Here is a 57671-nt window from a genome sequence, read left to right as displayed (position 1 = left end):
CCTCGTAAAGCATCGATGGGGCATGATACTTTGGCGGGGATCTGCGATAATTATCGTTTATCCCCATATTGAGAGCGCTATGCAGTACCCGATTAACGAGATGTTCCAGACCCTGCAAGGTGAGGGTTACTTTACCGGCGTCCCCGCCATTTTTATTCGTTTACAGGGATGCCCGGTTGGCTGTGCCTGGTGCGATACCAAACACACCTGGGATAAGCTTGAGGATCGGGAAGTCTCCCTGTACAGCATCCTGGCCAAGACCAAAGAAAGCGATAAATGGGGTGCTGCGAGCAGCGAAGATCTGCTGGCGGTCATTTCGCGTCAGGGCTATACCGCCCGTCACGTGGTGATCACCGGTGGCGAGCCCTGCATTCATGACCTGATGCCGCTGACTGACCTGCTGGAAAAGAACGGCTTTAGCTGCCAGATTGAGACCAGCGGCACGCACGAAGTACGCTGTACGCCGAATACCTGGGTGACCGTATCGCCGAAGGTGAATATGCGCGGTGGTTATGATGTGCTGTCGCAGGCGCTGGAGCGCGCGAATGAAATCAAGCATCCGGTTGGTCGCGTTCGCGATATTGAAGCGCTGGATGAACTGCTGGCGACGTTGAGTGACGACAAACCGCGAATCATCGCCTTACAGCCAATCAGCCAGAAAGAGGATGCGACGCGTTTGTGCATTGATACCTGTATTGCGCGAAACTGGCGTCTGTCGATGCAAACCCATAAATATCTGAATATTGCCTGATAACTGTGCCGGGGGCGTTTCGCTTACCCGGCCAGAGGTTGTTGCTCGTTGCAGGCCGGATAAGACGCATTGCCATCCGGCAAGCCTATAATCACTCGCCGCGGTATACGCAGCCCGCTGTGCAGGTCTCTTTCACCATTACGGCACTCAGCAGAGGGACCACAGGTTTAACCTGATCCCAAATCCATTTGGCCAGCACTTCGCTGGTTGGATTTTCTAAGCCAGGAATATCGTTTAAATAGTAGTGATCGAGTCTGTCGTAAGTCGGCTTAAACGCGGCTTTTAACTCAGCAAAATCCATGATCCAACCGGTATGCGGATCGACTTCACCGGTAATTTCAAGACGCACCATAAATGAGTGACCATGCAGGCGGCCACACTTATGCCCTTCCGGTACATGCGGCAGGTGGTGAGCGGCTTCGAAGGTGAAATCTTTAAACAAGGTGGTGGACATTTTTTACTCTCAAGAATGCGAAAAACCGCGGTAGGGTACCGTAAAGAGCAAATTTTATCATTATTTATACACGTCATTCTTTAAGCTGCTTCTTTGTTGGCTGCCTTTGCTCGCCCCAGTCACTTACTCATGTAAGCTCCTGGGGACTTGCTCAGTTGCCGCCTCGATGCATCTTAAATTATTTAGTGTATAAAAGGATGCTCAGTACCAAAGCTACATATTCATACAACCAATATTGGTTAATTATTTATATATCAAATAGTTATATAATCTGTTTTGCAGTTAATAACTATAACTAAAACAGGTTAGTCCATTTGGTTATTTGTTATTTCCATCCCTTCTTTAATTGTTACTATCCCCGCCGTTAACCTTATCTTCAGTTTGGGTTTTATTGCTGAAATCCGCTTTGCTTACTGGAACATGACAACGCATGACGACACAGGCCCCACCTTCCGCTTTGCTACCGCTAAACCCGGAGCAACTGGCACGCCTTCAGGCGGCCACGACCGATTTCACTCCCGCACAGCTTGCGTGGGTTTCTGGCTATTTTTGGGGCGTGCTGAATCAGCAGCCTGGCAGCAACGCGGTGGCGCCTGCGCCTGTCGCTGAAATGCCCGGCATTACGCTTATCTCCGCCTCGCAAACCGGTAATGCGCGACGTGTGGCGGAAGCCCTGCGCGATGATCTGATCGCCGCGAAGCTCAACGTTACTCTCATCAACGCTGGCGACTATAAATTCAAACAAATCGCCAATGAAAAACTGCTGATCGTGGTGGCGTCGACGCAAGGGGAAGGTGAACCGGCGGAAGAAGCCGTGGCGTTGCATAAATTCCTGTTCTCGAAAAAAGCGCCGAAGCTTGATAACACCGCTTTTGCCGTGTTTGGTCTTGGCGACACCTCTTATGAGTTTTTCTGCCAGGCAGGAAAAGACTTCGATGCGAAACTGGCTGAGCTGGGCGGTGAACGTCTGCTCGATCGTGTAGATGCCGACGTCGAATACCAGGCCGCCGCCACGCAGTGGCGTGCTCGCCTCGTTGATGTTCTGAAAGCGCGTGCGCCTGCGGCACCATCTGTGCAAGTTGCCGCGAGCGGTGCAGTAAATGAAGTACACACCAGCCCATACACCAAAGAAGCGCCGCTGACGGCGTCGCTTGCGGTGAATCAGAAAATTACCGGCCGCGACTCTGAAAAAGACGTGCGCCATATTGAAATTGATTTAGGCGATTCCGGCCTGCGTTATCAGCCGGGCGATGCGCTGGGCGTCTGGTATCAGAATGACCCGGCTCTGGTTAAAGAACTGGTTGAACTGCTGTGGCTGAAAGGTGATGAGCCGGTCACGGTTGAAGGAAAAACCCTGTCGCTCGCTGAAGCGTTGCAGTGGCATTTCGAGCTGACGGTTAACACCGGCAATATCGTAGAGAACTATGCCACCTTAACCCGCAGCGAAACTTTGCTGCCGTTAGTGGGTGACAAAGCACAGTTGCAGCATTACGCCGCAACCACGCCCATCGTCGATATGGTGCGCTTCTCTCCGGCACAACTGGATGCTCAGGCGTTAGTTGATCTTCTGCGTCCGCTGACGCCGCGTTTGTACTCCATTGCTTCTTCCCAGGCGGAAGTGGAAAGCGAAGTGCACGTCACCGTGGGCGTGGTGCGTTATGAGATAGAAGGTCGCGCCCGTGCTGGTGGTGCTTCCAGTTTCCTCGCCGACCGCGTGGAAGAAGAAGGTGAAGTTCGCGTGTTCATTGAACACAACGACAACTTCCGTCTGCCGGCGAACCCGCAGACGCCGGTAATTATGATTGGACCGGGTACGGGGATTGCGCCGTTCCGTGCATTCATGCAGCAACGTGCGGCTGACGGAGCCGAAGGCAAAAACTGGCTGTTTTTTGGTAACCCACACTTTACCGAAGATTTCCTGTATCAGGTGGAATGGCAGCGTTACGTCAAAGAGGGCGTACTGAGCCGTATCGATCTCGCCTGGTCCCGCGATCAAAAAGAAAAAGTCTACGTACAAGATAAACTTCGCCAACAGGGCGCGGAACTGTGGCGCTGGATTAACGACGGTGCGCACATTTATGTCTGTGGCGACGCCAATCGCATGGCGAAAGACGTTGAGCAGGCGTTGTTGGAAGTGATTGCCGAATTCGGTGGTATGGATATCGAAGCGGCGGATGAATTTTTAAGTGAGCTGCGCATTGAGCGCCGTTATCAGCGAGATGTCTACTAATGAGCGAAAAACATCCAGGACCATTGGTGGTCGAAGGCAAACTGTCCGACGCTGAGCGTATGAAGCTGGAAAGCAACTATCTGCGCGGTACCATTGCCGAAGATTTAAACGACGGCCTGACCGGCGGGTTTAAAGGCGACAACTTCCTGCTGATCCGTTTTCACGGTATGTACCAGCAGGACGACCGCGATATCCGCGCCGAACGTGCCGAGCAAAAGCTGGAGCCGCGTCATGCGATGCTGCTGCGCTGTCGTCTGCCGGGTGGGGTGATCACCACCAAACAGTGGCAGGCGATCGACAAGTTCGCCCATGACAACACCATATACGGCAGCATTCGTCTGACCAACCGTCAGACCTTCCAGTTTCACGGCATTCTGAAGAAGAATGTTAAGCCGGTACACCAGATGCTGCATTCAGTCGGGCTTGACGCTCTGGCGACCGCCAACGACATGAACCGTAACGTGCTGTGCACCTCCAACCCGTATGAATCTGAGCTGCACGCCGAAGCCTACGAGTGGGCGAAAAAGATCTCCGAACATCTGCTGCCGCGTACCCGCGCCTATGCAGAGATCTGGCTGGATCAGGAAAAAGTCGCGACCACCGACGAAGAGCCGATCCTCGGTCAAACCTATCTGCCGCGTAAGTTTAAAACCACGGTCGTGATCCCACCGCAGAACGACATCGATCTGCACGCCAACGACATGAACTTTGTGGCGATTGCGGAAAACGGCAAGCTGGTGGGCTTCAACCTGCTGGTCGGCGGCGGTCTGTCCATCGAGCACGGTAACAAGAAAACCTACGCCCGTACGGCAAGCGAATTCGGCTATCTGCCGCTAGAGCATACGCTGGCCGTGGCGGAGGCTGTGGTGACCACGCAGCGTGACTGGGGTAACCGTACCGATCGTAAAAACGCGAAAACCAAATACACGCTGGAACGCGTAGGCGTTGAGACCTTTAAAGCTGAAGTTGAGCGCCGGGCGGGGATCAAATTTGAGCCGATCCGTCCGTACGAGTTTACCGGTCGCGGCGATCGTATCGGTTGGGTGAAAGGGATCGACAATAAATGGCATCTGACGTTGTTTATTGAAAACGGCCGTATCCTCGATTATCCGGGCCGACCGCTGAAAACCGGTCTGCTTGAGATCGCGAAGATCCACAAAGGTGAGTTCCGCATTACCGCGAACCAGAACCTGATCATTGCCGGTGTTCCTGAGAGTGAAAAGGCGAAGATCGAGAAGATTGCGCAGAAGAGTGGCTTAATGAACGCGGTCACTCCGCAGCGTGAAAACTCGATGGCCTGCGTCTCGTTCCCGACCTGTCCGCTGGCGATGGCGGAAGCCGAGCGCTTCCTGCCAACGTTTATCGACAACATTGACACGCTGATGGCGAAGCACAGCCTGAGTGATGAAAACATTGTCATGCGTGTGACCGGCTGCCCGAACGGTTGTGGTCGTGCGATGCTGGCGGAAGTTGGTCTGGTGGGTAAAGCACCCGGGCGTTACAACCTCCATTTAGGGGGCAACCGTATCGGAACTCGCATTCCCCGGATGTTTAAAGAGAACATCACCGAGCCGGAAATTCTGGCATCGCTGGATGAACTGATTGGGCGCTGGGCGAAAGAGCGCGAAGCGGGTGAAGGCTTCGGTGACTTTACGGTGCGTGCGGGCATTATTCGCCCGGTGCTCGATCCCGCCCGGGATTTCTGGGAATAATGTGAAATTGACTTATCGGGTCTGCTGAATCGGTAGGCCTGATAAGCGCAGCGCCATCAGGCAAGGCAAACAGTGAGGAACTTATGTCCAAACTCGATCTCAACGCGTTGAACGAACTGCCGAAAGTTGAACGCGTTATGGCGTTGGCACAAACCAACGACCAACTGGAAAAATTGAGCGCCGAGGATCGTGTAGCGTGGGCGCTGGAAAACCTGCCTGGTGAATATGTACTGTCATCAAGTTTTGGTATCCAGGCGGCAGTGAGCCTGCATCTGGTAAATCAGGTTCGCCCAGATATCCCGGTGATCCTCACCGATACTGGCTACCTGTTCCCGGAAACCTATCAGTTTATTGATGAGTTAACGGACAAGCTTAATCTTAATCTGCAAGTCTACCGGGCAAAGGAAAGTGCGGCCTGGCAAGAAGCGCGCTACGGCAAACTGTGGGAGCAGGGCGTTGAAGGCATTGAAAAATACAATGACATCAACAAAGTCGAGCCGATGAACCGGGCGCTGCAGGAGCTGAACGCGCAAACCTGGTTTGCCGGTCTGCGTCGAGAGCAATCGGGCAGTCGTGCGCATTTGCCGGTGCTGGCTATCCAGCGCGGCGTGTTTAAAGTTCTGCCGATCATCGACTGGGATAACCGTACGGTTTACCAGTATCTGCAAAAATACGGTTTGAAATACCATCCGTTGTGGGATCAGGGCTATCTGTCGGTAGGCGATACCCACACCACCCGCAAATGGGAGCCGGGTATGGCGGAAGAAGAGACGCGTTTCTTCGGATTGAAGCGCGAGTGCGGACTGCACGAAGGGTAACAGGAAAGGGGGCCGGTAAGATTTACATCCTACCGGATCTCTTCTTCAGGATTTACCCGCTTTTGCCAGTTCTTTTACCAGTGGCAGCATAATGCGTACCACGTCGCGGCTACGGTGCTCTATCCGGCCCGGTAACGCTTTATCAATGTGCTGCTGGTTATCCAGTCGCACATCGTGCCAGCTGTTGCCTGCCGGGAATGAGGCGCTTTTGGCGCGCTGCTGATAGCCATCTTTCTTGCCCAGGTTCCAGTTGGTCGCTTCAACTGAAAGAACGGCAATCCCCGCGTTGTCGAAGACCTCTGCATCGTTACAACATCCAGTGCCTTTCGGATAGTCTTTGTTCAAACCTGGATTGGTGCTGGCAACGATACCGCGGCTGTGCGCGATAGCCAGTGCCCGGTCGCGCGTCAGTTTTCGCACCGCTTCCGGGGTTTTCTTACCGCTATTGAAATAGAGCTTATCGCCGACGATCAGGTTATCGAGGTTGATAACCAGCAGTGTGTTTTTCTTCTCGGCGGCGCTCATTCGCTTCAGGATGTTCTCCGCGCCCAGTTTGCCTTCTTCCTCGCCGCTGGTGGCGATAAATCGAATACCGTACTGCGTCGGCACGTTTTTGAGTTTTTCCGCCAGTTCCAGCATTACGCCAACACCTGCGGCGTTGTCATCGATACCTTGCAGGGTTAATCCACCCAGATTGGCATCGGAGTCGGCGTCGCTTTGTGCGGCGTAGGTGTCGAGGTGCGCCATAATAATAATCTGCTGCGGCGCTTTGCCTTCATGTGCAGCAATAACGGTGCTTCCCGTTACGTTATGCCAGTTTTTACGGTTATCTTTGGCGGTATAAACATAACGGCTATTAAACGTCCGAATATCGCTGCTATAACCCATCTGCTGAAATTGTTGACGTATATAATCAGCAGACAACATTTCTGCCGGAGATCCCGTCACGCGGCCTGGGAAAAACGTTGCGATATATCGAGCCTGGGTATTTGCGATATCTCCGGGCTTCGAAGATGTTGCCTGTGCGGGAAGGATGAAGCACGCGCCGAGCGCCATGGCTGCAAGAAGGTGGCGCAATGCGAGAAACATGATGAGTCCTTAAATACCAAGCAGAAATTTTCAGCCGCTAGTATGAAACCGTGATCGAGGTAAAACAATTTCATTTGCTCCTAAATGCCCGAATTCCGGTAGCTTAAGCACTTTTTGATATTTGCTTTTCCGGATCGTTATTCCTTTGAGGAACTACTCATTCCAATTCGTAATTTCATTCGCCCTCTTGCCCTCCCTATAGTCAGGTTATCTGAGCATCGTTAGCAAAATAACGGCATTACATAGGAACGGTTATGGATCAAAAACGACTTACCCACCTGCGGCAACTGGAAGCGGAAAGCATCCATATCATTCGTGAGGTGGCCGCCGAGTTTTCTAATCCGGTGATGATGTATTCCATCGGCAAAGATTCCAGCGTAATGCTGCATCTGGCGCGTAAAGCGTTTTATCCGGGCACGCTGCCGTTCCCATTGCTGCACGTTGATACCGGCTGGAAATTCAGCGAAATGTACGAGTTTCGTGACCGCACGGCGAAAGCCTACGGCTGCGAACTGCTGGTGCATAAAAACCCGGAAGGGGTGGCGATGGGTATCAACCCGTTTGTCCACGGTAGCGCCAAGCATACCGACATTATGAAAACTGAAGGGCTGAAGCAGGCACTGAATAAATACGGTTTCGATGCCGCGTTTGGCGGTGCTCGTCGTGACGAAGAGAAATCGCGTGCCAAAGAGCGTATTTACTCTTTCCGCGATCGTTTTCATCGCTGGGATCCTAAAAATCAGCGCCCGGAGCTGTGGCACAACTACAACGGGCAGATTAACAAAGGCGAAAGTATTCGCGTCTTCCCGCTCTCTAACTGGACTGAACAGGATATCTGGCAGTACATCTGGCTGGAAAATATCGATATCGTGCCGCTGTATCTGGCGGCGGAGCGTCCGGTGCTGGAACGCGACGGCATGCTGATGATGATTGATGACGACAGAATCGATCTGCAACCCGGTGAAGTGATTAAAAAACGCATGGTGCGTTTCCGTACGCTCGGTTGCTGGCCGCTGACAGGCGCGGTGGAGTCGAATGCGCAGACGCTGCCGGAAATCATCGAAGAGATGCTGGTTTCAACCACCAGTGAACGTCAGGGCCGCGTGATTGACCGCGACCAGGCGGGCTCCATGGAGCTGAAGAAACGTCAGGGGTATTTCTAAGGAGCCGCCATGAACACGACACTTGCACAACAAATTGCTAATGAAGGCGGCGTTGAAGCCTGGATGGTTGCCCAGCAACACAAAAGTCTGCTGCGCTTTTTAACCTGCGGTAGCGTGGATGATGGGAAAAGTACCCTGATTGGCCGCCTGCTGCACGACACGCGTCAGATTTATGAAGACCAGCTTTCATCGCTGCACAATGACAGTAAACGTCACGGCACTCAGGGCGAAAAGCTTGATCTGGCGTTATTGGTTGACGGCTTGCAGGCCGAGCGCGAGCAGGGCATCACCATCGACGTGGCGTATCGTTATTTCTCTACCGAGAAGCGTAAATTTATTATTGCGGACACTCCCGGGCATGAGCAGTACACCCGTAACATGGCGACCGGTGCGTCGACCTGCGACCTGGCGATCCTACTGATCGATGCGCGTAAAGGCGTGCTGGATCAGACTCGTCGTCATAGCTTTATCTCCACGCTGCTTGGGATCAAACACCTGGTGGTGGCGATCAACAAAATGGATCTGGTGGACTTTAGCGAAGAGACATTTAACCGCATTCGTGAAGACTATCTTACTTTTGCTGAACAACTGCCGGGCAACCTGGATATCCGGTTTGTGCCGCTCTCTGCGCTGGAAGGCGACAACGTGGCTTCGCAAAGCGCCAGTATGCCGTGGTACAGCGGTCCGACGCTGCTGGAAGTGCTGGAAACCGTTGAGATCCAGCGCATTGTTGATACTCAGCCGATGCGCTTCCCGGTGCAGTATGTGAACCGACCGAATCTGGATTTCCGTGGTTATGCCGGAACGCTGGCCTCCGGTAGCGTGAAGGTCGGACAGCGCGTCAAAGTGCTGCCGTCCGGCGTTGAGTCAAGCGTGGCGCGGATCGTAACCTTTGATGGCGATTTACAGGAAGCGCATGCGGGTGAAGCGATCACCCTGGTGCTGAAAGATGAGATCGATATTAGCCGGGGCGACCTGTTACTTGATGCCGGTGAAACGCTGCCGACAGTACAAAGCGCAGCTGTTGATGTGGTGTGGATGGCGGAACAACCGTTGTCGCCAGGGCAGAGCTACGACATAAAAGTCGCAGGTAAGAAGACCCGCGCACGCGTTGATAGCGTGCAGTATCAGGTCGATATTAATAACCTGACCCAACGTGACGTTGAAGCGCTACCGCTGAATGGCATCGGTCTGGTTAATCTGACTTTTGATGAGCCGCTGGTGCTGGATACCTATCAGCAGAATCCAGTTACGGGCGGGCTGATTATCATTGACCGCCTGACCAACGTTACCGTTGGCGCGGGACTGGTGCGTGAGCCAATCGTCCAGGAGCTTGCCACAGCTTCTCAGTTCAGCGCGTTTGAGCTGGAGCTTAATGCACTGGTGCGTCGCCACTTCCCACACTGGGGTGCGCGCGATCTGCTGGGAGGAAAATAATGGCGCTGCATGACGAAAACGTCGTCTGGCATGCCCATCCTGTTACACCGCAACAGCGGGAACAACGCCACGGTCATCGTGGTGTTGTGCTGTGGTTTACCGGGCTGTCAGGTTCCGGTAAATCCACGGTAGCAGGGGCGCTGGAAGAAGCGCTGCATAAGCTAGGGGTGAGCACCTATCTGCTGGATGGCGATAACGTGCGTCACGGTCTGTGCAGCGATCTTGGGTTTAGCGATGCCGATCGCAAGGAGAATATTCGTCGGGTTGGTGAAGTGGCTAACCTGATGGTCGATGCCGGCCTGGTGGTGTTGACTGCGTTTATCTCTCCACATCGCACCGAGCGAAAAATGGTTCGCGAGCGCGTGGGCCAAGGGCGTTTTATTGAGGTTTTTGTCGATACGCCATTAGCAACGTGCGAAGCTCGCGATCCAAAAGGGCTGTATAAAAAAGCGCGAGCGGGGGAGTTGCGCAATTTCACCGGAATTGACTCGGTTTACGAAGCGCCTGAATCGCCAGAGATTCATCTTGATGGTGAACAATTGGTAACAAATTTGGTTCCTCAATTATTAGACCTGCTGAGGCAGGAAGATATTATCAGATCCTGAGACACCCGAGCTTGCATGCCCGGTCAGTCACGGTCACAGGATTAGATATGCGTAACAGCCATAACATTACTATTACAGAGTCAGATACCTTCGCTGCCGACGACGAAACTACCTGGTCACTCCCAGGAGCCGTGGTCGGTTTTGTCGCGTGGTTGCTGGCGCTGGGATTCCCATGTCTGATGTATGGCCCTAACACACTGTTTTTCTTCCTCTATACCTGGCCCTTTTTCCTCGCGTTGTTGCCCGTGGCGATTGTCGCGGGTATTGCCCTGCATTCGCTATTGAAGGGGAGATTGCTGCTGAGTATTGCCTGTACCCTGCTGGTGGTTGGCGCAATGTTTGGCGCACTGTTCCTGTGGCTACTGGGTTAGGCATACGTCCTTTCACGCGATCGCCGCTGTTGTTCACTGTCTGGCCATAATTCAAACCGTAACCAACAATGAGATTATGTTCTCCTTACATGGGGTATACGTAACAACGGGCAAATGTGGTACATTTGCCCGCGTTGTCGCGGCATTCCCGTCCGTTGATGTAAAGTTGTCAGCGGAGTTTATGGGATGTTGATGCCGTTTTTCAGGGGGCAGGATGGGTAAACTTACGTTGCTGTTGCTGGCTTTATTAGTCTGGCTACAGTATTCGCTGTGGTTCGGTAAGAACGGCATACATGACTATAGTCGCGTCAACGATGATGTTGCGGCGCAGCAAGCTACAAACGCGAAACTGAAAGCGCGTAACGATCAGCTTTTTGCCGAAATTGACGATCTCAATGGCGGGCAAGAGGCTATCGAAGAGCGCGCGCGTAACGAACTCAGTATGACTAAGCCAGGCGAAACCTTTTATCGTCTGGTGCCTGACGCGTCTAAACGCGCTCAGACTGCAGGGCAAAACAATCGATAAACCGTCCAGGGATTTAACATGGCAGCCACTTTAATGGACGTTTGCGCCGTGGTGCCGGCTGCCGGGTTTGGCCGCCGAATGCAAACAGAGTGTCCTAAGCAGTACCTCTCTATTGGCAATAAAACCATTCTCGAACACTCGGTTGATGCGCTGCTGGCTCATCCCCGGGTGACGCGAGTCGTCATCGCTATTAGCCCAGGCGACAGTCGCTTTGCCCAACTTCCACTCGCAGCGCACCCGCAAATTACCGTGGTGGATGGTGGCAACGAGCGTGCCGATTCTGTCCTTGCCGGTTTGCAAGCCGCAGGTGAGGCCAGTTGGGTACTGGTACATGATGCCGCGCGTCCGTGCCTGCATCAGGAAGATTTATCTCGTTTGCTGGCAATAAGTGAAACCAGCCGCATCGGTGGGATCCTTGCCGCGCCAGTGCGCGACACGATGAAACGCGCGGAGCCGGGCCGAACAGACATCGCCCATACGGTCGATCGCACCGATTTATGGCATGCGTTGACGCCGCAGTTTTTCCCTCGCGAGCTGTTGCATGACTGTCTGACCCGTGCGCTAAACGAAGGCGCAACCATTACGGACGAAGCCTCGGCGCTTGAATATTGCGGTTTTCATCCGCTGCTGGTCGAAGGACGCGCTGACAACATTAAAGTCACCCGCCCGGAAGACCTGGCGCTGGCGGAATTTTATCTGACCCGAACTATCTAGATACATCATTCTTCAGGCTGCCTGGAGGATGTTGTGTATATCAGGAGAAGGCATAATGCGAATTGGACACGGTTTCGACGTACACGCTTTTGGCGGAGTTGGCCCAATTATCATTGGTGGTGTGCGCATCCCGTATGAAAAAGGATTGCTGGCGCATTCTGATGGCGACGTGGCGTTACACGCGTTAACCGATGCACTGCTGGGCGCGGCTGCGCTGGGGGATATCGGTAAACTCTTCCCGGACACCGACCCGGCCTTTAAAGGTGCAGATAGTCGTGAATTATTGCGAGAAGCCTGGCGGCGTATTCAGGCCAAAGGCTATACGCTTGGTAATGTGGATGTGACGATTATTGCTCAGGCGCCGAAGATGCTGCCGCACATTCCGCAAATGCGCGTGTTTATTGCCGAAGATCTCGGCTGCCATATGGATGATGTTAACGTGAAAGCGACCACCACGGAAAAACTCGGTTTTACCGGGCGTGGGGAAGGGATTGCCTGTGAAGCGGTGGCGTTACTCATTAAGGCAACGAAATGACTGCGTTTGAAGATCTGACGTATCTCCATGGCAAACCACAAGGCCATGGCGTTCTGAAAGCGAATCCGGAAGACTTTGTCGTCGTCGAAGATTTAGGCTTCGAACCGGATGGCGAAGGCGAGCACATTTTGGTGCGTATCCTGAAAAACGACTGTAATACCCGTTTTGTGGCTGACGCGCTGGCGAAGTTCCTGAAAATTCACGCCCGTGAAGTGAGCTTTGCTGGCCAGAAAGACAAGCATGCAGTCACGGAACAGTGGCTGTGCGCGCGCGTGCCGGGCAATGCAATGCCTGATTTAAGCAAATTTGAACTCGAAGGCTGTAAAGTGCTGGAGTACGCGCGCCACAAGCGTAAGCTGCGTTTAGGGGCGCTGAAAGGTAACGAATTTACGCTGGTGTTGCGTGAAGTGAGCCAGCGAAATGACGTTGAAGCGCGTTTGCAGGCGATTAGCGAGCGCGGCGTACCGAACTATTTTGGCGCTCAGCGTTTTGGTATTGGCGGCAGCAACCTGCAAGGGGCGCTGCGCTGGGCGCAAAGCGATGCGCCGGTGCGCGATCGCAATAAGCGCAGTTTTTGGTTGTCGGCGGCCCGTAGCGCGTTGTTTAATCAGATAGTCAGTGAACGCTTGAAAAAAACAGACTTTAATCAAGTTGTTGACGGCGATGCGCTACAATTGTCGGGACGCGGAAGTTGGTTTGTCGCCACGCAGGAAGAACAGACCGAATTACAGCGTCGCGTCGATGATAAAGAATTGATGATTACAGCGGCATTACCGGGCAGCGGTGAGTGGGGAACTCAGCGCGACGCGCTGGCGTTTGAAGAAGCCGCTATTGCTGATGAAACCGCGCTGCAGTCGCTGTTGTTGCGCGAGAAAGTCGACGCATCGCGTCGTGCTATGTTGCTGTATCCACAACAATTAAGCTGGAACTGGTGGGATGACGTAACCGTTGAGTTACGTTTCTGGCTACCGGCAGGTAGCTTCGCCACCAGTGTTGTAAGGGAACTTATTAACACAATGGGTGATTATGCGTATATTGCTGAGTAACGATGATGGGGTCCACGCACCCGGTATACAAACGCTGGCGAAAGCGCTGCGTGAGTTTGCTGACGTACAGGTGGTTGCCCCGGATCGTAACCGCAGTGGCGCGTCTAACTCGCTGACGCTGGAATCCTCACTTCGCACGTTCACCTATGAAAACGGTGATATCGCCGTACAAATGGGTACACCTACCGATTGCGTCTATCTGGGCGTGAACGCATTAATGCGTCCGCGTCCGGACATTGTCGTGTCTGGTATTAACGCAGGTCCTAATCTGGGCGATGATGTTATCTATTCCGGTACCGTTGCGGCGGCGATGGAAGGTCGTCACCTGGGCTTTCCTGCGCTGGCGGTCTCACTTGATGGGCATAAACACTACGATACTGCTGCCGCAGTAACTTGCCGTATCTTACGGGCGCTGAGTCGCGAACCGCTGCGCACCGGGCGCATTTTGAATATCAACGTGCCGGATTTACCGCTGGATCAGATTAAAGGTATCCGCGTTACTCGCTGCGGTAGCCGCCATCCTGCGGATCAGGTGATCCCACAGCAGGACCCGCGCGGTAATACGCTGTACTGGATCGGGCCGCCGGGCGAAAAGTGCGACGCCGGACCGGATACAGATTTTGCCGCCGTCGATGAAGGCTATGTTTCCATTACGCCGCTGCATGTCGATTTAACCGCCTACGGCGCGCATGAAGTTGTTTCTGACTGGTTAGACAGCGTGGGAGCCGACACGCAATGGTAAGCAGACGCGTACACACTCTTCTTGAACAATTACGTGCGCAGGGCATCAGAGATGAGCTTGTTCTCGATGCACTTGCCGCCGTGCCGCGTGAAAAATTCATTGATGAGGCGTTTGAACATAAGGCCTGGGACAATATTGCTCTGCCGATTGGTCAGGGGCAGACGATTTCGCAGCCCTATATGGTTGCGCGGATGACCGAGCTGCTTGAGTTAACGCCGCAGTCCCGGGTGCTGGAAATTGGTACCGGCTCTGGCTACCAAACGGCGATTCTGGCGCACCTGGTGCATCATGTGTGCTCTGTTGAGCGCATTAAAGGTTTGCAGTGGCAGGCGCGTCGTCGACTTAAACAGCTTGATTTACATAATGTTTCTACCCGTCATGGTGATGGATGGCAGGGCTGGCAAGCGCGAGCCCCGTTTGACGCTATCATTGTTACGGCAGCGCCGCCTGAGATCCCAACCGCATTGATGATGCAGTTGGATGAAGGCGGTATTCTCGTCTTACCCGTGGGCGACGAGCACCAGTTTCTGAAACGGGTGCGTCGTCGGGGAGGCGAATTTATTATCGATACCGTGGAGGCCGTACGTTTCGTTCCCTTAGTAAAAGGGGAGCTTGCGTAGATACTGGCTCTGAATACCTGGAGTTTTCCTGGATATTCTGGAATTAGTAAGCGTATCGTGGTCACGTTTCCAGTGCCCAGTCCGATGCCTTGCACGGTGATTACGTCACTGGTTTTAACCAAATTTTCCTGGGGGATAAATGAGCGCGGGAAGCCACAAATTTACCGTTCGCCGCATTGCGGCATTGTCACTGGTTTCATTATGGCTGGCAGGTTGTTCAAATACCTCGAATCCACCTGCACCGGTCAGTTCCGTTGATGGCGGTGCATCAACGAACACCAATTCCGGCATGCTGATTACGCCTCCACCAAAAATGGGCTCGACGTCGACAGTACAGCAAACGCCACAGATCCAGCCGGTGCAGCGTCCGACCACACAGTCAACACAGATCCAGCCTGTTGCGGAACAGCCTGTGCAGATGGAAAACGGTCGTATTGTGTACAACCGTAAGTATGGGAACATTCCGAAAGGTAGCTATACGGGCGGCAGTACCTATACTGTTAAGAAAGGCGATACCCTTTTCTATATCGCCTGGATTACCGGGAACGATTTCCGTGATCTCGCACAACGCAATAACGTTCCGGCCCCGTATGGCCTGAATGTCGGTCAAACTCTGCAAGTGGGCAACGCGTCGGGTACACCGATTACTGGTGGGAATGCCATCACCCAGGCGGATGCAGCACAGCAAGGAGTTGTGACCAACCCTGCACAAAATTCCACCGTTGCTGTTGCTTCGAAACCAACAATTACGTATTCTGAGGATTCAGGTGAACAAAGTGCTAATAAAATGTTGCCGAACAACAAGCCTGCTGGGACCGTTGTCACAGCGCCTGTAACGGCTCCAGCAGTTAGCGCAACCGAATCAACTGCAAGCTCAACGTCAACCAGCTCGCCAATCTCTACCTGGCGCTGGCCGACTGACGGCAAAGTAATCGAAAACTTCGCGGCTACTGAAGGTGGCAATAAAGGGATCGATATTGCAGGCAGTAAAGGACAGGCTATTGTCGCGACCGCAGATGGACGCGTCGTATATGCCGGTAACGCACTGCGCGGTTACGGTAATCTTATTATCATCAAACACAACGATGATTACCTGAGTGCCTACGCCCATAACGATACAATGCTGGTCCGGGAACAACAAGAAATCAAGGCGGGGCAGAAAATAGCTACCATGGGTAGCACCGGAACCAGTTCAACACGCTTGCATTTTGAAATTCGTTACAAGGGGAAATCCGTAAACCCGCTGCGCTATTTACCGCAGCGATAATTCGGCGGAACCAGGCTTTCACGTGCTAGTTCCGTTAGGGATCACGGGTAGGAGCCACCTTTATGAGTCAGAATACGCTGAAAGTTCATGATTTAAATGAAGATGCGGAATTTGATGAGAACGGAGTAGAGGCTTTTGATGAAAAAGCCTTGAGTGAAGAGGAACCCAGTGATAACGACCTGGCTGAAGAAGAGCTGTTATCGCAGGGGGCCACACAGCGTGTGTTGGACGCGACTCAGCTTTACCTTGGTGAGATTGGTTATTCACCACTGTTAACAGCCGAAGAAGAAGTTTATTTTGCGCGTCGCGCACTGCGTGGGGATGTCGCTTCTCGCCGTCGCATGATTGAAAGTAACCTGCGTCTGGTGGTGAAAATTGCTCGTCGTTATGGCAATCGTGGTCTGGCATTGCTGGACCTGATTGAAGAGGGCAATCTGGGACTGATCCGTGCAGTCGAGAAGTTTGACCCGGAACGCGGGTTCCGCTTCTCAACATACGCAACCTGGTGGATCCGCCAGACGATCGAACGGGCGATTATGAACCAAACCCGTACGATCCGACTGCCGATTCATTCATATTGTAAAAGAGCTGAACGTCTATCTGCGTACCGCGCGTGAGTTGTCGCATAAACTGGACCACGAACCGAGCGCAGAAGAGATTGCTGAACAACTGGATAAACCGGTTGATGACGTCAGCCGTATGCTCCGACTCAACGAGCGTATTACCTCGGTAGACACCCCGCTGGGTGGCGATTCCGAAAAAGCGTTGCTGGATATTCTGGCCGATGAAAAGGAAAACGGCCCGGAAGACACCACGCAAGACGATGATATGAAACAGAGCATCGTCAAATGGCTGTTCGAACTGAACGCCAAACAGCGTGAAGTGCTGGCACGTCGTTTTGGTCTGCTGGGGTACGAAGCTGCGACACTGGAAGATGTGGGCCGTGAAATTGGTCTCACCCGTGAACGTGTTCGCCAGATTCAGGTTGAAGGTCTGCGTCGTCTGCGTGAAATCCTGCAGACTCAGGGACTGAATATCGAAGCGCTATTCCGCGAGTAAGCACAAGTTCTATCAAGAAAGGCCAGTCTCATTGGGACTGGCCTTTTTCTATGTTTGTTGCCTGATGGCACTGCGTTTATCAGGCCTACGGGGAGCAGGACTTTGTAGGCCGGATAAGACATTTATGTCGCCATCCGGCAGATTAGTTCATCATCTTACGCACCAGACGTGTGAACTGCTCGCGTTCTTCTTCGCTAAGTCTGCCCAGAAACTCATCATCCACGCTATCGCCTAACGGAGTTGCGCTGGCCAGTAATGCTTCTCCTTGCGCGGTCAAATAAACAAACCGTCGACGCTTATCTGCCGGGTCATGTTCACGCCTGACCAGCTCCCGTTTTTCCATTCGGCTCAGCATTTCCGCAAGGGTTGCTTTGGTACAGACTGCGGCTTCGGTCAGGTCAACCTGCTCAATGCCGGGACGTTCAGCAATGGCGCGCATCACCGCATACTGTGGTTTGGTCAGGTCCGGTAATTCATGTTGCCAGCGGGACGTATGCTGCTGGAAGAGCTGACGTAAAAGGTGAAATGCTTTATTTCGTAACGGCATGAGCGCTCCGGAATTCCTGTCAGTCTCTATCATAGCGGGTTACGCATCTTTTTTTAACAATTGCGGCTTTAGCGATCTGTGCTCGATGGCCTTGCCCGAAATGTTACGTGAGAGTATTTTAACCAAAATGTTCGTACACGAACAAAAATTGAGAGGCTAAATGAGACTGATTGTCGGAATGACCGGGGCAACCGGCGCGCCACTTGGTGTGTCGCTATTGCAGGCGCTGCGAGAAATGCCCGAGGTGGAAACCCATCTGGTGCTGTCAAAGTGGGCCAAAACCACTATTGAACTGGAAACGCCGTACAGCGTCCGTGATGTGTCTGCGTTGGCCGATTATTGCCACAACCCGGCGGACCAGTCGGCAACCATCTCCTCTGGATCGTTTCGTACTGACGGCATGATCATTATCCCCTGCAGTATGAAAACCCTGGCCGGTATTCGTGCAGGCTACGCGGAAGGGCTGGTGGGGCGCGCTGCTGATGTGGTGCTGAAAGAAGGGCGCAAGCTGGTTCTGGTTCCGCGTGAAATGCCGCTTAGCACGATTCATCTGGAAAACATGCTCGCACTTTCCCGCATGGGCGTGGCGATGGTCCCGCCGATGCCCGCGTATTACAACCACCCGCAAACGGTCGATGACATTACGCAGCATATCGTTGCGCGTGTGCTCGATCAGTTTGGTCTGGGACATCCCAACGCCCGTCGCTGGCAGGGTTTACGGCAGGCGCAGAATTTTTCACAGGAGAATGAATAATGGCATTTGATGATTTGCGCAGCTTTTTACAGGCGCTGGACGACCAGGGACAATTGCTGAAAATCAGTGAAGAAGTCAACGCTGAGCCGGATCTGGCTGCGGCAGCCAATGCGACCGGACGCATTGGTGACGGTGCGCCAGCGCTGTGGTTTGACAATATTCGTGGTTTTACCGATGCCCGCGTGGCGATGAACACTATTGGTTCGTGGCAGAATCATGCCATCTCTTTAGGCCTGCCGCCAAATACTCCGGTGAAAAAACAGATTGATGAGTTTATTCGCCGTTGGGATAAATTTCCGGTTACGCCGGAGCGTCGCGCCAATCCGGCGTGGGCTGAAAACTGTGTTGATGGTGATGAGATCAACCTGTTTGATATTCTGCCGCTGTTTCGCCTGAACGATGGCGACGGCGGTTTCTATCTTGATAAAGCCTGCGTGGTGTCGCGCGATCCGCTGGATCCGGACAACTTCGGTAAACAGAACGTCGGCATTTATCGTATGGAGGTGAAGGGCAAACGCAAGCTTGGCCTGCAGCCGGTGCCGATGCACGATATCGCGCTGCACCTGCATAAAGCCGAAGAGCGCGGTGAAGATCTGCCGATTGCCATCACGCTGGGTAACGATCCGATCATCACCCTGATGGGGGCCACGCCGCTGAAGTACGATCAGTCGGAATACGAAATGGCGGGAGCACTGCGTGAAAGCCCGTATCCGATCGCTACTGCGCCGCTCACCGGCTTTGACGTGCCATGGGGTTCAGAAGTGATCCTCGAAGGGGTAATTGAAAGCCGTAAGCGTGAAATCGAAGGGCCGTTTGGCGAGTTTACCGGGCACTATTCCGGTGGACGTAATATGACGGTCGTGCGTATCGATAAAGTCTCTTATCGTACCAAACCGATTTTTGAATCGCTGTATCTGGGGATGCCGTGGACGGAGATTGACTACCTGATGGGGCCGGCAACCTGCGTACCGCTGTATCAACAGTTGAAAGCCGAATTCCCGGAAGTGCAGGCGGTGAATGCCATGTATACCCACGGTTTGCTGGCAATTATCTCCACCAAAAAACGCTACGGCGGCTTTGCCCGCGCGGTGGGGCTGCGCGCCATGACGACGCCGCATGGCCTGGGTTACGTGAAAATGGTGATTATGGTTGATGAGGATGTTGATCCGTTCAACCTGCCGCAGGTGATGTGGGCGCTGTCTTCGAAGGTCAATCCGGCGGGCGATCTGGTGCAATTGCCGAATATGTCGGTGCTGGAGCTTGATCCGGGTTCCAGTCCGGCGGGGATTACCGACAAGTTAATTATTGATGCGACCACGCCGGTTGCGCCGGATAACCGTGGGCACTACAGCCAGCCGGTATGCGATTTACCGGAAACAAAAGCCTGGGCAGAAAAAATGACCGCCATGCTGGCCAACCGTAAATAAGGAGTAGCAGATGATTTGTCCACGTTGTGCCGATGAACATATTGAAGTGATGGCAAACTCGCCGGTAAAAGGTGTCTGGACGGTATATCAGTGCCAGCATTGTCTATACACCTGGCGTGATACTGAGCCGCTACGCCGTACCAGCCGCGAGCACTACCCGCAAGCGTTTCGCATGACGCAGAAGGATATTGATGACGCACCGATGGTGCCGAGTATTCCACCGCTGCTGGCAGAAGATAAGCGCTAATCAACACGCCGGGTGCGGCTTTGCCTTACCCGGCCTACATATAGCGATATTTTGAAGGCCCGATAAGCGTATCACTATCGGGCATTACGGCGTTACACCAGACTCTTCAACCGGTAGATCCACTCCAGTGCCTGGCGAGGCGTTAGCGAATCCGGGTCGAGATTTTCCAGTGCTTCAACGGCGGGCGACGTTTCTTCCGGAGCTGACAGGAGCGACATCTGTGTGCCGTCGACCTGAGTTGCAGCAACATTCGGCGCGATGCTTTCCAGTTCGCGCAGTTTTTGCCGCGCGCGTTTAATAACCTCTTTTGGTACACCTGCCAGGGCAGCTACCGCCAGACCATAGCTCTTGCTCGCCGCACCATCCTGTACGCTGTGCATGAAGGCGATGGTATCGCCGTGCTCTAACGCATCAAGATGCACATTTGCTACGCCTTCCATTTTCTCCGGTAACTGAGTCAGTTCGAAGTAGTGGGTGGCAAACAACGTTAATGCTTTGATTTTATTGGCCAGATTTTCAGCGCACGCCCACGCCAGCGACAGGCCGTCGTAGGTGGAGGTGCCGCGTCCAATCTCATCCATCAGCACCAGGCTGTTCTCGGTGGCGTTATGCAGAATGTTGGCGGTTTCGGTCATTTCTACCATGAAGGTAGAACGACCGGAGGCCAGATCATCCGCCGCGCCCACGCGGGTAAAGATGCGGTCGATAGGCCCGATCTCCACTTTCTGCGCCGGAACGTAGCTGCCGATGTAGGCCAGCAGCGCAATTAACGCAGTCTGGCGCATATAGGTACTTTTACCCCCCATGTTCGGGCCGGTGATAATCAGCATCCGTCGCTGAGGCGAGAGGTTAAGTGGGTTGGCGATAAACGGCTCGGTCAGCACCTGTTCAACCACTGGATGACGTCCCTCGGTAATACGAATACCAGGCTTGTCGGTGAAGGTCGGGCAGGTGTAATTCAGGGTATAAGCGCGTTCCGCAAGGTTGACCAGTACGTCCAGTTCTGCCAGCGCGCTGGCGCTTTGTTGCAAATCAGCCAGGTGCGGCAGCAGCATGTCGAACAGCTCATCGTACAGCTGTTTTTCCAGTGCCAGCGCTTTGCCTTTTGATGTCAGAACTTTGTCTTCGTACTCTTTCAGCTCCGGAATAATGTAGCGTTCGGCGTTTTTCAGCGTCTGGCGACGCACATAGTTAATCGGCGCCAGATGACTTTGCCCGCGACTGATCTGAATGTAGTAGCCGTGAACGGCGTTAAACCCAACCTTCAGCGTATCAAGGCCGGTGCGCTCGCGCTCACGGATTTCCAGTCTGTCCAGATAGTCAGTTGCGCCATCAGCCAGCGCTCGCCACTCGTCCAGTTCTTCGTTATAGCCCGGGGCGATGACGCCACCGTCGCGAACCAGCACAGGTGGAGCTTCCACTACGGCACGTTCCAGCAGTTCACGCAGCTCAGCAAACTCACCCATTTTCTCGCGCAGCATCTGTACGGGGGCACTGTCTACGCTTTCCAGTTGTGCGCGCAGTTCCGGTAATTGCTGGAATGCATGACGCATACGGGCCAGATCGCGCGGACGCGCGGTACGCAGGGCCAGACGTGCCAGGATACGTTCCAGATCGCCGACCTGACGCAGCACGGGTTGCAATTCATCGGTGGAATCCTGTAGCGCGCCGATGGTCTGTTGGCGCTCAGTGAGGACTTTGGTGTCGCGGACCGGCATATGCAGCCAGCGTTTGAGCATACGGCTGCCCATCGGCGTCACGGTGCAGTCGAGTACTGAAGCCAGCGTGTTTTCAACGCCGCCCGCCAGGTTCTGGGTAATTTCCAGATTGCGGCGCGTGGCGGCATCCATAATGATGCTGTCCTGCTGACGTTCCATGGTGATGGAACGAATATGCGGCAGCGAGGTACGCTGGGTATCTTTTACGTATTGCAGCAGGCAGCCAGCCGCGCATAATCCACGCGGGGCGTTTTCTACGCCAAAGCCAATCAGATCCCGCGTGCCAAACTGCAGGTTTAGCTGCTGGCGAGCGGTATCGATTTCAAATTCCCATAGCGGACGACGACGTAATCCGCGACGTCCCTCAATCAGTGAAGTTTCAGCGAAATCTTCGGCATACAACAGTTCAGCGGGATTGGTGCGCTGCAATTCTGCGGCCATGGTCTCGCGGTCGGCGGGTTCGCTAACACGAAAACGCCCGGAGCTGATATCCAGCGTGGCGTAACCATAACCTTTACTGTCCTGCCAGATAGCGGCCAGCAGGTTGTCCTGGCGTTCCTGTAACAGCGCTTCATCACTGATGGTGCCTGGCGTGACGATACGCACCACTTTGCGCTCGACCGGACCTTTGCTGGTCGCCGGATCGCCAATCTGTTCACAAATAGCGACGGATTCACCCTGGTTGACCAGCTTGGCGAGGTAGTTTTCTACCGCATGGTGAGGAATGCCCGCCATCGGGATTGGCTCGCCCGCAGACGCGCCGCGTTTGGTCAGGGAGATATCAAGCAGCTGAGACGCACGTTTCGCATCGTCATAAAACAGTTCGTAAAAGTCGCCCATGCGGTAAAACAACAGTATCTCCGGGTGCTGGGCTTTCAGCTTGAGATACTGCTGCATCATTGGGGTGTGGTTCGTGAAGTCCGTATCAAGTGACTCTTTCATATCGCTTTTGCTCTTTTTTTAATCTTTTTGGGGACCTGGGCAGTCTCACGTGAGCCCCTGGAAACTCACATAAACCCACAAATTTGTCATTCGAAAGCCGCCTGAAGGGCAGTAACGACGAGCGTTGGCTCTACCTGAATGGTCTATCTTATCACCGACAACGACCGAGATTCATCCGTAGGTTTTACCGCTAGGGTGCTGACGGATTATTGATTTTCCGGCAAAGCATAATTCTGGCAGTACAGATAGGGGATCCCCTCTTTGGTAATCAGGTATGTCTCGCTGTTCAGCGCAAAAAAATCGACGTTGGATACGCTGGTGTTGGTCAGGAAAAAATCGGGGAGGAGTTCCTGAATAAGGCTGGCGGGAGCTGTTTCGCGATTGGAAATTTGGATTTTCTGTGAAATCCAAACCGGGCTTGAGCCGTAGCTGGATTGTGTAAAAAGTACCATGCGTTGCACGGTTTGCTCATTATTTTCGGCATCTTTGATAATACCATCAATATTCACAATACCTTTACTGCCCCCGGTTTTAATATCAATAATCCCTCGGAACGAGCTTGTATTGCGTACAATTTCGATGGCAGAGCGGCAGGTGAGATCATGTAACTCGCCATTGTTCTTACTGTACCGATAGACGACAGTAAGAATAAGCGCAGCAAAACAAAGCAGCAGGATAATACCTGTCTGGATGCGGGACGTTCGGGGATATAAGTTCATTAGCTATCATACCGTGGGTAATATACCGACTGACAGGCATTTTCTTGCCTGGCTTTTATCGGTGAGCGACACACCAGTACGGACAGTTTCTTAGACTCAGGATAGGTCGTGATATAGATAAATTTATGGCTCTGACACAGTCCTGGGTTTTTGTCGATAAACGCGGTATGCCGGGAGAAATTACTGGCATCGTTATTGAAATAATACTGACAGCCAGTGGGTGCTTTATCCGCAACGATATAGCCGGAGAAATAATCATCGCTGGCTTGCCACGGATATAATATAAGCACACAAATTATCAGGGTAAGTGCCAACATTACTGTTTCTGCAGCCGTTATCAAAGGTTGACGCGGTGTGTCAGCCAAAAATTCCTCAATGGTGGCATCTGGCGCTAAGGATTCTTCAGCAGAAGCAGAGTTCTCCTCCGGTGTTTCAATGACCTGAATATCAAACTCTTCTTGAATGATCAGCCCTTTGCGGGGGATCGTTGTGATCAGCGGTTGTTCAAGCTCCAGCTGCAGTAAGCTTTTACGCAACGAGAGAATGCTTTGATAAAAGGCGTTGAAACTCACCTGCCGGTGATTTTTACCCCAACCGAATTCCAGTAATTCGTTTTGAGAAACCACTTGCCCGCGATGTTGAATAAGTAATAAAAGACATAACGACGCTGATTGTTTGAGTTTTATCCGCTGATTGGGGTGATCTACCCGCGCCAGACATTGTGTGGCTGGCGTAAATATTATTCTATTTTCAATCAGATAACTGACATTGCCAGTCTCAGACATATTGTCTCTACTCTTGATGATGCGTCTGGTGGTTGTTTAGTCATGATACCACTGAGCCTATAAAGACCACCAGCATGGACCTGATCCCACAGCGAGAACCGCGAAGTGTTGCAATTTGGTATCATGATATAACAAGAATGATAACTTTTTAATGAAAATAAAACCCATTAAAATCAATTAATTGTATCTTTTTGGCTACTCTGCAAAGAACAGAAAGATGAAAAAATGTCGACAAAGATGATTGCCATTAATTCTTTATGGACAGCGCCATATACTGCCTGACACCACCACGCGAAAACAGCATGAACCTTAACGCGTCAATGGCACCAGGGAATGCCGGTGGTAGATGTAGATGGGAATAAATGTCAGCTTGTTTGCGAGCTGACATTTATTTTTAGTGCCGAGTAAATTTAACCATCTTTTTGACTAAGCCATAATTTGCGGTAGAGAGTCCCATGTTCCAGAAAGAAATTGAAAATGCTGTAGTGCTCGTTGGCGATGAAATGAAGAAGTCGGATAATGCCTGGCTGTCGTTACGTAAAAAACGTCAGCGTATTGATTTGAAGACCGATGGACAAATCTTATTTCTGGAGAAAGGGACTGTCTCTGTTTATCGTGTGGAAAACGATTTAGTCACGGTGAGTATTTCTGCACCTGCTATTCTCGGCCTGCCACAAATGCGTACGGAAGTGGCTGGCCACTATTTGCGTTGTGATACCGATTGTGAAATGTGGGCGATGAGCGTCCAAAATGCCGATCACCTGTTTACGACCAAAAACTTATGGAAGCAGGCGTTTGATATCTTAACGCATCATCTTCAACGTTATTTTCAGCGTGAAGCGTTGCAGTCGCACCGTACTATTCGTGAGCAGATTATTGAACACGTAAAATATATCTGGTCGATGGAACCAGAGGTTCGCGAGAAAACATCCGTGTATACTTTTATTTTGACCCGTAACCATATTTCACGTAGTGCTATCCATAAGGTGTTACAGGAGCTGGTTAATGACGGGAAAATCACCCTGAATCGTGGAAAGCTCTCTTTTTGCACGCCGTTATAAATTCATGCGCTCCCCGGCAAAATGTAAGGGAGCGCAACCGATCAACGTTCTCTGAGTGCTTCCGCGCGTGCGCGAATAATCGGTTTTAACAGGTAGCTCAGAATCGTTTTCTTGCCGGTGAGAATATCGACGCTCGCCACCATGCCGGGAATGATCAGCATCGGATGCTCTTTTGTTCCCAGGTAATTTTTGTCCGTCTGCAAACGCACAATATAAAAGCTTCGCCCCTGCTTATCGGTAACGGTGTCCGGGCTTATCTGCACTACTTCGCCTTGCAGACCGCCATAGATGGTGTAATCGTAAGCGGTAAATTTCACCATCGCATGTTGACCCGGATGGAGGAAGGCGATATCGCGCGGCTGGATTTTGGCTTCGATTAACAGTTTGTCATCCAGCGGAACGATTTCCACCAGATCGCTGCCCGGTTGAATGACGCCGCCGATAGTATTCACCATCACCTGCTGGACGATACCCCGCACCGGTGAGGTGACCATGGTACGGTTCACCCGATCCTCCAGTGCTTTAACGCTTGCCTGGGTTTTACTCAGATTAGTGCGAGCTTCATTGAGTTGGGCCAGCGCATCGCTCTGGAAACGGCCACGGCTTTCACCGATTTTATTCTCAATCTCTTTAATTTCTGACGTAGCCTTGGGGAGCGACAGGCTAATAGAATTGAGCTGCCCGGCGGTTTCCACCTCGGTACGACGCAGGCGCAGCAGTTCGACTTTTGAAATGGCGCCTGAAGCGAGCAGCGGCTCGGACATTTTGATTTCCTGACGGATTAACCCGAGGCTGTGCTTAAACTGATCCTCCTTTGACTCAAAGTCGCGCAGCTCCTGTTTTTTCTGCACCAGCTGTTCTTCGAGCCCGGAAATTTCGTTGTGAAATTGTTCCCGACGGCTGTTGTACAGCTCGGTTTCTCCCCGGGCGACTTCCGGCGCCTGGCTGGCTATCTCGGGTGAAATCACAAAGTCCCGGTTTTCAACTTCCGCCGTCAGGCGTTCTACCTTGGCGCGCAGACCGAGTTTGTCGGCTTCAGTTTCACCCACGTTGGAGGCGAAGCGCGTGTCATCTAGGTGCAGTAGTGGAGTTCCGGCGTTAACGATTTGCCCTTCATGCACGTACAGCTCGGTGACAATTCCCCCTTCCAGGTTCTGGATTTTTTGCAGTTTTGATGAAGGGATCGCTTTGCCTTCACCGCGTGTCACTTCATCAATTTTTGCAAAACCAGCCCAGATGAAGGACAGCACCACCAGCGCGAGGATCACCCACAACGTCAGTCGTATCACTCTTGGGGCGTCATCAATTATGGCCTGGCTAACCTCATTAATACTGTCGGTTTGATTTTCATCACGACCGCGAAAATAGTGCTGCATGTGACTGCGGGCACGAGTCAGGAGATCAGCGAGACGCATTAATTTGCCCCTTTTTCAACGCATCCATCACTACCCCTTTCGGACCGTCTGCGATGATGCGACCTTTATCAACAATAATCAGACGGTCAACCAGCGACAGCATGGAAGCGCGGTGCGTGACCAGTAATAACGTTTTTCCCGCAATACAGGGGGCCAGCGCGAGTTTGATCTTCTCTTCGCTGGTGTTGTCCATTGAACTGGTGGGTTCATCCAGTAGCAGGAGAGGGGGATCAAGCAACAGTGCACGCGCGAGTGCCACCGCCTGCCGTTGCCCGCCGGAAAGCTGGGAGCCGCGTTCGCCGACCTGCAGGTTATAGCCGTCGGGATGCAGGCGTGCGAATTCGTTGACGCCAGCCAGTTCTGCCGCTCGCAGCATGGTTTCGTCATCGACATAGCGCGCTCCGCACAGCAGGTTATCGCGCAGCGTGCCGTTGAATAGCTGGATGTCCTGTGGCACGTAGCCGATGCTGTGGCGCAGATCGTTCACATCCAGCTGGCGAGAGTCGATACCATCGATCAGCAGGTTCCCGGCGCTCGGCTGGTATAAATTGACGATAAGTTTACTCAGTGAACTTTTACCGGAACCGCTGCGTCCGATAATGCCGATGCGCTCACCGGGCTGAATGGTCAGGTTAATTTTGTGCAGCGACAGGTTTTGTTGCTCCGGGTAGCTGAAATCCACATCGCGAAATTCAATGCTGCCCTGTAACTGTTCACGCTTGAGCGGGTTTTCATCCGCACGGCGCTCCTGCGTCAGCGACATCATTTTCTCAGTGTTTTTGATGGTCAGTTTCGCCTGCTGATAGCGGGCGATAAGGCCGGTGAGCTGACCCAGCGGCATGAGTGCCCGGCCGTTAAGCATGTAGCAGGCGATCAAGCCACCCATACTCAGTTTGCCGTCGATAATCATGTACACCCCGACGATGATCATCACCACGCCTGAAATTTGCTGGAACCAGCCGGTAAGGTTGCTGGCCAGGCTGGACAAGGTTTTCACCCGCAGTTCGAGACGGCTCAGGCTGCCCAGCGTTTGTTCCCACTGGAACTGGCGTTCGCTTTGGGCATTATTCACTTTGATAGCATCCAGACTGCTCAGGGTTTCAATCAGTAGTGCCTGACGTTCGCTGGCGAGGCTCATGGTTTTTGCCACAGCAGCGTTGACCGGCTTTTGTAGTGCCCAACTGCACAATAGGGCAATCGGTAATGTCAGTACCGGGATCCATGCCAGCGCGCCGCCGATAATGCCAATAACAATCAGCAGTAACAGGGTGAAGGGCAAATCGATAATCGTCGTCAAAGTGAGGGATGAGAGGAAATCACGCAGTGACTGAAACTCGTGAATGTTTTGTGCAAAGCTGCCCACGCGTGCCGGGCGCTCTTTCATCTCCATACCGACAATGCGCTCAAACAGGGTCGAAGAGATGATGAGATCGCTTTTCTTACCTGCAATATCAAGGCAGATACCGCGCAGCATTTTTAAAATCAGATCAAAGACAAAAGCCAGGCAGATGCCGACTGCCAGCACCCATAATGTGACCGTTGCCTGGTTTGGCACGACGCGGTCATACACATTCATGGTAAAGAGCGGTGTGCCGAGCGCAATCAGGTTGATTAACAGACTGGCCAATACCGCATCCATATACAGAAAACGCGACAGCTTCAGCGTGTCTTTAAACCAGGATTTGGTGCGCGGCAAAAAGGCCTCTGCCTGCAAATCGAATTCGTGGCGCGGATGCGCAAAAATGACTTTGCCCGCATAGTTTTGCTCAAGCGTGGCAGCATCAACGCAAATTTCCCCACCTTCGCTTTCGCTGGGCATAAAACGGGCGCTACCGTCATCGTTCCAGGCCAACAACACCCCGGTTCCCCCTGCATTCAATAACAAGACAGCAGGCAGAGACATTGCCGGAATTTTATCGAGCGTGCGCGTGACGACTCGCGCCTTTAAACCGGCCCTTGCCGCCGCGCGTGGGAATATATTCAGCGTGAGCCGATCGTTTTCTAATGGCAGGCCACTGCTTAATGTTGAACGACTCGCCGGTTTACCGTGCAGAAAACACAGAATCAGTAAGCTATCTAATAACGGGTCGTCATTATGGCTACGTGGGTCGTGATGTTGAGAATTAGGGTTAGCGTAATTCTCAGGGACGTCATTTAATAATTCGGCTTGTGCACTCATTTTCGCAACCATTCTGACCGTGCACGGTTAAATAATAGCAAGCTAATTATAAGCGTGCAGGTCAGAGATTTATTGGGGATTAATAATTATTAATGAAGTTCCGGTAAGCTATTTTCTTCTGCTGAATCTACCGGTTGTCCTGAAGGCGGCGGTGTGATTTTTAGAATGTTCATTAATTCCCCGGTGCGTTCGCTAATACGGTAGCCACTGGTCATGGCCAGATAACGTAATTCAACAAGACGGCGTTTAGAGGAGAACACTTCATTTTCACTATCGAGTAAATCCAGCAGCGTACGCTCGCCAAGACTAAATTGATCCTGATAAGCCGTGCGTACTTTGACGCTGCGGTCAGCGTATTTTTCCGCCGAAGGAATCTGAGCGCGTGCGTTTTGCAGTGCGGTCCAGGCCAGGCGCAGCTCCTGATTCAGCTGGCGCAGTGTGTTATTACGTACATCCTGAGCCTGCTTGTGCAGATAAGCGCGGGAGTTCATGTTGGCTTTGTCGCTGCCGCCCTGGTACAGGTTGTAATGCAGTTTGACCATCGCTTCCCACTCTTCGGTGTGTGCGCTGGTGGTATCGGTGTTGTTGCTAATCCCTCGGGAAAGCTCAACGTCCACACGTGGATAGAAGGTGGATTTCGACGCTTCATACTGCTGGTGCGCAGCTTCGATATCCGCATTGGCAGACTTCAGTAATGGATTATTTTTTTCCATCCGACTTTTGGCATCTTCCAGCGAGGTTGGCAGCTGAGAGTCAATGCTCTCTGGCTGGCTTAAGCCCTGCGGATCCATGCCCGTCACGCTGATAAAGGTGGTTTTCGCATCTTCAAGGTTAGTCTGCTCGGTCAGCAGGTTGTTTCGCGCCTGCGCCAGACGCGCTTCGGCCTGCATAAAATCCCCGGAGCGCCCAACGCCCTGATCGGTACGCAGTTTTATCTGGTCGTAAATGCGCTCGTGGTTCGCCAGATCGTCTTCAGCAAGGCGAACAAACTCTTCGCGTTGCAGCACGTCGAAATAGGCCTGAATCACCGCATAAGCGGTGCTTTCACTGGTGTTCATCACACCATAGGCGCGTGAGTCAACGGTCGCTTTTTGTCGCGCCACTTCGCTGTTGGTCGCAAAGCCGTTAAACACATTCTGCTCGAGGCTGATAGTCGCCTCGTTAGGTGATTGAGTCAGACCGTTATTGCGTCCTGCAGCGCGGGTAGTTGCATCATCAACATTTTTGCGCCCGGCCTCGGCATTTAAATTCAGTGATGGCAAATAGCCACCTTGTGCCGCCCGCAGATCTTGCTCCGAGGAATAACGGCTATTTATTGCAGCATTAACTTCAGGATGATTCGCTAATGCATCTTTAACGGTATTTTGTAAGTCTTCTGCGTTTACTGCATTTATTGAAAAACATGAAAGCAGAAAAACTAAAAACTTCTTCATGACATGAATGCCCTATATCTCACGGTTATGACATCCAGATGTCGTCGCTATCATCCATTTTTACAAACACGTTATATTAATTAACAAATATGAATTGTCTTAATTGATGACTGTAATCAGCTATTCAGCGACATGTTTTGTCACATCGTGTTTTATTTTTGGTTATTTTTTATTATATTCATTTGCCAGTCAAGTCTCATGTAATTGCATTCTATAAAATGTGTTTTTTTCTACATTGAGATATTAATGTTTACATTAATTGAATGTGATATTTGTTCGTTAATATATTAACGAGTTTATAAAAATAATGATGGTAATTAAGTGAGGTTACGGTGAGCAAATTACTCGGTGTGATCAAAGCAATTATTGGACAGGTTTACGTAGTTGATGCCAATGGTGCACAACGACTGGTTCATGAAGGCGACAGGGTATATAGCGGTGAAGAAATTGTGACCGGTGCCAGCGGCGCGGTAAGTATCTCTTTACCAGACGGAAAAACGCTGGATATAGGCCGTAATAGCCATTGGGGTGAGCACGGGCTACAGGTCAGCCATCATCCGGAAAGTAGTGCTCAGGATATTGCCGCCGCACAAAAGGCCATTGCCGATGGCGCTGACCCGACGCAGGTGCTGGAAGCCACCGCGGCGGGTAATGAAGCACCGGTAACATTAGAAGGTGGCGGCGGGGGGCACACTCTGGTTCAGCTTGAATTGACCGGGCAGGTGGTTGATCCGACAGCAGGTTTTAACACCAAAGGTCTGGGAAGCCCGAACTGGGATATCAATCTGCCGATAGGGGGAGTTACCGCAGGTTCCGCGAGTGTTTTCCCGCCTGAGGTACAAATTACCGAGTTTGCCGGCAACGACGGTTTCATTAACAAAAGCGAATTCCATCAGACCCATTTAAGCGGCACCAGTAATCAAAATCACATCACACTCACCTTCACCGATAGCCAAAAAAATACATTCACCGTTACTGTCCCGGTGAGCAACGGGCACTGGAATATTGATACCGATCTGGGGGGACTGGTCCCGGGAAATGTAACAGTGGTGGCAATAGCCACCGATGTGACGGGACGGACGGCAGAAAGTTTTGATCATGCGCTGATTGATATTACCGGACCACACATCGACATTACCGTTGATAACGTCACGCCGGATAACCTCATTAACTACGAAGAGTCACGTCAGCCGCAAACCCTGATCCACGGGTCGGTCGGCGGCGACACTAAACCCGGCGATATCGTTACTTTATTGGTTGATGGTAAAGAATATACCGGTGTTGTTACCGACCCCGGAAATGGGACTCTGACTTATACCATCCCGGTACTGACCCAGGGGTTACTGCATGACCCGAACATCCACGCCACGTTAACCTCTACTGACGACGCAGGAAATACCACCATTGTTTCCACGGATCATCATGTCGATAACGACCTGTATGCGCAAAATGCCGTGACCATTGAAACGGTGGCGAATGATGATGTCGTCAACGCTAATGAGTTTCGTATGCCGACCATTATTTCTGGCATTGCCAGCGGTGATGCGAAAGCGGGTGATCCGGTCACGTTGACCATTCAGGGCAAAGCGTTTCACGGCACGGTTTTCGACGATCATGGCCAGCTACGCTATGAAATCGTTGTGCCTTCCGCAACCCTCAACGAGGGGGCTAACGATGTGCAGGTGACGCTGGTAAGCCATGACGCGGTAGGCAATGAAGCCACTGCCGTGACGCACCGCACCGTGGTACTGGACACCCAGGCACATAACGACCTCACGATTGATGATGTCACGACAGATAACACCCTGAATCGTGCAGAGCTGTATATGCGTAACCAGGTGATTTCCGGAACCGTCAGCGGGGAAGACGCGAAAGCGGGCGACCCGGTGCTGGTAGAGATCAATGGCCACCAGTACAACGGTCAGATCATCGATCTCGGCAATAGCACGCTGGGCTATCGTATTGCGGTGAACGCTGCCGATTTTGCCAACAACGTTGCAAAAGTCGATGGTTATATGGACGTGAAGGTAACGGTCACCTCTCACGATGCGGCGGGCAACCTGGCGATTGCCACCGACACCCACAGCGTGCATGTCGACAACTTCGCGGAAAACACGGTACATATCGACACCGTCGCGAACGACAATGTGGTCAACGCCATTGAAAACCGCATGACCACACTGATAAGCGGCATGGCAGGCGGCGATGCCAAAGCGGGGGATACCGTTACCGTCAGTGTACAGGGGCAGAATTTTACCGGAACGGTGGTTGATGATAACGGCGAACTGCGCTACGAAGTGGCGGTGCCGGTCGGCACGCTGCATGAAGGTAAAAATGCGGTGGTGGTGACGCTGGTCAGCCACGATGCGGTGGGTAACGAAGTGACCGCGCTGGCGCACCGTACCGTGGTGCTGGACACTAAAGCGCATAACACCGTCAATATTCATGATGTCACTGCCGACAACACCCTGAATTTCACGGAGCTGTCGGCGGCGAAGCAGACGATTACCGGAAACGTGCGCGGGGAAGACGCGAAAGCGGGCGACCCGGTGCAGGTGGAGATTAACGGCCACCGGTATCACGGCCAGGTGATTGATACCGGGAAAAATACCCTCGGTTATCGCATCGAGGTGGATTCTGCGGCGTTCTCTGACAACGTCGGTCATGTGCTGAAAGAGGCGACGGTCCATGTCAGCGTCACCTCCCACGATGCGGCGGGCAACCTAGCGATTGCCACCAGCAGCCACGACGTGCATCTCGACAACTTCGCGGAAAACACGGTACATATCGATACCGTCGCGAACGACAATGTGGTCAACGCCATTGAAAACCGCATGACCACGCTGATAAGCGGCGTGGCAGGCGGCGATGCCAAAGCGGGGGATACCGTTACCGTCAGCGTGCGGGGGCAGAATTTTACCGGAACGGTGGTCGATGATAACGGCGAACTGCGCTACGAAGTGGCGGTGCCGGTCGGCACGCTGAAGGAAGGTAAAAATGCGGTGGTGGTGACGCTGGTCAGCCACGATGCGGTGGGTAATGAAGTGACCGCGCTGGCGCACCGTACCGTGGTGCTGGACACTAAAGCGCATAACACCGTCAATATTCATGATGTCACCGCCGACAACACCCTGAACTTTACTGAGCTGTCGGCGGCGAAGCAGACGATTACCGGAAACGTGCGCGGGGAAGACGCGAAAGCGGGCGACCCGGTGCTGGTAGAGATTAACGGCTACCAGTATCACGGCCAGGTGATTGATACCGGGAAAAATACCCTCGGTTATCGCATCGAGGTGGATTCTGCGGCGTTCTCTGACAACGTCGGTCATGTGCTGAAAGAGGTGACGGTCCATGTCAGCGTCACCTCCCACGATGCGGCGGGCAATCTGGCGATTGCCACCAGCAGCCATGATGTGCATATCGACAACTTCGCGGAAAACACGGTACATATCGATACCGTCGCGGGTGATGACCTTATTAATATTAAGGAATTTTCCGCGAACGGCGGCTTTACGCAGATCGCCGGTACCGTAACCGGCGTGGATGCGAAGATGGGGGATGCGGTTACCCTGGCACTGAAGGGCGGCGAGGTGATTCACAGTGTGGTTATCGCGCTGGCGGGCGGTGGACTGGGCTATAGCATCCCGGTAAACAGCCATAAGCTGGTAACTCATCCGGAATTTACGGTTTCTGTTACCTCTACGGATCCGGCAGGGAACAGCGTCACGCATTCTGAAACCAAAACCATCAGCGCCGATCTGTATACACAGTCGTATATCACCATTGATGACGTGACGGCTGATAACTTTATCAACATCAAGGAATCGACGGACAATCACGGCAAGACCACCATCAGTGGCACGGTGAGCGGAGATGCAAAAGAGCATGACACCGTTCAGCTGGTGATTAATGGTCAACACTATTCGGGGGAAGTGGAGAAGCTGGCGAACGGCAATCTGGTCTACCATATCCCGGTGGATACCCAGAACCTGGTCAACAACCCGGTGATTCATGCCAGCATCCATACCACGGACGAGCATGGCAACGAAATGACGGCGGTGACGAAACACCACGTTGGGCTGGATCTGGACGCCAGCGCCATTATCGAGATCGATACCGTTGCAGGCGATGACATTATCAGTAAGGCAGAGTCCGATCTGCATACCACCACCATCACCGGGCCGGTCGGCGGCGACGCGCATAAAGGCAATGACGTCACCTTAACCTTCAATGGTCAAACCTATCATGGCACGGTATTTGAACGGCCTGATGGCTCTCTGGGCTATAGCATTCCTGTCAGCACCGACAACCTGCAGGATGGCAGCGACCAGAAGGTTTATGTCTCCATCTCAACCGTTGACAAACACGGCAACCCAGCAACGGCAACAGCCGAGCATGCGGTGCATATCGATCTGCACGCTGAGGCAACCATTACGGTTGATGATGTGACTGCCGATAACACCCTGAACCATAGCGAGCTGAATATGGCTCAGCAAATCATCTCCGGCACCGTCGGCGGGGATGCGAAAGTTCACGATGTTGTCAGCCTTGAGATCAATGGCCACACGTTTACGGGTGAAGTCATTACGCTGAATAACGGCAAACTGGGCTACCAAATCCCGGTCGACCCGTCGGCGTTCAGCGACAACCAGGGCCACCAGGATAAATATGTCAACATCAGGGCGACGGTTGTCTCGTATGATGCGGTAGGCAACGAAGTGACGGAGATCAGCGACCACGACGTGCATATCGACAACTTTGCGGTAAACCAGGTGCATATTGATACCATTGCCGGTGATGACGTTATTAATATCAAGGAGTTTTCCGCAAACGGCGGTATCACGCAGATCGCCGGTACCGTCACCGGCGTGGATGCGGCGGCCGGGGATGTGGTGGAGTTGCAGCTGGATGGCGTCCCGGTGATGCAAGGCGTTGTTGTCACGCTGGCGGGCGGCAAGCTGGGCTATAGCTTCCCGATGAATACCCATATGCTGATGAGTCATCCGGAAATTACCATTTCGGTCACCTCCAGCGATGCGGCAGGGAACAGCGTCACGCATTCTGCGACGAAAACCATTAGCGCTGATATGTACACCCAATCGCATATCACCATTGATGGCGTGACGGATGATAACTTCATCAACATCAAAGAATCGACGGACAATAACGGCAAGACCACCATCAGCGGCTCGGTGAGCGGCGATGCAAAAGAGCACGATATCGTTGAGCTGGTGATTAATGGTCAACATTATTCGGGGGAAGTGGAGAAGCTGGCAAACGGTGGCCTCGGCTACCATATCCCGGTGGATACCCAGAACCTGGTCAACGACCCGGTGATTCATGCCAGCATTCATACCACGGACGATCATGATAACGAAACCACGGCAACTGCGGAGCGTACCGTGGGGCTGGATCTGAACGCCAGCGCCTCTATCGGCATCGATACCGTCGCAAGTGATGACATTATCAGCAAAGCTGAGTCTCAGTTGCACAAGACGACGATTACAGGGGCAGTCGGCGGCGATGCGCAGAAAGATGATATCGTCACTTTAACCTTCAACGGTAAAACCTATACGGGCAAGGTCTTTGAACTGCCTGACCACTCGCTGGGCTACAGTATTGAAGTCAGCACCGATAACCTGAAAGATGGCAGTGACCAGAAGGTCCATGTCTCTATTTCAACCGTCGACGAACACGGTAACCCGTCAACGGTAACGCACGACCATATGGTGCATATCGATCTGCACGCGGAAGCGACGATTACGATTGATCCGGTGACTGATGACAACGTACTCAACCATTTCGAGTTAGACAAGAGCTGGCAGTTGGTTAGCGGCGTTGTGGGTAAAGATGCACAAATTAATGATGATGTGCGCGTTGAGATTAACGGTAACACCTATACCGGCAAGGTTATCGTTCTGGGCAACGGTCAATTGGGGTATCAAATCCCGGTTCTGTCCTCTGACTTTAGCGACAACCAGAGCAACCAGGACAAAGATGTCACCTTCAAGGCTACCGTAACGTCGCACGATGCCGTGGGGAACGAAGTTGTCAAGTCCACGACGCATACAGTAAAAATTGATAACCACGCCCAGGCAGGGATTACCATTGATACCGTGGCGGGCGACAATATGATTAACGGCGCCGAGTCCACAAAACACACCACCGAAGTGATGGGTACCATTTCTGGTGATGTGCACATGGGCGATAAAGTGATTGTTACCGTCAATGGTCACCACTACGACGCAACGGTACAGAAACTCCCGGAGCACAATAATGCGCTGGGCTATAAGCTGGATGTGCTGACGGGCGATCTGGTGAAAGATCCGCATATCGTTGCGCAGGTGGTTGGGGTCGATGATGTTGGCAACCAGCAGAGAGCTGAAACCACGCATGATTTGTCGGTGGATTTGCACGCGAAAGCGCTGCTGACTATCGATCCGGTTACTGGCGACAATATGATTAACGGTGCGGAGTCGCATGATCAGTTTACGATGGTCACCGGCAAAGTCGGCGGTGATGTGCATGTGAACGACATCGTGTATCTGACCGTCAATGGTCACACTCTGACCGGGAAAGTCATCGATCAGGGTGGGCATCTCGGGTATAGCATCAAAGTCAGTACTGCCGATCTGCTGTCCGACCCGCATTTAACGGCGACTGTTAGCACCACCGATGTTGCGGGTAACCCGGCAACGGCCAATGCTCAGACCACGGTGGTGATCGATACCCTCATCGACGCGACAATTACGATTGATTCCGTTACGCCAGACAACACGCTGAATTATGACGAGCAGCATCAGACCACCACCGTCGTGACCGGCACCGTGACCGGTGAAGTTCACAAAGGTGACCCGCTGGTCATGACGATCAACGGCGTCACTTATAAGGGGTCGGTGGACGATATCGGTGGTCATCTGGGCTACCGTATTATCGTCAATACCGCCGATCTGGTCGCCAGCCCGCATATTGAAGTTTCCATGGACGTTACCGATGCGGCGAAGAACCATGCGCATGTGGTGGCGCACCATGACGTTAATCTGGACGACGAGGCTTTTGCTGCGATCACCATCGATCGCGTGACGGGTGATGACGTTCTGAACGGTACTGAACTGCAGGCGCCGAAAACGATCATCAGCGGTACGGTGGGCGGCGATGCGCAAAAGGGGAATATCGTTCATCTGGTGATTGGCGGCCATGCAGTCGATGCGACGGTTGTTGAACTGCCGAAGCTGGGGGCGCTGGGCTATAGCATCGAGGTTGATACCCAGTGGCTGAAAAACGATCCAAATATTACGGCGACGATTACCACCCATGATGCCGCAGGAAATACCGCGACGGCGGATGCGACAAGCACGGTGAAAATTGACGATCGCGCCGAGGCTATCGTCCATATTGACCCTCTGGTGACGGATCATAATGATGATGTTATCAGCTACAAAGATGCGCATAACCCGCTGACCACCGTGACCGGTACCGTGGGTGGCGATGTACGAGTGGGGGATCTGGTTGAACTGACCATCAACCATCAGACCTACTATGCCCCGGTGCAGGATGGCAGCAACGGTCAGCACGTGTTTAGCACTCAGGTTTCAACGCTCGATCTGCTGATGGATCCGAATATCCATGCCAAGGTGACGGCAAAGGATGCGGCTGGCAACGTTGCGTACGGGCATGATGATAGGCCGGTGGAGATTGATACCGTTGCTCAGATTGGCATCACTATTGACTCAGCTAAAAACTGGGTTCCGCAAGACCTTGCTGCTGGAGCTAGACCTGATTATGTGACGGTTGTGGGACATGTTGATCATGATGCGCAATTCGGCGATCTTATCCATATTGACGTAGGTCATGGAAACAGATTGGACACCACTGTTATCACCTTACCGGATGGGAAGCTGGGATACACACTGAACATTAGCACTGATTATTGGGATGATGACGGCAATATTACTGTAACTGTCATTGGCCACGACAATCATGGCAATGTCGCTATGGCGGTGGCACATCAATATTATGACCTACCTTGGGTAGCACAAATTCCTGTTGCTGGCGGTAGCAGTTTTAATACCAATTTGACGCCAATCACTACATCTACAACCGGCACGGGAACCTCGCTGCCACAGAAACCGCATGTCCACCTCACCGTCGATCCGGTGACGGGCGATGATGTAATCAACCAAGTTGAAGAGGGTAAATCCACTACGCCGATTCGTGGTCTGATCACTGGGGATGTAAGCGTCAATGATACGGTTATTGTCACCATTAACGGCAATCAATACCCCGGCAAAATGATCGCGATTCCTGGTCTGCCGGGTGAATTAGGCTATCAGGTTGATGTTCCTACCGACGTACTTAAGGCGCACCCGACATTTGAGGTATCAATTACCGTCAGTAACTCCGCGGGTAGCGACACCTCGAGCGTGCTGAAAACCATTCAGGTCGATATCGATAACCCAGTCCACATCACCATGGACAATGTCGCCGGTGATGACGTTATCAATGGTTCGGAAGCGAAAAGCGGCACAACAACGATCAGCGGTACGGTCAGCGGCGAAGGCATCCATGACGGTAGCGTAGTCTCGCTGCAGGTGAATGGTAATACTTTAACCGCTGTGGTACATGCAGGCACCACGGGATGGGTCTGGTCGCAGGATGTCAGCATCAACGATCTGCGTAATAACCCGGACATTACCGCGTCGGTAAGCGCTACCGATGCTGCCGGAAACACTGGTACTGACTCGACGTCGAAGCACGTTGAGGTCGATCTCAACGCTGATGCGGGCGTTACGATTGATAACATCACAACTGATAACGTACTGAACTCGCAAGAAGTTGGACAAGCAAAGACCACGGTGAGTGGTTCCGTTTCCGGCGATGTTAAACCCGGTGAAAACGTGACCTTGACGGTCAATGGTCATGATTACAATGCCGTTATTAATGCAAGTAATCACTACACAGTTGATGTAAATACGTCAGACCTGGTAGCTGACCATACCATCGACGCTAAAGTGACCGGCCACGACAAGGCTGGCAACGTTCAGGACACCAGTATCATCAAAGCGTTTTCTGTCGATACCACGGCGACGGCTGCGGTAACGGTTAATACCGTGGGCGGTGACGACGTTATCAATGCCGCTGAGATTCAGGCTGGCAAGGTTGAAGTCAGCGGTACCGTGGATGGTGACGTACACAAAAACGACAAGGTCTATATCACCGTTAATGGCAACCAGGTTGAGGCCACTGTCATTGAGCTGCCGCATATGAACGGGCAGTTGGGGTATAAAGCATTCGTGAGTACCACGGATCTTCAGGCCGATCCGACTATTCATGTCAGCGTGACGGGTCATGATACGGCAGGCAATATCCAGACTGCGACGTATGACAAAATCGTGATAATTGACGAGCGCGTGGATGCGACAATTGTCCTGGACCCAGTGTCCAATGATGACGTGCTGAATAACGTTGAAGCCGGGAAACCGACCACCATCATCACCGGTTCTGTGACCGGCGACGTTGAGGTCGGCGATCAGGTTACCGTCACCGTCAATGGCAAAGATCTGCCGGCGATAGTCTCCGACAGCGGCGGTAAGAAGGTGTTCCGCGTTGAAGTCAGTACGGTTGATTTGGTTCATGACCAGCATATTACTGCCCATGTCGTCGCCCATGACGATGCCGGTAACCGCCAGCAGATTGATACCGATAAGACGATCCTCATCGACCGCGTGGCTTCAGGTAGCGTCGACATTGACAGCATCACGGTGGATAACGTCCTCAACCACCAGGAGCTGTCGGGGCAGAAGGTGACCATCACCGGCCATGTCGGCGGTGACGCGCAGCTTTATGATCCGGTTACCTTGACCATCGGCGGGCATAAGTATCAAGGGAGCGTCATCACCCTGAGCGGCGGCGGTCTGGGCTATCAGATTGACGTGGATTCGGCGGTTCTACGTAGTGATGCGCACAAAGTTATTGACGTTGAGCTTACCGGCCATGACGCGCCGGGGAACCCGTTCACCGCAAAATCGACACATACCTATTCCGTTGATGAGCAGGCCAACGGTGCAATTACCATTAATGACCACATCGCAGGCGACAACGTCGTTAACCTGAATGAATCGAAGTCAGACACGGTGATTAAATTTACGGTTTCCGGCGACACTCACCCGACCGATGTCGTTGATGTTAGCGTCAATGGCAACAACATGAAGGCTTCGTTGGTACCTGGCTCCTCGACGGTTTATCAGGTTGCGGTTCCGGGAACGTATCTGAATGAGGGCGATAATAAGATTGAGGTGAAAACGACGTTACACGATGACGCAGGGAATACGTTAGACGTGCACGATCAGAAAAACGTGGTGCTGGATACTCATGCCGATGGTGCGATTACTATCAATGACGGCATCGCAGCAGATAACGTCGTTAACCTGAAAGAATCGCAGTCAGACACAGTGATTCGCTTTACGGTCTCTGGGGATACCCATTCTACCGATGTTGTTGAAGTGAATATCAACGGTCACCTTATGAAGGCTACGCTGGCACCTGGATCATCAACGGTTTATCAGGTTGCTGTCCAGAGCGCATATCTGAAGGAAGGTATCAATGATATTGATGTGAAAACGACGTTACACGACGACGCGGGTAATACAATCGATGTGAGCGATCACAAAACCATCGTCCTTGATACACACGCTGACGCCAGTATCGTGGTAGATAAGATCGCCGGTGATAACCACATCTCGCGTGCCGAATCACACGATGCCGTCACGCATATTACCGGCAGCGTGAGCGGTGATGTGAATGATGGCGATCATATTAAAGCGCTGGTAAATGGTCATCAGTACGATGCCATTCTTCATCAGGGCATTAATGGGTTGACCTATGACATTGAGGCCGATACCTCCGCATTCCGTGCCGGTCATAACCGTGTGAACGTATTGGTCGAGGCGCATGATAACCACGGTAATATTACGCCTTATAGCCAAACGTTGAACGTGACGATGGACGAGCCAGCACCAGTGAAAGGGCATACGGTGGATAAAGGGAATCATGCTGCGATGCAGCATGCGCTGCATAACCTGTTCGACGATAACGCATTATCTCTGTCTTATGCACCAGCAGCGACCGGACACGGTCAGGCGACAGCGGTACTCAGCGCAGACGATAAGGCGAAGGGCGTGCTCGAAAAAGTCGATCTCAGCGATCTGGCGCGTGAACTGCATGAAGGTGTGGATATTGCGAAGTACATTCAAAGCGGCGGCGATCATCACCTGATCGCCAGTCCGGCAAAAGTGGCGCATGGAATAGATACCGCGCTGTCTACTCCGGCAAGCGGCGATCTGCATTCTCCGACCTACTCGTTGGATCACCTGATTGCTAAACCCGATCAAAACCACACTCACTAACGATTGCCTGCTGCCCCGTGTAAACAGGGCAGCAGCGTCATGTGAAATGAAAAGGCACTGATATGAATTCTGATTCATCTGCTGCAAACGTGCAGGCAGAAGGCGTGGCAAAAAGTCCTGAAAATGACAACCAGCAGGCTTTAGCGATGCTGCAAAAAAGCGACCTGGAGATGGTTCGCGTGCTCGACGATTTGATTTACCTGTTGATCCGTAAAGGCGTGATTGCTATTACCGATCTTCCGCCGATGGCGCAGGTTAAATTAATGAATCGCGCGAACGCGCGCCAGGAACTTGGCGGGTTAGAACAACTGCTTGGCAACGATGATCGTATATTTTAGCTGATGCAGGCAGTTTGTAGGCCGGATAAGCGTAGCGCCATCCGGCTATACAAAGGCGTATCAAGACGCCAGTTTTATCACAATGGTGCGGGCTCACCTAATAATTGCCCCATTGCACCATCAATCCCTAATTCTTGCAGCACCATAAGCTCACCTTCCGTTTCAACTCGCTCGGCAATGAGCGGCAAATCAATACTGCGCGTGGCACTGCACAATACTTCAATAAACAAACGCTTATCATTTTCCTCATCAATTTTGCGGATATAGCTGCTGTCGATTTTCAGATAGGCAAGACCCCATTGCGACAGATGACCGATCATATCGAAACGGCTACCGAAGTGTTGCAGTCCCAGCGCGCAGCGATGCTGACCTACGGCTTTAACAAATGCCGCCATCTGATGGGGGCCTGGTAACTGATTTTCATCCAGTTCCAGAATCAGCTTGCTGGCTAATTTCGGTGAGTACCGTAACGGATTGAGCAGGTCTGCAATGGCGGTCGCGCTGGCGACAGAACTGCCAGAAATACTCAACGCTAGTTTTCCTGGCGCGGTTTTCAACTGGTTCAATGTGAGCTTCAACATGACTTTATCGAGTCGATGACTCCAGCCAAAGCGGTGGATCCACGGCAAGAACCGCCCCGCGGTAATGGCGTTACCCTGCTCATCAATAATGCGCGACAGTACCTTGTAATGCAGGATTTTGTCCGGCTGGCGGCAATCGACCACCGGCTGATAAACCAACTGAAACTGTTGATTTGTCAGCGCATGCTCCAGACGAACAAACCACAAATGCTGATCTTCTGTAGCTGCAGGTATTTCGGTGGTAGGAACGACCTGATGGTTGGTGTGTGTTTCCGCTTCAACCAGCAGGCGATCGGCCTGGATCAGCAATGACTGGGCATTTTCTCCGGCGCTGAATGGCACCATGCTGGTATAGGCAACCGGCTGTTGGTCTGACATTCCAGTAGCGTAAAAGGCCGTGAGTTTCTGAGACAATGAATTACACAGCTCCAGCATTTCTCCGTGCGTCACGCCAGGGCAGAGTAGGGCGAATTCACCGCCGCGAATGCGAGCGAGCGTGCTGTCGAGAGGGGCATACTTTTCTCTGTGCGCGTTCAGCAGGTTGGCGATGTTGAGCAACAGCTTATCAGTATGCGGTCCGCCAAAGCGCTGATTCAGGCCACCTAAATCCTGAACGCGAACCAGCATCAGATATCCTGGTGCCGTATCGGCATCACTCAGTCGCGCCTGGAGCTGCATATCGAATGCCCGGCGGTTGGCTACCCCGGTCTGGCTGTCGAGATAAGCTTCATTGTGCAGGCGTTCGCTGTAGATAGCTTGTTCTTCAAATAACGATTTAAGCTTAGCTGCCATTAAATTCATGGCGCCTACAACGCGGCGTAATTCCGGCGTTTTGGGTAACTCGTGGAGTGTCAGAAACTCGCGACGGGTAATCGCTTCGGATTGTTTTGCCATGTAATTGAGTGGGCGCAGCAGTTTGCGCAGCAGCAGAATACCGGCGATTAAGCAGGCAAGACTACAGGACAGCATCCACAACAGATTGCCTAAGGTATTGTCCCACAGACGCTGCACGGCAAAGATAGGATCGCTGGTCACTTCCACGCGAGCTGCCTGCTGCCAGCCGCGCATAATCGTTGCTTCACCGGTTTGCGGGGTGACATCCACCAGATCGACGAACCAACCGGGAACGTTGGGAATTGTCGCTACCGCGCTACGCTCAAGCATTATTTTGCCGTTTGCCAGATCGACGATGCGGATTTTTTTGTAGTAACCGCTATCGAAAATGGAGCTGACCATCAGCTCGATCATTGCCGGGTCGTTGACGTTGGGCGTCAGCGAAACGCCTAGCGCCGTTGCGGCATCCTGGGCATGTGAAAGGAGTTGGTTATTGGACTGATTGCGAGAACTCTCCAGCGTCACAATAAAATTGCCGCTGAACACAACCATCATAAAGAGAGAGATTGCCAGAAGTAACTGTTTAAAAAGAGACACGGGCGATTCCTATTTATCCATCGGGAAGCCTTCTTCCCGCATTTTGGTGAAAACTTGCTGCCAGCGAGAAAGCCTCTTGCTGTCCCCAACGCGTTTATTGTTTTGATTGCCGGGAAGCCAAAGGCCAGTGTTGTTAAAGGAGTAGACGGGTAATAAGTCCATGCGCTGCGTAGCAGGCGAAATGGTGCTGGTCAGGCTGTCGAGCACCAGAGGAATCGCCCCAGGGGTGGCGTACCAGGTGAGCACCATATGCGCGCGATTTAAACGCAGGGCTTTAACGTAGGTGATGCGAAGTTTGTCTTCTGACACGCCCAACTGGCGGAGGGTGAAATATTTGGCGATTGCGTAGTCTTCACAATCCGCCTCACCTTTGCGCAGCGACTCGATAGGGGTTGCCCAGTAATCGACGTTATGCCAGACATCAATATCTTCGGTATAGCGGATCTTCTCGTTAAAGAATTGGTTTACGGCGCGTAATTGCGTTTGCTCGTCAGCATTACGCAACTGGAGCAGAAGCTGTTGCCAGGCGCGGATCCGTTGCTGTGCTTCTGGTGTTGCCGGGCCATATAGCGCATCGGACTTTTGTTGAATATTGGCAAAATCCCAGGCCGCGCGTAGCGAATGGACTGACAGCAATAGCAGCAGCGCCCCGGGGATTTTCCATAGGCGTAGCAGGCGGTGGCGTAAGCAGCGGCGGATAATGTTCAATGGCTATGCTGGCAACTGCCCGGTGACGGGTTTTTCATCTTTTCGCAGGACCAGGGGGACAACCACTTTTTACGTAATTGCACGTTGGCCGGCGAGGCAAAAAAATCTGTCAGCGTACTGTCAACAAACGTCACAAACTGCGGATCGTTTTTCCTCATCATAATGGCATAGTGCATCTCATTGCCGATGCTCTCAGAAGAGACGCTGAACAGTTCAGGTTGCTCGCTATGATTAATCAGCGGCCAGGCCAGAATGTCATCGACAAAGAAAGCGGCGGATTCATTATGCGCCATTTTCTCAAATGCGCCGTTTATGGTGGTGGTGGTAATCGTTGAAATATTAAGGTGTTGCTCTCTGTTGGCTTTATTAAATTCCAGCAAATCTTTAGAGCTACCGGTCAGACTTACCGTGCGTCCTTTTAGATCGGCAATTGAATTTATATTATTTTTACGCAAAGAGATGATGCGCATTTTCGCGGTGTAGTAGTTGAGCGAAAATGAAACGCTGGAGGTCCGCTCCGGTGCGTTAGTATTTACACCACAGTCCATATCTATTTTCCGTGTGTTTAATGCGGAGAAGCGTTCTGCAAAATTCACGGGAATATAATGAATGGTTAAGCTGTTGAGCTTCAAATACTGGCGCAACTTATCGGCAATCATGTTACATACCGCGATGGTATAACCCGTGACTTTGCCATTGTGGTCAGTAAAAGAAAACGGTGGCAGCTGGCGATAACCCACGTTGAGCACGCTGCTGTTCTGAATATGATCGAGCGTCGCGGCGTTCTGCTGCGCCATCAGCGCGGGGGTGATACCGATGCCTGCCAGTAAAAACAGCCATTGCACTATGCGGTTCACCCTTGTCATCTCACGATTAATTATATTTTTCATAATCAAAACTGATCTTCTTTTTAGCAGACGTTAATGCTTTCAGGTTATCTGACATGGGAATGTTTAAATTAATGGCTTTCGGCGGAATCGGTGACTGAAACCATTTATTGTACAGCGCAGTAAATTCGTTGCTGGCCATCAGCGAGGAGAGAGTGTCATCAACAAATTCTTTAAATTCTTTATCGTGTAACGGGAGTAACAAGCCGGCCGGTAGCGGGGCGCTGAGCGCAATGTCGGAAAGTTTATAGTCTCCAGGATTAGGCGTTTGCGCGATCATCCCTTTGAGTAAAACCGTACTGGAGATCAGTGCAGAATACTCACCATTCTTCAGTTCATTGAAGGCGGTAATGTTGTTGGTATCGAGTTGAATATTAATATCCAGGTCATTGGCGGCATTCACTTTTTGCAGTTGCTCAACGTAAATCGTGCCGCTTTTTACCAGTACGCTATGTCCGGAAAGCTCTGCCAGATTGTCGTTGCTTTCATTTTTACGCATGACGAAGCGGGTACTTGAAAAATAAAACGGAAGCGAGAACTCGCTAATGCTGTGGCGACTTTTCGAATAAAAGGCCGGGATACACATGATGTCTGCCATGTGATTTTTAATCAGGACAAACTGCGATGCTGAGTTAGCTTTTACCCACTCGACCTTCAGGTTTTTAAGCTGAAGTTTTGTCTTGAGCGCGCTGACGATACTGTTGCAAATATCAATGGAATAGCCGGCAGGTACGTTGCCATTCTGCCATGAGAAAGGAAACGCATCATCCTGATAACCAAGGGTAATGCTTTTCTTGCTGGCGATTTGCTCCAGCGTGTGCAACGGCAGGGCTGAGCCTGCTAAGCATGGCGTTGCTGAAACTATTAACAGGACAAAAATCGTCAGCATGCGCTTTACCGGGCGAAAGAAGTCAGACATTGCACAGTCCTTCTTCAATGACCTCTTTGGCAAATGCGGAAAGCACTTCACGCTCGCGCAGCGGATAGCTAAAGAAATAGCCCTGAACATTCTGGCACTCAATGTCGCGCAGAATGTCACGCTGCTGCGCGGTTTCTACCCCTTCAGCGGTGACCGACATATTGTACTTATGGGCAAACTGAATCAGCATCACAATCAAATACTGACTGGCATTATCTTGCTGGAGCTTATCGACCAGCGTGCGCGCTATCTTGATGCGAGTGAAAGGATAGATCAGCAGATAATCCAGTGCCGCGTAGCCGGTGCCTAAATCATCCATCGCGATTTCAATGCCCAGAGAGCGAATCTCTTGCAGCACGGGTAAGGCAATCGACTTATCCAGCTTTTCGGATTCGGTAATTTCTATTTCAAGACGTTCGGCTGAAAGTTGACTGATGCGTAACGCATCTTTGATAACGTCAACCAGTCCTGGGCTGTGCAGTTGGTAGGCCGATATATTGACGGCTACCCTGATACGCTCCGGCCATTTGGCAGCGGCTTCACAGGACTGACGAATAATCCATTCGCCCAAACGGACAATCAGACCGGAGTTCTCGGCGATGTTGATAAAATAATCAGGGTAAATCAGACCCTTGGTGGGATGATTCCAGCGTATCAGCGATTCGTAGCCATATACGCTTTCATCTTCCAGATTGATGATTGGCTGGTAATGAAGCTCGAATTCCTTGTTATCAATACCATCGATGATTTCCTGATTAATAAACAGGCTGTGGGTATGCTTCATCACCATGCCGTCTTCGAAGAAATGGAAGCAACCCCGGCCATGATGTTTTGAGGCGTACATGGCAAGGTCGGCATTGATCATCAACGTCGAGGTATTATTGCCCTGATACGGCGCGGTGGTGATACCGATACTGCAGCTGATGGAAAAAGTATGCGTACTCCAGGTAAACGGGGTGCTCAGCGCACGAATAATCCGCTTCGCCAGCCGATTCGCTTCTTTGATGGCGTTATCGCTGACATGTTGCAGAATGGCGAATTCATCACCGCCCAGACGCGCTGCGATATCGTTAGGTCCCAGCAAGAGCTGCAGGCGCTGGGCAACGCTGATTAACAGCTCATCGCCCGCTTTATGACCAAAGGTGTCGTTTACTGGTTTGAAGTTGTCGAGGTCAATCAACAGCAGGTTAAATGGTTTTTCGTCCTGATGGATTTCACTGACGCGTTTATCTAACGCCTGGCCAAACGAAACGCGGTTGGGCAATCCGGTCAGTGAATCATGATGGGCCATATGCTCCATCTTTTGCGACATTTCATGCATTCGTTGCAGATAGCCGCGTTCTTTCATGGCGACGCGCAATTTTTCAATCGCCCCGGCCAGATGTCCAATCTCATCGTCCTGATCAAGATAGGGCGTTATACAGTCCGTCTCTTCATGGGCGATGCGGGTAAGGGAGTTAATCAGCAGCGGAACCGGACGGAATAAACGGCGCATAAACATCGTGACCAGTGCCAGCGTTACCAGCAAAATCAGAACAAAAATGATACTGCTTTTTTTCAGCATCGCATCGTAGGTGGCGTAGAGATCGCTTTTTTTTCCAATGCTGCTAATCAGGCTACCGAGGATCTCACCTGAAGGCGTCAAAATAGGAACGGCGCTGATAAAGCACTCTTCGCCATTAATTTGGGCGAAGCCAACATAGTAGTTACCCAGCACATCGCGCGGCAGACGACCGGGGAAAGAGATGATCCCTTCACCCTCTTCTGACTTGTTGTTGATGCCAACAAACCCTTTCTCCGGCGTATACAGAAACAACCAGGTGGGGCTATGGGTCTGTACTGAAGCCAGTGCCAGAACGTCAACCGGGTTATAACCGGTTTGCATAATAGAGTCGGTGTCACCAATCTGTCTGTCGGAGACAATGCGGGATATCTGCCCTGCGTCGCTGGTTTCGACCGAAACGGTGGTATACACGTTGCGGATGATGTAGGTCATAATCTGTGCATTCGCTTCAGCCCGCTGTACCCACTGCTGATAAGAAAAGTTATCTATCAGGCTCCAGTTGGTAAACGCGCCAGCACTAAACGCAATAACGATACCCGCCAGCAAGAATTGCGTTATTTTGCCAGTGATTGAATGTTGCCACCCTTTTATTGCTTTAAGGGAAAACAGAGACTTTGCCACGGATTATGTTAATTCCTGAAAAGATTATTCGATACTAAAATTAATTTCTGTTATTACTTGATGGAATATTATTGTTGCAAATAAGTAGATGAAAGATGTGAAACTTAATGACGTAACAAATAACTAACATTGAACCATGGTGAGTAATGACAAAAATAACGGTATGCGAATATAGATAACGCTGCTCTTTTCGTCAATAGGCAAAAGTGTACATAAAAATACATTTTCTGAATGCCCCTTTCAGGATATTAATGTTGACATTCATGGTGCTTGAGAAGATTTTTTATACGCACTGGTTGGAGGTGTTGGGAAACTGACAAAGGATTTTTTGTTTTTTACTAAACATCAATGAATTAGCAGTTTTTTTGACAGGCATTTTAGTGATTTCATCCCCACCGGATGTCCATTTTTGTCTATAAATGGGTATTTATTTCCTGATTTGATATGAATAACATGCTCTCTTCATTATAGAACCTTATTTTATTTTCTCAGTGCGCGGTCAATGTTGACAATTTTGCTATGGTTCATCGGCTGACCCAAAAGGATTTGTTTGTGACATTCGAGTCTGGATTAAAGTCCTATTGGTATAGTGCATAGCGGATAAATTGATTTGGACGCAATAATAAATTCAAACACGATAAAAAACATTCGGGAATGGTGCCTGCCACTTGTCTTACCTGGCCTTTTTTACCCGCTGGCACAATATCTTAACGGTTATAGCATTCTCAATAATACTATTTTAACAGTTTACGATCTCAAGCTAGCCGTATTTTCTGCCGCATTGGTCTTGTTCGGTTTTCGGGTGTTGCCGGGGTTTCTTCTGTTCCTGACGGTCATGTTTGTGGTCGGTCCGCAAAATGAACGGGTAGATGCGTTGTGCCTGATCATCGCGTCGACCTTAAGTTATGCCGCGTACCGCAAATTCACCGGCAGACGCAGCTGCGTTAGCTTTGGTCGCATCAAAATTAGCTTTAATCGTCTGCTCTGGCTTTGTGGCTACAACGTCCTGCTGTATCTGGTGTTCAGCAAACTCTTTGCAATGTTTGTCGCCCACGGACAACGCCCCGATGTGGATAACATTCCGGCGTTGAGTCTGGGCATGCTGGTACGTATTCAGGGGATCATCAACGGTTGCTTGACGGGGATCCCTTTATTTTACAAGATTTACCGCATCATTCGTCGACCGTCTTTCCTGCTGACCTTTCTGCGGGCCATTGCTGAACAGTGTAAAGGCAATATCGGCGTCTACGGCGTTATATCATGGTGCATCTTGCTGTTTTTTCTGATGTTCTTCTTAACATCACCGGATAATTTGGATGTTTTTTTCTCTATCTATAGCCTGATCCTGTTATTTCCGTTGATGTTGTGGGGAGCAATCAAGATTGGCCACTTGTTCACAATGCTGGTGTGGACGATCGTATTAATCATCTTAGGCAAACATAACGACAGCTATATCGCCAGCGATGTTAACTTCATGCTGCATCAGGCGCTGGTTTCGACGTTGATCTTTGTCTTTTCACTCACCATTGTGATCATGGGGGTACTGGCAAAATTTACCCGTCAGCGCTTTAACCAGGCGCTGCTGCTGGGGCTGACTGACCCGATGACAGGCATGGCAAATTTACGGGCGCTGAAGACGGAGCTATTTACCACTGAACGCGCGACTGTATGTCTGATACAGATCCCCGAGCTGGAGCTTTTTTCGCGTCGTTATGGTTTTCATTTCCGCGCCCGCTACCAGAAGATCCTTGCTGAGCATTTGCGCAGACATCTGGTGAAAAGCGAGAAAGTCTATTACCACGCGGGTTATGATCTGCTCATTCGGCTGGAAAATGGCACCTGGGAGCGGCTATGCGATCTGTATCAGGCCGCCAACAGTTTTCGTCTCTTTTACAACAACCATCGGTTGGGTTTTCGCAGTGGTTTGGGCTATTGCCTGATTAACGATCTAAGTGATGACATTTATCAGCTGGTGGGGAAACTGGGCATGGTGGCGGGTTTATCACTCACCAACGGCAGGCCGGAAAACCTTGAGGCGCAGCATAGCCGGATCCTTGGCAACCACATTGTTGATAAAACGGAAATTCGCACTGCGCTGCAAAATGCGCTGGATAACAATGCGTTTGTCCTGATGGCACAGCCAATAGTTAGTACCCACGGTGAAGCGCCGTATCATGAAATATTGATCCGTATGCTTAACGAACGGGGAGAATTTATTCCACCGAACAGTTTCCTGCCGGTTGCTCATGATGCGGGGCTGGCACCGGATATCGATCTCTGGGTTATCGAAAATACCCTCAAATTTATGCGTAACCACCCGCAGCATTGTTTTTCTATTAACCTGGCACCGGTGACGGTGTGTCGTTCAAATATTGTCATGAAGATCACCCAACTCCTGCACGACTACGCGGTGGAGCCACAGCGGATTATTTTTGAAATAACGGAAGCAGATACGTTATCAGACAAAGAACAAACCGTGGAAACGCTACGTTTAATACGTCAGCTGGGATGTCGGGTGGCAATTGATGACTTTGGCACCGGGTTTGCGAGTCATGCGCGCTTGATGAATATCGAAGCAGATATCCTGAAAATAGATGGCTCGTTTATTCGACGGATCACCGAAAGTGAAATTAGTTACTACATCGTTGAGTCATTCTGCCGCGTTGCTGAAATGAAAAAAATGCAGGTGGTCGCTGAATTTGTCGAGAACGCCACTATTCAGGCCTGTCTGGAAAAAATGAATGTGGGCTGGTTACAGGGATATCACATTGGCAAACCTACGCCGCTGTTCACGCTCGAATCACAGGGCGCTAGCTCCTGATGACCAAAAAAAGAGTAATTTCTTCTCAGGTAGAGAATAAAAATCATGAGTGACATTATTAAAGTAAAAAATCGAACGGCGAATACCACCAGTGAGGGACCGCGCGCTCGACTATTGTCCTGGCTGCACAACATCCATCCCGGTGTGGCGATGAAGCTCGGTATGATTTTGGTTGTTTGTATCGCAACGTTGCTGATTGGCGCCTCTTTTATATTATCGTCGTATCTTTCCAGAGAATTGCAGGTCAATGCGCTGGAGATGATTAAAACCAACACGCGGATATTCCACAACAGTATTTCTAACGAGTTTCAGCGTGTGACTCGTGATGCGGAACATTACAGCAATGTTTATATTAATAATTATCAAAACGTTGCCAATAAACCGCTGCGTTATATGGACTCTACTGAATTAAAAGCGGTGCTGAGCAACCCGAACACCAACGCGCACTTCACCGAATTAACCAGCGTATTTGCCAGTACGTTTATTCTGCAAGGCGAGCAATTTGTACGTGTCAGCAGTACGTTACTGGCGAGTTCAGGCAATACAGCAACAGCAACAGCGCTAGGGCATGATAATCCTGCGTTGCCGCTGCTTTTGAAAAATAAACCCTTTTCCGGTGTGGTCACACTGTTCGGTAAACAGTTTATTAGTCACTACGAACCGATTGCCGACAAATATGGTCAGGTCGTGGGGGCCGTCGCGGTGGGTTTCGACGTCAAACAGAGTTTGCAACCGATCATTCAGCGTTTGTTGAATGTGCATATTGGTAAAGATGGCTACGCCTATGTGCTGGATGCCGGATTTGAACCTGGTCGTATGTTGGTCCACCCCTCGTTGAGCAACCAGCAGGCAATTAATATTACCGATGCCAATGGTTTTAAGCTGTTTGCCGACATGCTCGAACACAAGAATGGCATCACTTACTACAACTGGGTGAGCGGTTATGGCGCATTGCCGAAGACCAAAGTTGCCGTTTATGAATACGTTGAAGGGATAAACTGGATAATCGCCACCACCAACTATGTTGATGATGTCGCCAAGAGCAGCAATCTGGTGCGTAACGGTCTGCTGCTGTTTACCGCGCTGCTGCTGCCCATCATTTTACTGCTGATTGCTGTGGCCAGCCGTTTCCTGATTTCCCGGCGCTTAAACCGTGTCCTGGGGATTGCACAAACCATTGCCGAAGGCGACTTAACGGTGGATGTTCAGGTCGATCACCACGATGAGATCGGCGAACTGCTGAGTGCGGTGGAGATGATGCGTCAGCGTCTGCACTCGTTGGTAGGCGGTATGGTTTCTCATGCAAATTCGGTACATCAGGCATCTTTGCATATTACCGAAGCGGTCGATGGGCAGGCATCAACCAGCGTGGAAACCTCATCTTCAGTGGCTGAAATTACCTCCACCATGGAAGAGCTGTCTGCCTCATCGACACAGATAGCCGAACACTCACGGGCGGTTGTGGATATTGCCAACCAGACGCTCGAGGATTGCAATAAAGGCTCCGAGTCGATGTCGCAATTGCTGATGCGTATGACGGATATTGATACCGACAATCAGCAAAATATGCGTGAAATCATGATGCTTGGTAATAAGTCGACGGAAATCAGTCGCGTGATGGTGATCATTAACAGCGTCGCGGATCAGACGAAACTTATCGCCTTTAACGCAGCGCTCGAAGCTGCCAGCGCCGGGGAAGCCGGTAAGCGTTTCTCGGTTGTGGCGGCTGAAATCCGCCGTCTGGCGGATTCGGTGACGGAATCGACGGTTGAAATTGAAAATAAGATCAGCGAGATCCAAAACGCGATTAATCGTCTGGTGCTGAACGCGGAAAAAGGCGGCGAGAGCATTAAAGCGGGCGCAATAGCCTGTAAAGTCAGCGCCGAACATCTGAACGATATCGTTGTTACGGCCGAGCAAACCTCGACGGCGGCGCTGCAAATATCGCTTTCAACACAGCAACAGAAAACGGCGAGTAATCAGGTGGTCATGGCGCTACGTGAGATCGTTGTTGCCAGTAACTATACCTCGCAATCTATCAAAGACATTCTGGTTGTCAGTCAGGATATGACACAACTGTCGAAAGCGCTGAAAGAGGCTTCGTCCTCATTCACACTGACGGAAACAGATGCATGAATAGCAGCAACATTCGGGTGCTGATCCTCGACCTGGGCAGCGCATCGCGTAATGAGCTGGTCAGGCAACTGGAGGATCACCCGCACATTAAGGTGGTGGGGCAAGCAGCCCATCGCAGGCAGGCGATCCGACTGTTGCAACAGCTGATGCCTGACCTGCTGATTCTGACGCTGGATATCTCGAGCGCCGATAACGTCGAAATCGTGGAAACGATCATGGCAACCAGCGCAATCCCGATCCTTGTCATGAGATTTTGTCCAGAGAATCAATGGGATGATGACTACATTTCCCGTGGTGCGTTGGCGGTGTTGCACCATAGCAGTGATTCACCACTCTCAACGGATGCTTTGCATCGTAAAGTAGAATTATTGGTCGGTGTGAAAGTCATTCGACATATCAAGGGATTACGCTATCCAGGCGAACCGGTAATCCCCACTGCACGACCGATGATAGACGTTGTAAAAACGCCACAGGACTGGCCTTTTGTGCTGGCGATTGCCTGCTCGACGGGCGGGCCGCAGGCGCTCAGTAAACTGTTACAGAAGCTGCCCGGTACGTTCCCGTGCCCGGTACTTATTGCCCAACATATTGCCGATGGCTTCGCGAAAAATATGGTGCATTGGCTGGATAGCGTGACCGATCTGAAGGTGCGACTGGCGCAGGAGGACGATCGGGTGGAAGCGGGGTATGTGTATATATTGCCGCCGGAGCAGCACCTGATCGTCAAAAGCAACCAGCGTTTAGCGGCGATCCCACGACAGGAAAGCGACGTTTACCATCCCAGTTGCAACCTGTTGCTGGAGTCAGTGGCTGAGGTGTTTCGCGAAAAAGCCGTCGGACTGATTATGACCGGCATGGGCAGCGATGGCTGCCGCGGCATTGAGCTTATTGTCCGCCGTGGCGGAACAACGCTGGCGCAGGACGAAGAAAGTTCGGTGGTATTCGGTATGAATAAGAACGCGATCGACAAGCAACTGATACACCGCACGATCCCTCTGGATGGTCTTGCTGCAGTACTGCTTTCGATGGCTTGCCACGGGCATGTTGAGAGTAAATTGCCATGATCCCTAATCTTCCTGACTATGCGCGCCTGATCAAAGAACGGGTCGGTTTGCACTTCGATAACGCCATGGAAGCATTGCTGAAAACGGCGCTGGGTCGGCGAATGGCCGAGCGAAAAATCAATGATTACTATGAATACTATGAACAACTGCGTAGCTCGCAGAATGAGTTTGATAGTTTCATCACGCTGATTACGATTAACGAAACCTATTTTTTCCGTGAAAGCGATACGCTGGATTTAATCTGCGATAAATGGATCCCGCGTCTGTTGCAACAGCGCAGCGGCCCGGTGCGAATTCTGAGTGCCGGATGCTCTTCCGGAGAGGAAGCCTACTCGTTGGCGATCAAGCTGCATGAGAAATACCTCGGCGGAATGGCCCAGCGCATTGAAATTTACGGCTGTGATATTGACCCGGCAATCCTGGCAAAAGCCCGCAACGCCTGCTATTCAAGCTACTCGTTTCGTGGCGTCGACCCGAGTATTCAGCAACGCTATTTTACCCGCTCGGGAAACCTCTACCGACTGCATGATGAGATCCGTGAGAAGGTCTCCTTCCATCGCACCAACATTATAAAAGAACAGTTACTGCCGGAAGTGGACATCATTTTGCTGCGCAATGTGTCCATCTATTTTGATACGCCAACGCGTCGCGAGCTGCACGGTAATTTGCTGAAGATGTTGCAACCACAGGGAGCCTTATTTTTTGGCAATGCGGAAACGCTGGCTAACAATTTCGACATTCTGAAGCTGGAGCAGGAAGAGGGGATTTTCTATTTTTGCCATCATCGTGAAGCGGCAAGGGTTGTGCCTGTCCCCAGAGTTGCGGTGCGCATTCCGCAGTCGAGAGCGGTGGTTGAACAGGTTCCTCTGGTGCCCACGGCGCAGCAGAGTAATGACTGGCTGAAGAAAGCACGCGCCAGCCTCGATGAAAAATGTTTTTCTGAAGCTGAAAAGTGTATCGCCTGTGTATTACGTGACGATCCCCGTAATCAGGATGCGCTTTTGATCCAGGGCGTTATTGCCCTCGAACAGCGTGAGTTTTCTCAAACAGCCGGAAACGCACAGCAGATCCTCGCCCAAGATGAGTGGTCGGCAGAGGCCAAAATGCTGCTCGGACTGGCGATGATGTGGCAACACCAGACCCAGCAGGCCATCGCCTGGTTCAAACAGGTGGTTTATCAGGAACCCGGCTACTGGCCTGCGCACTATTATCTGGCTGAAATGTACCGGCAAAGCGAGTTATACCAGCCTGCTCAACGGACTTATCGTGTGGTGATGCAGTTACTGAACGACGAGATAAACAATCCTTCCTCGGTTTGTCGTCTGCGTTTGCCAATGGTATTTCCAGGCAATACGTTTCGTTTCTTGTGTGAACATCAACTGGCGCAATTCGCCCACCAAAGTGGCTAATAAGAGCGATTATGGCTATCGATCTGAAAAAATTCGTTCTGCGCTTTATTGATGAAGGGAGAGGTCATTTGCAGACGATCAGCGAAGGGGCGTTTCTCCTCTCCGCTGATGAACATACCGACGCCTGGATAGGTGAGATGTTTCGCGCTGCGCATACCCTGAAAGGGGGCGCGCGGATGCTGAAGCTGCAAAGTATTGCCGATGTCACGCATCATCTTGAAGATGTATTGAGTGAACTGCGTGATAACAAACTGACGCCGGACAGGGCGCTGGGCAATCTGATTCATGAGTCTGTGGAGTATCTTTCTGGTCAGCTTACCCAGCTTTCTGTCAGCGAAGGGGATAATCAGTTGCCACCGGCGGATGCCGGGCTGTGCGAACGCCTTGCCCGCGCCAGTCGGGGAGAGGATATCACGCTGGCTGTCGAAACTGCCGGGGCAACAGAAAAACCGGTAGTCCCTGCGCCCGCGACGCCAGCCAGCATGGATGCCGGTATTAAGCAGGCGGATTTCGTTCGGGTAAAGCTGAACAAGCTCGATGGACTGATCGACATTCTGGGGGAGGTGCTCGCCGGACATGATCGCCTGGAACAGCAGATACAAAACCTGAGTCAACTGGTACCACGGTTACCGGGATTAAGCGCTGAACAGCTTCGCCAGCAGATCCATGACTTTAGCGCCCAGCTAAAAGAAAGCGTTCAGCTCCAGCATTTGCAGATGTTTGAACTATACGATGTGGCGGCGCGGATCCGTATGCTGCCACTTTCAACATTGTTTGAACCCATTTCGCTGCAGGTCAGCGAACTGGCTTCCACACTGAACAAGCAGGTGGTGTGCCGCTTTGTTGGCGGAGAAGTGGAAATCGACCGCCAGCTCATTGATCGGCTTTCGGAGTCGCTGACGCATCTACTGCGTAATGCCGTCGATCACGGGATTGGTGAGATCGACGAACGTCTGGCGCTCGGTAAATCCACTCGCGGCACGATTACCATCACTACTCAGCAGGACGGCAGCGGGATACTACTGCGTATCGAAGATGATGGCCGTGGTCTGAACTATGAGGCCATCAGCGCGAAGGCGGTCAGTAAAGGTCTTGTTCCCGCTTCAATGGTCGGGCAGCTCTCCGAGCAAGAATGTAATGAGCTGATTTTTCATCCCGGCTTTTCGACCAGCAAGATAGTCTCCGAGCTTTCTGGTCGCGGTGTTGGTCTTGATGTGGTGCGCAAAACGGTGGTGACCGACCTGCAAGGCGATTTGCAGGTTTATAGCCGTCCGGGAGTCGGAACCAGCTTTAACCTGCGGTTGCCTGTTTCGTTAACCATGATGCGGATTTTGCAATTTGAAGAGCAGGGGCACCTTTTTGGACTGGCTGCGCAGTATGTGGTTGAGGTGGTGGAATGCACGCCACAGGGGATCAGCGAT

Annotated in this window: 41 protein-coding genes and 1 pseudogene (2 of these 42 cut by a window edge); 28 read left to right on the top strand and 14 right to left on the bottom strand. The window is 51.7% G+C overall.

Features of this window, described 5'->3' with window-relative positions:
* Both OGY09_RS12580 and queE read left to right on the top strand, forming a co-directional pair.
* Positions 1–8, top strand: the 3' end of a protein-coding gene (locus OGY09_RS12580; protein WP_032944829.1) for an N-acetylmannosamine-6-phosphate 2-epimerase. The gene continues 682 nt to the left of window position 1, outside the view; the window shows 8 of its 690 coding nt (coding positions 683–690); its start codon lies off the left edge, out of view; its stop codon occupies positions 6–8.
* Between the two features lie 71 nt (positions 9–79).
* Positions 80–751: a 7-carboxy-7-deazaguanine synthase QueE gene (queE, locus tag OGY09_RS12575; RefSeq protein WP_003034139.1), complete on the top strand. Its 672-nt coding sequence runs from the start codon at positions 80–82 to the stop codon at positions 749–751.
* A gap of 91 nt (positions 752–842) precedes the next feature.
* Here the strand turns inward: queE and queD are convergent, their stop codons facing one another.
* Positions 843–1205, bottom strand: coding sequence for a 6-carboxytetrahydropterin synthase QueD (gene queD, locus OGY09_RS12570; RefSeq protein ID WP_003825707.1), 363 nt, complete (start codon positions 1203–1205; stop codon positions 843–845).
* 430 nt (positions 1206–1635) lie between these two features.
* Between queD and cysJ the strand changes: the two genes are divergently transcribed.
* From cysJ to cysH, 3 genes are all read left to right on the top strand, one after another.
* On the top strand, positions 1636–3435 hold the full coding sequence (cysJ, locus tag OGY09_RS12565) for an NADPH-dependent assimilatory sulfite reductase flavoprotein subunit (RefSeq protein ID WP_032944827.1): 1800 nt from the start codon (positions 1636–1638) through the stop codon (positions 3433–3435).
* Complete coding sequence (gene cysI / locus OGY09_RS12560; protein ID WP_003034148.1) at positions 3435–5147, top strand: assimilatory sulfite reductase (NADPH) hemoprotein subunit; 1713 nt, start codon at positions 3435–3437, stop codon at positions 5145–5147. The genes cysJ and cysI overlap by 1 nt, the downstream gene beginning before the upstream one ends.
* Before the next feature lie 83 nt (positions 5148–5230).
* Entirely contained in the window at positions 5231–5965 is a 735-nt protein-coding gene (gene cysH, locus OGY09_RS12555) for a phosphoadenosine phosphosulfate reductase (protein WP_032944826.1), read from the top strand.
* 45 nt (positions 5966–6010) lie between these two features.
* On the opposite strand, the gene OGY09_RS12550 is transcribed toward cysH, so the two are convergent.
* Positions 6011–7054, bottom strand: coding sequence for an aminopeptidase (locus OGY09_RS12550; RefSeq protein WP_032944823.1), 1044 nt, complete (start codon positions 7052–7054; stop codon positions 6011–6013).
* Between the two features lie 254 nt (positions 7055–7308).
* Between OGY09_RS12550 and cysD the strand changes: the two genes are divergently transcribed.
* The 12 genes and pseudogenes from cysD to rpoS all read left to right on the top strand — a co-directional run bounded on the left by cysD (position 7309) and on the right by rpoS (position 17139).
* A complete protein-coding gene (cysD, locus tag OGY09_RS12545; protein ID WP_003034152.1) occupies positions 7309–8217 on the top strand; it encodes a sulfate adenylyltransferase subunit CysD in 909 nt (302 codons plus the stop codon).
* 9 nt (positions 8218–8226) lie between these two features.
* Positions 8227–9654, top strand: a complete 1428-nt coding sequence (gene cysN / locus OGY09_RS12540; RefSeq protein ID WP_008785677.1) for a sulfate adenylyltransferase subunit CysN — start codon at positions 8227–8229, stop codon at positions 9652–9654.
* Positions 9654–10259: an adenylyl-sulfate kinase gene (gene cysC / locus OGY09_RS12535; protein WP_032944821.1), complete on the top strand. Its 606-nt coding sequence runs from the start codon at positions 9654–9656 to the stop codon at positions 10257–10259. The genes cysN and cysC overlap by 1 nt, the downstream gene beginning before the upstream one ends.
* A 47-nt stretch (positions 10260–10306) precedes the next feature.
* Positions 10307–10630, top strand: a complete 324-nt coding sequence (locus OGY09_RS12530) for a DUF3561 family protein (protein ID WP_020996298.1) — start codon at positions 10307–10309, stop codon at positions 10628–10630.
* Between the two features lie 214 nt (positions 10631–10844).
* The gene (gene ftsB / locus OGY09_RS12525; RefSeq protein WP_003034163.1) at positions 10845–11156 is read left to right on the top strand and encodes a cell division protein FtsB; all 312 of its coding nucleotides are present in this window, start codon (positions 10845–10847) and stop codon (positions 11154–11156) included.
* 18 nt (positions 11157–11174) lie between these two features.
* The gene (gene ispD, locus OGY09_RS12520; protein WP_003825722.1) at positions 11175–11870 is read left to right on the top strand and encodes a 2-C-methyl-D-erythritol 4-phosphate cytidylyltransferase; all 696 of its coding nucleotides are present in this window, start codon (positions 11175–11177) and stop codon (positions 11868–11870) included.
* Between the two features lie 55 nt (positions 11871–11925).
* A complete protein-coding gene (gene ispF, locus OGY09_RS12515) occupies positions 11926–12405 on the top strand; it encodes a 2-C-methyl-D-erythritol 2,4-cyclodiphosphate synthase (protein ID WP_003034167.1) in 480 nt (159 codons plus the stop codon).
* A complete protein-coding gene (gene truD / locus OGY09_RS12510) occupies positions 12402–13451 on the top strand; it encodes a tRNA pseudouridine(13) synthase TruD (RefSeq protein WP_032944820.1) in 1050 nt (349 codons plus the stop codon). Before ispF ends, truD begins: the two co-directional genes overlap by 4 nt.
* The gene (gene surE / locus OGY09_RS12505) at positions 13432–14193 is read left to right on the top strand and encodes a 5'/3'-nucleotidase SurE (protein WP_032944818.1); all 762 of its coding nucleotides are present in this window, start codon (positions 13432–13434) and stop codon (positions 14191–14193) included. The genes truD and surE overlap by 20 nt, the downstream gene beginning before the upstream one ends.
* Entirely contained in the window at positions 14187–14813 is a 627-nt protein-coding gene (locus OGY09_RS12500; RefSeq protein ID WP_003034172.1) for a protein-L-isoaspartate(D-aspartate) O-methyltransferase, read from the top strand. The genes surE and OGY09_RS12500 overlap by 7 nt, the downstream gene beginning before the upstream one ends.
* 184 nt (positions 14814–14997) lie before the next feature.
* Positions 14998–16080 carry a murein hydrolase activator NlpD gene (nlpD, locus tag OGY09_RS12495; RefSeq protein WP_223849051.1) on the top strand — a complete coding sequence of 361 codons (1083 nt, stop codon included), beginning with the start codon at positions 14998–15000 and terminating at the stop codon, positions 16078–16080.
* A 62-nt stretch (positions 16081–16142) separates the two neighbouring features.
* Positions 16143–17139 (top strand): annotated as a pseudogene (rpoS, locus tag OGY09_RS12490) (RNA polymerase sigma factor RpoS).
* A gap of 142 nt (positions 17140–17281) precedes the next feature.
* Here rpoS and OGY09_RS12485 read toward each other — a convergent pair.
* Complete coding sequence (locus tag OGY09_RS12485; RefSeq protein WP_032944816.1) at positions 17282–17686, bottom strand: MarR family winged helix-turn-helix transcriptional regulator; 405 nt, start codon at positions 17684–17686, stop codon at positions 17282–17284.
* A 160-nt stretch (positions 17687–17846) separates the two neighbouring features.
* Between OGY09_RS12485 and OGY09_RS12480 the strand changes: the two genes are divergently transcribed.
* From OGY09_RS12480 to OGY09_RS12470, 3 genes are read left to right on the top strand one after another with little or no spacing between them, the layout of a single operon-like run.
* Positions 17847–18440: a non-oxidative hydroxyarylic acid decarboxylases subunit B gene (locus OGY09_RS12480; protein ID WP_032944815.1), complete on the top strand. Its 594-nt coding sequence runs from the start codon at positions 17847–17849 to the stop codon at positions 18438–18440.
* Positions 18440–19867 carry a non-oxidative hydroxyarylic acid decarboxylases subunit C gene (locus OGY09_RS12475; RefSeq protein ID WP_032944814.1) on the top strand — a complete coding sequence of 476 codons (1428 nt, stop codon included), beginning with the start codon at positions 18440–18442 and terminating at the stop codon, positions 19865–19867. Before OGY09_RS12480 ends, OGY09_RS12475 begins: the two co-directional genes overlap by 1 nt.
* A gap of 10 nt (positions 19868–19877) precedes the next feature.
* Positions 19878–20114, top strand: a complete 237-nt coding sequence (locus OGY09_RS12470) for a non-oxidative hydroxyarylic acid decarboxylases subunit D (protein ID WP_032944812.1) — start codon at positions 19878–19880, stop codon at positions 20112–20114.
* A gap of 92 nt (positions 20115–20206) precedes the next feature.
* On the opposite strand, the gene mutS is transcribed toward OGY09_RS12470, so the two are convergent.
* From mutS to OGY09_RS12455, 3 genes are all read right to left on the bottom strand, one after another.
* A complete protein-coding gene (gene mutS / locus OGY09_RS12465; protein ID WP_008785667.1) occupies positions 20207–22774 on the bottom strand; it encodes a DNA mismatch repair protein MutS in 2568 nt (855 codons plus the stop codon).
* A gap of 206 nt (positions 22775–22980) precedes the next feature.
* Positions 22981–23493, bottom strand: a complete 513-nt coding sequence (locus OGY09_RS12460) for a YqeJ family protein (protein WP_032944798.1) — start codon at positions 23491–23493, stop codon at positions 22981–22983.
* A complete protein-coding gene (locus OGY09_RS12455) occupies positions 23493–24278 on the bottom strand; it encodes a winged helix-turn-helix domain-containing protein (RefSeq protein ID WP_032944795.1) in 786 nt (261 codons plus the stop codon). Before OGY09_RS12455 ends, OGY09_RS12460 begins: the two co-directional genes overlap by 1 nt.
* A gap of 455 nt (positions 24279–24733) precedes the next feature.
* Here OGY09_RS12455 and OGY09_RS12450 point away from each other — a divergent pair, with 455 nt between their 5' ends.
* Positions 24734–25339, top strand: coding sequence for a helix-turn-helix domain-containing protein (locus OGY09_RS12450; RefSeq protein ID WP_008785664.1), 606 nt, complete (start codon positions 24734–24736; stop codon positions 25337–25339).
* A gap of 41 nt (positions 25340–25380) precedes the next feature.
* Here OGY09_RS12450 and OGY09_RS12445 read toward each other — a convergent pair whose 3' ends face one another.
* From OGY09_RS12445 to OGY09_RS12435, 3 genes are all read right to left on the bottom strand, one after another.
* A complete protein-coding gene (locus OGY09_RS12445; RefSeq protein ID WP_032944793.1) occupies positions 25381–26754 on the bottom strand; it encodes an HlyD family type I secretion periplasmic adaptor subunit in 1374 nt (457 codons plus the stop codon).
* The gene (locus OGY09_RS12440; RefSeq protein ID WP_050592545.1) at positions 26741–28933 is read right to left on the bottom strand and encodes a type I secretion system permease/ATPase; all 2193 of its coding nucleotides are present in this window, start codon (positions 28931–28933) and stop codon (positions 26741–26743) included. Before OGY09_RS12440 ends, OGY09_RS12445 begins: the two co-directional genes overlap by 14 nt.
* 89 nt (positions 28934–29022) lie before the next feature.
* Complete coding sequence (locus OGY09_RS12435; RefSeq protein ID WP_032944790.1) at positions 29023–30366, bottom strand: TolC family outer membrane protein; 1344 nt, start codon at positions 30364–30366, stop codon at positions 29023–29025.
* A gap of 332 nt (positions 30367–30698) precedes the next feature.
* On the opposite strand from OGY09_RS12435, the gene OGY09_RS12430 reads away from it, so the two are divergent.
* Positions 30699–41771 (top strand): retention module-containing protein, encoded by an 11073-nt coding sequence (locus OGY09_RS12430; RefSeq protein WP_050592544.1) that lies wholly within the window; start codon positions 30699–30701, stop codon positions 41769–41771.
* Between the two features lie 62 nt (positions 41772–41833).
* Complete coding sequence (locus OGY09_RS12425) at positions 41834–42109, top strand: hypothetical protein (RefSeq protein ID WP_003825832.1); 276 nt, start codon at positions 41834–41836, stop codon at positions 42107–42109.
* A 77-nt stretch (positions 42110–42186) separates the two neighbouring features.
* Here OGY09_RS12425 and lapD read toward each other — a convergent pair whose 3' ends face one another.
* From lapD to OGY09_RS12400, 5 genes are read right to left on the bottom strand one after another with little or no spacing between them, the layout of a single operon-like run.
* Complete coding sequence (lapD, locus tag OGY09_RS12420) at positions 42187–44121, bottom strand: cyclic di-GMP receptor LapD (RefSeq protein WP_008785657.1); 1935 nt, start codon at positions 44119–44121, stop codon at positions 42187–42189.
* A 9-nt stretch (positions 44122–44130) separates the two neighbouring features.
* On the bottom strand, positions 44131–44823 hold the full coding sequence (gene lapG / locus OGY09_RS12415) for a cysteine protease LapG (RefSeq protein WP_032945487.1): 693 nt from the start codon (positions 44821–44823) through the stop codon (positions 44131–44133).
* 2 nt (positions 44824–44825) lie between these two features.
* A complete protein-coding gene (locus OGY09_RS12410; RefSeq protein ID WP_286590445.1) occupies positions 44826–45674 on the bottom strand; it encodes a transporter substrate-binding domain-containing protein in 849 nt (282 codons plus the stop codon).
* Positions 45675–45702: 28 nt separating this feature from the next.
* A complete protein-coding gene (locus tag OGY09_RS12405; protein WP_032944786.1) occupies positions 45703–46635 on the bottom strand; it encodes an amino acid ABC transporter substrate-binding protein in 933 nt (310 codons plus the stop codon).
* Entirely contained in the window at positions 46628–48820 is a 2193-nt protein-coding gene (locus OGY09_RS12400; protein ID WP_032944783.1) for a putative bifunctional diguanylate cyclase/phosphodiesterase, read from the bottom strand. Before OGY09_RS12400 ends, OGY09_RS12405 begins: the two co-directional genes overlap by 8 nt.
* A gap of 610 nt (positions 48821–49430) precedes the next feature.
* Between OGY09_RS12400 and OGY09_RS12395 the strand changes: the two genes are divergently transcribed.
* The 5 genes in view from OGY09_RS12395 to OGY09_RS12375 are tightly spaced (at most 45 nt apart) and all read left to right on the top strand, a layout consistent with a single transcriptional unit that may run on beyond the window.
* Positions 49431–51641: a sensor domain-containing phosphodiesterase gene (locus OGY09_RS12395; protein ID WP_008785653.1), complete on the top strand. Its 2211-nt coding sequence runs from the start codon at positions 49431–49433 to the stop codon at positions 51639–51641.
* A 45-nt stretch (positions 51642–51686) separates the two neighbouring features.
* On the top strand, positions 51687–53777 hold the full coding sequence (locus OGY09_RS12390) for a methyl-accepting chemotaxis protein (RefSeq protein WP_032944781.1): 2091 nt from the start codon (positions 51687–51689) through the stop codon (positions 53775–53777).
* On the top strand, positions 53774–54841 hold the full coding sequence (locus OGY09_RS12385) for a chemotaxis protein CheB (protein WP_032944778.1): 1068 nt from the start codon (positions 53774–53776) through the stop codon (positions 54839–54841). Before OGY09_RS12390 ends, OGY09_RS12385 begins: the two co-directional genes overlap by 4 nt.
* Complete coding sequence (locus OGY09_RS12380; RefSeq protein ID WP_032944776.1) at positions 54838–56250, top strand: CheR family methyltransferase; 1413 nt, start codon at positions 54838–54840, stop codon at positions 56248–56250. The genes OGY09_RS12385 and OGY09_RS12380 overlap by 4 nt, the downstream gene beginning before the upstream one ends.
* Positions 56251–56261: 11 nt before the next feature.
* Positions 56262–57671, top strand: partial view of a hybrid sensor histidine kinase/response regulator gene (locus tag OGY09_RS12375; protein WP_032944774.1) — the 5' portion only. 723 nt of this gene lie beyond the right edge of the window; only the first 1410 of its 2133 coding nucleotides appear in the window; the start codon lies at positions 56262–56264; the stop codon falls past the right edge of the window.

The organism is Citrobacter sp. Cpo071 (assembly GCF_030332765.1).
In the GTDB taxonomy this organism is placed as follows: Bacteria; Pseudomonadota; Gammaproteobacteria; order Enterobacterales; family Enterobacteriaceae; genus Citrobacter; species Citrobacter portucalensis.
Note: the sequence above shows the minus strand (reverse complement) of the source record. Positions and strands in the feature narration are given on the sequence as shown.

Coding starts and splice junctions, on each gene's coding strand:
- queE (WP_003034139.1), top strand. CDS start 80: ATGCAGTACCCGATTAACGAGATGTTCCAGACCCTGCAAGGTGAGGGT.
- queD (WP_003825707.1), bottom strand. CDS start 1,205: ATGTCCACCACCTTGTTTAAAGATTTCACCTTCGAAGCCGCTCACCAC.
- cysJ (WP_032944827.1), top strand. CDS start 1,636: ATGACGACACAGGCCCCACCTTCCGCTTTGCTACCGCTAAACCCGGAG.
- cysI (WP_003034148.1), top strand. CDS start 3,435: ATGAGCGAAAAACATCCAGGACCATTGGTGGTCGAAGGCAAACTGTCC.
- cysH (WP_032944826.1), top strand. CDS start 5,231: ATGTCCAAACTCGATCTCAACGCGTTGAACGAACTGCCGAAAGTTGAA.
- OGY09_RS12550 (WP_032944823.1), bottom strand. CDS start 7,054: ATGTTTCTCGCATTGCGCCACCTTCTTGCAGCCATGGCGCTCGGCGCG.
- cysD (WP_003034152.1), top strand. CDS start 7,309: ATGGATCAAAAACGACTTACCCACCTGCGGCAACTGGAAGCGGAAAGC.
- cysN (WP_008785677.1), top strand. CDS start 8,227: ATGAACACGACACTTGCACAACAAATTGCTAATGAAGGCGGCGTTGAA.
- cysC (WP_032944821.1), top strand. CDS start 9,654: ATGGCGCTGCATGACGAAAACGTCGTCTGGCATGCCCATCCTGTTACA.
- OGY09_RS12530 (WP_020996298.1), top strand. CDS start 10,307: ATGCGTAACAGCCATAACATTACTATTACAGAGTCAGATACCTTCGCT.
- ftsB (WP_003034163.1), top strand. CDS start 10,845: ATGGGTAAACTTACGTTGCTGTTGCTGGCTTTATTAGTCTGGCTACAG.
- ispD (WP_003825722.1), top strand. CDS start 11,175: ATGGCAGCCACTTTAATGGACGTTTGCGCCGTGGTGCCGGCTGCCGGG.
- ispF (WP_003034167.1), top strand. CDS start 11,926: ATGCGAATTGGACACGGTTTCGACGTACACGCTTTTGGCGGAGTTGGC.
- truD (WP_032944820.1), top strand. CDS start 12,402: ATGACTGCGTTTGAAGATCTGACGTATCTCCATGGCAAACCACAAGGC.
- surE (WP_032944818.1), top strand. CDS start 13,432: ATGCGTATATTGCTGAGTAACGATGATGGGGTCCACGCACCCGGTATA.
- OGY09_RS12500 (WP_003034172.1), top strand. CDS start 14,187: ATGGTAAGCAGACGCGTACACACTCTTCTTGAACAATTACGTGCGCAG.
- OGY09_RS12485 (WP_032944816.1), bottom strand. CDS start 17,686: ATGCCGTTACGAAATAAAGCATTTCACCTTTTACGTCAGCTCTTCCAG.
- OGY09_RS12480 (WP_032944815.1), top strand. CDS start 17,847: ATGAGACTGATTGTCGGAATGACCGGGGCAACCGGCGCGCCACTTGGT.
- OGY09_RS12475 (WP_032944814.1), top strand. CDS start 18,440: ATGGCATTTGATGATTTGCGCAGCTTTTTACAGGCGCTGGACGACCAG.
- OGY09_RS12470 (WP_032944812.1), top strand. CDS start 19,878: ATGATTTGTCCACGTTGTGCCGATGAACATATTGAAGTGATGGCAAAC.
- mutS (WP_008785667.1), bottom strand. CDS start 22,774: ATGAAAGAGTCACTTGATACGGACTTCACGAACCACACCCCAATGATG.
- OGY09_RS12460 (WP_032944798.1), bottom strand. CDS start 23,493: ATGAACTTATATCCCCGAACGTCCCGCATCCAGACAGGTATTATCCTG.
- OGY09_RS12455 (WP_032944795.1), bottom strand. CDS start 24,278: ATGTCTGAGACTGGCAATGTCAGTTATCTGATTGAAAATAGAATAATA.
- OGY09_RS12450 (WP_008785664.1), top strand. CDS start 24,734: ATGTTCCAGAAAGAAATTGAAAATGCTGTAGTGCTCGTTGGCGATGAA.
- OGY09_RS12445 (WP_032944793.1), bottom strand. CDS start 26,754: ATGCGTCTCGCTGATCTCCTGACTCGTGCCCGCAGTCACATGCAGCAC.
- OGY09_RS12440 (WP_050592545.1), bottom strand. CDS start 28,933: ATGAGTGCACAAGCCGAATTATTAAATGACGTCCCTGAGAATTACGCT.
- OGY09_RS12435 (WP_032944790.1), bottom strand. CDS start 30,366: ATGAAGAAGTTTTTAGTTTTTCTGCTTTCATGTTTTTCAATAAATGCA.
- OGY09_RS12425 (WP_003825832.1), top strand. CDS start 41,834: ATGAATTCTGATTCATCTGCTGCAAACGTGCAGGCAGAAGGCGTGGCA.
- OGY09_RS12405 (WP_032944786.1), bottom strand. CDS start 46,635: ATGTCTGACTTCTTTCGCCCGGTAAAGCGCATGCTGACGATTTTTGTC.
- OGY09_RS12390 (WP_032944781.1), top strand. CDS start 51,687: ATGAGTGACATTATTAAAGTAAAAAATCGAACGGCGAATACCACCAGT.
- OGY09_RS12385 (WP_032944778.1), top strand. CDS start 53,774: ATGAATAGCAGCAACATTCGGGTGCTGATCCTCGACCTGGGCAGCGCA.
- OGY09_RS12380 (WP_032944776.1), top strand. CDS start 54,838: ATGATCCCTAATCTTCCTGACTATGCGCGCCTGATCAAAGAACGGGTC.